The following is a 57671-nucleotide window of genomic DNA, read 5'->3' as shown; positions in this document are numbered from 1 at the left end:
AAGGAACTTTACGAACGTCAAATTCAACGCCATCAGCTTCCAATTTTCTGAATGTATCAATATCGTTTTGATCAAATGCCAAAACTTTATTAGGTTGAACTTTACCAGTTGAATGAGCCATTGATCCGACATTCAAAGTCTTCAATGGTACTCCACCTTCAATAGCTCTTAGAGCATCTTGTGGTGTTTCAAATAATAGTAGTGCTCTTTGACCACCAAAATGTTGATCATCTTTTGCAAGTTTGATCATTTGGTCAACTGGAACAACGTGAGCTTTAACGCCTGATGGTGCAGCTTGTTGAATCAATTTTGTTCTTAATTCATCCTTAGCAACATCATCTGAAACTACGATAATACGTGTAGGTTGTGTAGTCTTTGTCCAAGCAGTAGCAACCTGTCCATGAAGTAAACGTGAATCAATACGTGCAAGTACGTAATCAAAACTTCCTGGTTTACCCGCATTTCCTGTAGTAGATTTACTTTCTTCTGCTGGTGCAGAAGCTTTTGGCATAAGGTCTTCTGGTTTGACCTTTATACCATCAATTGCTGGAGTTGTTATGCTCTTTGCGATTTCATGTGCTGATTCCATTGACATACGTGATGCGTATGCTTCAATCAACATTGGTAAATTAAGCCCTGAAACAACTGCCCAATTGTCAGCATGTTGTTCAAACAAACCATTTGCTTGATTAAATGGTGATCCACCCCATAAATCAACTAAAAATAAAACTTGGTCGTCAGAACTTAATTTTGATACAGCCTCTTCGAGATGCTTTTTCAAATCTTCTGGACCTTCATTTGGCATAAAAGTAACCGCTTGAACATCTTCTTGTTCTCCAAAGATCATTGAACCTGACATCATAATGCCCTTTGCAAACTCTCCATGAGTTGCTATGACGATTCCAACCATCTGTAATCCTCCCTATATTTTCAAAATTAATTAAGCGCTTACTAAAAGAATTGAACAAAAAAATAGTTCAACCTTCTTGTGAACTATTTCATATTAGCATTTTACAGAAAAAAAGAAAACGCTTTTATTTAAATTTTAAGAACTTTTTTTAGAAGTTTTTTTATTCATTAATGAATAGATACTGATAAATCAGTAATTAATATAAGTTTTAATTTTTTATTTTGAATATTACATTTGTGTAACTGTTTACAAATTTAATTTGTAAATTACTATATTTTATATTATTTTCATCAGTACCAATTGTTCTATAGTCAGTCTAGTTGTTTGAATTTTAGCAGTTCTCCTACTATACCAATTTCCAATCCGTTAGCTATTCCTTCTTGGTTTTCTTCATGGATTAATTGAAATTTATTTTTCATTGTCAATCTAGAATTTTTAGTTTTATAGCCAATAGGAAAAGGTTCATTTGTTCCCTTCAAAAGTAATACAACAGATTTGAATCCTTCTTCATGAACTTTAATAGGAGCATAATGTAACGTTTCTCCATAAAAGTCAATTGCTGTACCTGCTGGTACAAAGAAAATATTAGTATCTGCATTGGAATCTATCAATCCTTTTTGATCTAAGATACTTCTTTTACTTAACACCATGACAACATCTGTCATCATAATATTAACTTCACTACCTTGATGGTATTCCATTCCATCAAACATAGATGTTTGTCCACTACATTCACCAGCTTCAAAATCCATTCCGCCGTATACATCATTTCCAATTTGTTTAATAGCTCTAATATTTTCCAGTTCAGGATTTGACGCAACATACTCTAATTTTGGATTTGATATTGCAATGTTGCTCATATAATCTTCTATTTCTGATAAATCATAATCCTTTAAAACAACTCCATATCTATGAAACTCTTTAGAATCAATCGGTTGTATCGTGTAGTCCTGATTTAATTTTACAAATTCTTCGTATACACCCATAATGTTCTCCTTATTTTTTACTAATTTTAATTTATTCTTTGGAAACGCTTTAGTCAATGTCAAATGTGCACTTATGCGTTAAAATAAAATAAAAAAGAGGTAATCTTATAATGAAAAAGATTGGTTTGATAGTTGGTTCCACTAGATCATCTAGAGCTGGTTTAAAAATCGCACACTGGGTAATGGATAATTTCCACTCAGATATTTTAGAAGTGGAATTAATTGATCTTAAAGAATTAAATTTACCTCAAATGAACGAGAAATATATTCCAGCCTTCAATATGTATGAATTAGACGAAACCAAAAAATGGTCTGCACATATCAAATCATTAGATGGTGTAATTTTCCTATTTCCACAATATAATTGGGGATACCCAGCACCGCTAAAGAATGCTATCGACTATCTTTATAGTGAGTGGAAAAATAAACCTGCAGCAACAATCGTCTACGGAATGCACAATGCATATCAAGCTGAGTTAGCTTTTAGTCTAGTTATGAAGGGTCTAGAAATGGATATTTTAAATTCTAGACTTGCAATGGGTTACGATATTAAGTCCCCTCTAGATCCAGCTGAAACTTTTAGCGATAAAGTTGTTTACATAGAGAATATCGTGAAAGAATTTGAACAAAAACTCAAATAAAAAAACATCTACCATACAGATAGATGTTTTTTATTTATTAGTTACTTTTAAAATTTTTGTTTCTTTATCTACTAAACCAGATGCATCAGAAAAATCTAGTTCTGCTACTAAATCCATATTAGTAATAATTACTATTGTATCTATTTTCTTATCAGCAGCTTTAATTGCATCGAAATCAACATTTACCAAAAGATCTCCTGATTTGACCTGTTGACCTTCTTGGGCAACAGCATCAAATGGTTCACCATTTAGATTAACAGTATCAACTCCAATATGAATTAAAATTTCTAATCCACTATCAGTAGTGATACCAAATGCATGCTTAGTTGGAAAAATTGAAGTGATAACACCATCTACAGGTGAGTAAACCTTATTTTCATCTGGAATAATTGCAAATCCATCACCTAACATTTTTTGAGAAAATGTTTGATCTGGAACATCTTCCAATTTTTCTAGACGACCTAAAGATACGCTATTAAGTAAAGTTATAGCTCCATTTGATACAACATTTTCTGTATCTTCTTTAATATCATTACTAGATTCAACTTTAGAAATTGGTGCCTTGGCTTCAAACAATTTGCTCAAAGCATCGGCAACAAATTGAACCTCTGTACCTATTACAATATGTACATTTGTTTTATCGAGTACATTAACACCTGCAGAAGCAGATTTTAATAACGGAATATCTATTGTAGAACTATCAACTAATTGCATGCGCAGACGAGTTGTACAGTTGTCGACAACTTTGATATTTTTATAACCACCTAATCCTGCATAAACTTTTTTAGCAGTAATCATAAATTTATCGTCATCTTCATCAAAATCTATAGACATTGCCTCGTCGACTTCGATTGGTTCTCTACCAGGTGTCATTAGGTTAAATTTTTTAATTGCAAAATCGAATGTGAAAAAATATATAGCAGCAAATATTAACCCTTGGACTAACAACATCAATGGCATATTAGCTATTGGAACTCTCAGACTCAAAACATAATCTACTAAACCACCGCTAAATGTAAATCCTGCAGTCCAATGCATCAATGCAGCAAACCACATTGAAAGCCCCATAAGAACTGCATGCAATACATATAAAGGCCAAGCAACGAACATAAATGAAAATTCTAATGGTTCTGTAACACCAGTAAAGAATGATGCAAATGCTCCAGCCAATAACAAACTAGCAGTTTCTTTTTTTCTTTCGGGGAGAGCATTTCGGTACATTGCGTAAGCTCCAGCAGGCAACCCAAACATCATAACTGGGAAAAATCCTGCAAGATACATACCTGTCACACCCTTTGTACCCTTACTTGCCCAAAAATTACCAATATCATTAATTCCTGCAGCGTTAAACCAGAACACTTGGTTCAATGCATGATGCAATCCTGTAGGTATAAGCAGTCTATTAAAGAAACCAAATAGTCCCGCACCAATTGCTCCTAATCCAACAATGAATTTACCAAATATGATTAGAGCTGTATAAACTGGTGGCCAAACAAATAGTAACAATACTGAGACCAACAACATTACTACCGAAGTAACAATTGGCACAGATCTTTTCCCACTAAAGAACGATAAAGCCATAGGTAATTTAGTATTGTGAAAACGATTATACATTGCGGCAGCAATCAAACCACCTATAATACCAATAAATACATTATTTGGTATAGCAGCAAAAGCTGGATCAACGGCTGATTCTTTTATTTTAAATAGATCAGCAACTTGCTTGGGAGCCAACACAAAAGATGGAACCAAATAAGCAACTAATCCTGCCAAAGCTGAAGCACCATCTTTATCTTTTGACATCCCTAACGCTAATCCGACAGCGAACAATACTGCTAGATTGTTTAAAATAGCATTCCCACCGGATTGTAAAAATTGTGCTACTGCCCATTTTTGTGGCAACCAATGACCAATACCTACTAGTAAAGCTGCTGCCGGTAAGACAGAAACTGGTAATTGGATTGATCTACCCATTCTCTGTAAATAATTTTTCATGAATTTTCCCTCAAATAAAAAAGTATGATAATCAATAACGACTATCATACTGGTATAGCTAGACCATTGCAATATATTTTCTGAAAATTATTGTTAAAACAGTGGAAATTAATAAAATTCATCTAGACCTTTAATTATTGGTATAGACTTTTTATAGTTTAATCATAACAACACCAACTATCATCATAGCCAATCCCAAAACCTGAATTAATGTAGTTGGTTTTTTAGGAGAACCAAAAAGGCCAAATTGATCAATTATAATACCACCCATCATCATACCCACTATAACTATAATAACCGTTAATCCTGTGACTAGAATTGGGACTAAAAAAACATTACCTAAAACAAATAACGCCCCAATAATTCCACCTGACCAACTCCACCAAACACTATTTTGGCTACTTTTTATTTGTTGTAGATTTGGTCTTAAAATTAAAACTATTATCAGTAAAGCTATCGCTCCTACAAGAAACGAAATAAACGACGCTTGCTCAGAAGACTTTAAAACAACTTATAAGTGTCCATTAATGGCACTTTCTGTGGCACTCAACATACCTGCAATAAGTCCAATCAAACGCCAAAGATTTAATCCCTTAGACTTTTGTGTATACGAAACTTGATGTTCTAGCATACTCTTCAAACCTATTGCAACCAAAACTCCTGCTACGACGAACATAGCACCCAAGAATTTTACAACAGTCATTTTACTTTCCATCGAATAGAATAAGCCAAATTGATCTATAACCAGACCCATCAAGATTTGACCTAAAATGGGCATTATAACTGTTTGAATACTACCCATTTTGGGAAAAAGTAGAATATTGGTAGTTAGATAAAACACTCCCAATAACCCACCTATCCAAATCCAAAATGGTTGATTCTCTATTAACGTCAAAGGTACAAGCAAGGTCTTAATTTGAATTAAGGTTACAATTGCCAAGAAAATAGTTCCTACAGTAAATGTAATCAACGACACAACAAAAGGAGGGCCTACTGTTTTTTGAAGTCTAGCATTGATACTTGTTTGAACTGGCAAAATGATTCCTACAATTACACCCAGTAAAATTAATAGCATGTTTTTCCTCTTAAAGATTATTGTCTAAAAATTCAGCAATCCCATCTTTGTCATTTGTTAGAGTAACTTGATCTGCAATATTTTTGACCTCATCATTGGCATTCTCCATAGCAACACCAGTAGAGGCATATTGAAGCATTGTCATATCATTTTGACCATCACCAAAAGCTACTAAATCATCCTTGCTATAACCTAACTTTGGAAGTATATACTCAAGAGCAGTTGCCTTATCAACATTTTTACGATTAAACTCATAGTAATGATCTGCTGTAAAAACAGCATTCAAATCAGAAAAAGGAGCACTCAATTCTTTATAATGTTCCTGCAGATAACTTGGAACACCCGCTACCAAAATCTTATTTACTGGTTGTGTGATTGATTCAGGCAAATCATCAACAACTTTTTGAACCAAGTCTCCGGTTACAACTTCATAATCTACAATATCCATTCCTAATGATTTCATGTATATTCTATTAACATTATCTTTATTTACATACATATACTTCCCGATTGTCACTGTAGGAATAACATCGTAATTTTGAACATGCTCTATAACCTGGCGAGTTTCATCTAATGAAATTGTTTTTTGATAAAGTGTTTCTCCAGTAGAACAATCATTGATCTGTGCTCCATTGAAGGAAACAATCAAGCCACCATACTTAGCCATTTCTAATTCATCAACGTAACGTTGCATACTAAATGCTGGTCTACCAGAAGCAATTACTAGTTTAATTCCTTGCTTTTGCGCCTCTATTAGTCTGTCACGAGTCCTTGGATTCAACTTACTTTCACTGTTTGCCAAAGTTCCATCGATATCTGTAGCTATCATTTTTATCATTTTTTTGCCCCTTCAATATATAACTTCATGATCTTTCAAGGTAATAATAACAAACTGTTAATCTTAAAACATGTTTTTTCCATCGACATAAATTAGACAAAATAAAAAGACTATCCAGGCGGATAGTCTTTTTATTATTTTGAAATTTGATTACTATTTTTTATTACACTATTAACTGTAAATGTAACTAAGAATGAAATAATTAGCATGATTGCTGCAAAGATATATGGATAATGTGTATTTCTATCCATTAGCATCCCTGCAATGATAGGTCCAATAATATTACCAACACTTGTTAATGACATATTTACACCATTAATCAAACCTTGATTATCATCACCAAATTTTGTTAACAATGTTGTAATAGCAGGTCTTAACAAATCAAATGCGGAAAAGATAACTAGTGTTGCAATAAATACTTCCACCTTAGAGTGTGCTAAAACAATCCAAAGCACACAAACTGCACCTAATAAGAAACACCATCTAATCAGTCTAATTTCAGTTAATTTTCTAACTAAGAAATCAAATAATGCTACTTGTAAGAATAGAGAAATTACCCCATTAAGAACAAGAACCAGAGCAATATTATTTAGACTAAAGTTAAACACTTGATTTACATAAATACTATAGATACTTTCGAACAACTGTAGACCAAATGCTGATACTAATATCATTGAGAAAAATATAACCATCGGTCTATTCAAAATACTCATGATTGATGACTTCTGACCTCTAGACTCAAGAGATTCTTCTTCAGTAATGCCATCTGGCCTTGGTGTTTTACTAGGTAGAAAAATAATTAGGAAAATTGTACTAATCAATCCCAGTGCTGAAGCAGCCCAAAATGGTGTCTTATAACTAAAACTTGCTAAAACTCCACCAATACCAGGTCCCAGAATTAATCCACCACTAAATGATGCAGAAATCCACCCGATAACTTTTGCACGATCCTTTATACTAGTCATATCTGCGGCCATTGCCATTGATGTGGGTACAAACATACCTGCAGAAATACCACCAATAATACGTGAAAAATTAAATAGCCAAAGTGTGTTTGACATTGCAAAAATCAGTTCCGAAATCATATAAAAGAATAGTCCCAAAGCCATCATAGGCTTTCTACCCATCTTATCGGAAATTCTCCCTACAATTGGGGAAGTGATGAATTGGGCTAAGGCAAACAAAGCCGTCATAATACCCATATCGGTTGTACTATAACCATATTCCCTTTTAATAAATGGAGTTACCGGTATAACAATACTTATACCTAAACAAATTAAAAATGTACTAAAAATCAAAATAATAATCGAACGTCTTGCTTCCTTAGACAAGTTTTTCATATCTTCCCCTCCTTCAAACGAGATCCTAATATAATATCACAAACAAACTACTATTGTACTAGTATTTGTATAATAAATAATAAAAAAAGACCTAAACATTAGTTTATGTCTTTTATTTTATGAAATATTGAATAAAAATACTTGCGATACTGAAATATATCAAAACACTTGTCAAATCACTAAGTGTTGAAATAAAAGGACCACTAGCTACTGCTGGGTCAAAACCTAATTTAGACATTAACAATGGTATTAAGCTTCCGGCAATATTTGCAACAGTTATTGCACAAAACATTGCCAAACCTATTACTAACCCCAACATAAAGTTTGATTTCCATAGACCTACAATAAGAAATACAGTTGATCCTGTCACCAGACCTGTGACCAACCCCGTAACTAATTCCTTGCCTAAAAGTTTGAAGAATTCACTCCCACTGATATCTTCCAGTGCAATTCTTCTGACAGCAACAGCTAAACTCTGTGTACCTGCATTACCAGCTGTACCAGTAATCATCGAGATAAACACTGCCAGAATACTCGCTTCTGCCAGTAAACTCTCATACTGATTAATCAAAGTGGCTGTGATCATACTAAGAATAAGTAGAGTGATCAACCATGGTAATCTTTTACCAGCGGCTCTGAAAGGATTATCGTTGATTGTTTCATCTACACTAACAGCAGCCAAACCAGAATAATCTTGTTGTGCTTCTTCATCAATAACTTCAATAACATCATCAACCGTTACGATACCGACCATTTGATTAGAATAATCAACTACCGGAATAGCTAAGAATTCATAATCCCTAAATACTTGAGCAACTTCTTCCTGATCATCATCAACTTTAACAGATATGATATCAGTGTTCATATGCTCACCCAGGATATCTTCAGGCTCTAACATAATCAAATCACGAAGAGACATAACACCAACTAAATCTTCATTGTCATCTAGTACATACAAGTAGTAAACCGTCTCGGCATCAGCGAATTTACGTAAATCCTTAATAGCATTCCCAGCTGTTTCTGTTGCCTTAAATTCTACATAGTCGGTAGTCATGATACCACCGGCAGTTTCAGTATCATAGTGCAACAAACCACGAAGATTATTAGCATCTTGCTTAGACATGTTACTTAGATATTTTTCAATTTCTGCCTTATCTAAATGTTCAAGAATATCCGCAGCATTATCATCATACATACTGATAAGCATTTTTGAAGCATACTTGTCTTCCATCTCATCCATAAATTTTGGTATCTCAGGGTGATCCTCTTCAACAGTATCAAACATATCACCCATTTCATCGGGTTCAAGGATAGAGTATATCTTTTTTCTTTCCTCTTCATCTAATGAAAGGAAGAAGGTACTTTGATCATAAAAATGCATATCTAAAAAAGTCTTGCGGAATCTTTTTATATCATTATCATTCAGATACTCATTTAGAGTTTGAAATTTCTCTTGTAGTAAAGCTTCCTTTTCGTCCACACTGCTCACCCCCCTAGTTCATTTAATACTCTTTGCATATCATAAGGCATTGGTGCTTCTAACTCTAACCAAATATCTTTCATAGGATGAAATATTTTGAGCTTAGCACAATGCAATGCTTGCCTATCAATAAGCTCATCTTTTTTACCAGAATACATATTATCACCTATGATAGGATGCCCCACTGATGAAGTATGAACTCTTATCTGATGAGTTCTTCCCGTATACAATTGTAGTTCTATTAAACTATATTCTCCATAATCTTTAATTGTTCTATAAGCCGTTTTGGATTCTTTTCCATTTTCAGCATCTATACATCTACGATAATAATAATCTGGATCGATACCTATTGGCTTATTTATAACGCCACTTAAAGGATTCATTACTCCGTAGACAATTGCATAATAATACTTTTGAAACTTATCGCTATGCAGAATTTGATCCAATCTGGAATGTGTATAAGAATCTTTAGCAAAAACCATCAAACCTGAAGTATTTCTATCCAACCGTGTCACAAGGTGGATCGAATCATCTTGATGATTTTCTTGAAGATAGTACTTTACAATATTAGCAACTGTATATGATTCTCTGTTTTTTGAAGGCAAACTTGCTATACCCGGTTTTTTATTGATGATTAGTAAGTATTGATCCTCATATATAACATCTAAATCAGCATGTATTGGAACAATTAAATCTGAGCCTATTTCACTGCTCATAACCACAGATAAAACATCCCCTGATTTAATTGCAAAATTCAGGTGGCGTTCTTTTTTATTTACATAAACACGTCCATCTTTATTTCTAATTTTATGTAATTGACTTTCCGAAAAATTCTTATGCGATAAAAATTTTCGAATATTCTTAGGGTCATTGTCTTGAACTATATACTTAAATATTCGTCTATTTTTCATTTTTACCTAAGAATGCATTTTCTACTCTAGACCAGAAATGTACATGACGATATTGGGCAAATGTTGCACGCTTTTCACATAAACTAACACTGATTTTTTTTATATCACTAAATTCTACAGGCTGACCATCACAACTAACTACATAGTCATCAGCTTTTTCAGGATACAAATCAATTCTTTGGTCTTTAGGAATAATGATAGGAGATGATATCGTTCTAAAGACACGATTGTTTATAGAAGCTATCTCTACCATTTGAAAAATATCTACTTTAGGATGAATCAATGCTCCACCAATAGCTTTAGCGTATGCTGTGGAACCAGTTGGAGTGGCAAAACAAAGACCGTCACCACGGAAATTTTCAAAATATTCTGTATCAATGTTAACTTGTGTCTTCATCGTCAACGAAGTAAGGCGTCGAACAATCCCTTCATTGATAGCTCGATAACTCGATACATTACCTTTTGAATCTTCTACATTAACTTGAATAACCGGATAACTAGTTGTTCTAACATTGTCCTGTTGTTCAATTATTCTCTCAACAAGTTCATCGATTTCATCATCAATCCAGTCCGCATAAAAACCCAAGTGGCCCGTATGAAGAGCAACAAACATTACTTTATCTAATTGCTTTTCATATTTATGAAAAGTACTCAATAAAGTCCCGTCTCCACCGATACTAATAACAAGCTCAGGATTTTGTTCATCAGGTACTAATCCTGCTTTAATCAGTCTTTTTCTCATATGCTGAGAGGCTTTAACAGATTTAGCTTTAGTATTATTATGAATCCAAAATTTCATCATTAATCCTTCTCCGATTGATTGTTAGTATACTGCTGTTTATTATCTGTAAAATATTGCTGAGCATCTTGAATCTCTTCTCGAATTTTGGACATTTCTTCATCCAACATGAATGAAGCTTCCGCAGCTCTTTTTAGACGCTCATTAATATTTTGTGGAAAATCCCCACGATATTTGTAGTTTAAAGAGTGTTCAATTGTAGACCAAAAATTCATAGCTAATGTTCTAATCTGAATTTCAGCTAAAATCTGTTTTTGACCTTGTGATGTTTGAATAGGATATTCAATAACAACGTGATATGATCTGTAACCACTAGGCTTACTATTAGCAATGTAGTCTCTTTCTTCGATTACTTGCATGTCTTCACGATCATGAAGTAGTTTCGCCACTTCATAGATATCCTCAACAAATTGGCATTGGATTCTTATGCCCGCAATATCTTGCATGTCTTGTTCCAACAACTCTGTTGTGATGAAGCGACGCTTCATTTTTTCTTTGATACTATCTTCAGTCTTTACACGACCCGTTACAAATTCAATTGGTGAATGTAAATTTTTATCTAAAAATTCTTTACGAAGATTACGTAATTTAAGTTTTAACTCAGAAACAGCTTGAGTATATGGATCTAAAAATTCAATCCAATTTATGTCTGTATTTGCCATTGTTTTTCACACTCCAATACCTAATAAATATAACCTACTTTGGAAACTTATTCATTAACAATATCCAGAATACCAGCGTATAAGGGTAATAATTTTACGTTTACTAATTAACTTGTTAGAATATTAACTGTAACAGAATGGAGGAAAGAATTGTGTGGGAAATATTTTTATATGTTAATCCTTTATGTTCATACTGTCTTAATGTTGAACAAAGTATAATCGACTTCACAAGAAAAAATTCCATAAGTACACAATTCCATTTTATAACAACTTATAATATGGAAACCATTAACGAGTATCTAGAGATGAAAGGTTGCAAATTGTCTGACCTAGATGAAAGAACTAAGTGCACAAAGGAAATTTATGATGCTGCGCTGCTTTACAAATCAGCCACTTTCCAAGGAAATAAAAAAGCTCGTATATTTTTAATGCGTATGCAAGATCAAGTTAATGTTCAAAATCTACCTTTCAATGAAAAAACCATTATGGATGCTGCTATATATGCCGGTTTGGAATACGATACGATTATGTCATACAAAGACAGTGAATCTGTTGAACAAGGGTTAAAACGGGATCAACAGTTAATTAAGGATATGAACATCCGAAAAGCACCATCTATAGTTATTTTTGATAATGCAAATCCTGAAGAACCTGGTTTAGTCATCAATGATTTTGGCGACGACAGAGATAAGCAATCAATCGAAGATAATTTGAATGATTTATTAAGCAGAACATTACTTGAACCTTCCGAACAACCGTCTCTAAAACAAGAAGCAAAAGTTTTGAATTTTAATGATTTTAGAAAATAAAGAAGAGCTGAGATTATTCTCAGCTCTTCTTTTTTATTAATGGCTGACTTAAATATATTGGTTTCTCACCACATAACCTCTGCCATTTATGATTTTTATATACTGGTATTTCAGCAGATATTTTTTTATTGAATAAATAATCTTCAATAGTTTTTTTATACTCGTAATAAAATTTTATTTTCAAATTTTGTGATTCAAGATCATTCATTCTTCTTATTCTAGTGATTGAATATTCATCAACACGATGGATATTATATTTGTTAAATAACTTTGGTTTGAAATTTGCTAGCTCTTTTATATCTTCCAAAATAAAACTTCTACTCTTGTATACTATCCTGTTAAATAATCCTTCAAAATGAATATCATAAAATAATCTAAATTTAGCTATTTGAGCGTCAAACATTATCAGGTAGAAACCCCAATTTTTATTATATTTAAGAAATATCAGATGTTTTTTGCTCAAGCTGTTACTTAAATAATTTCCACCTAATATCCAAAAATTATTATAATTACTGTCCTGATAAGATTTAACCCGCTTCGTAAATTTGGATTCACCAATTATTGAACACTGATATTCCATAACATTTCTCTCATAAAATATATCTGCACGCTGCTTAATATTAGGTAAATATTTTTCCATTTCAATATCTTTAACACCTAATTCTAGTAATCCGCTAATCAATAGTTCTTTCCCCTGTTGGTGTATCAAGCGTTCATTTGTGTTGTTAAAATTGTTATTCTCATGTCGAAAATATTTAGAATTATCTTTGATAGTTAACTTCATGGATCTATCACGATTGATACAAATGTATTCTAACCTTGAATTTGCATCATTGCGTATATTAATTTTTTGTTTTTGTCATATGCAGCGTACATATCAATCACCTCATATAACATTACGAAAAAAACACTAACCTAGACGGTTAGTGTTTTTAATCAAAGTAATATCTTGCTTGTTCAAGTGCTGTCCTACTCATCAATTCTTTACCATATTCTGATAACATAGCTGAAGTTGTCTTTGTTTGTGAACTATATTCGCTTAACAGAGCAACAATATCGTTATATGTCATATCATGGATTTCATCAGTAAAGATAATTAATTGTAAGTAGTATTTGTCATTGTATTGCCATAAATTACTAATTCCACTCTCTAATCTCAATATTTTAGATAATTGAATGAAATCTTCAAAATTATTAAATTCTACAACTAATGACTTTGTTGGTGTATCTCTATCTCTAACATAAGGAGTCACATCGGCATCGTAGTCTTCTGAATCTAGACTAGCATTTGAAAATGCTGACATATCTTTTGACTCGAAATTTTCCAAATTAATATTCTCAAATGAAGCGTCTTCATCGTCTGGATTTGCCTTAACAATAAGAACTTCTAAGCCTTCTTTGTTTGGCATAATTTGAAAAGTAACAGGTTGATTATTCGTAAAAGTATGATCTTCATCAACCTCATCCAAAATACTATAGAAAAATGTTTCTATTTGATCTTTATTTCCTAAAAGATCAAGCATTGAAACGCCTCTTTCACTTAAATCCTCAGTACTTAGGATGACTCTGATTGTATTTTCGTTTATATGTTCCATTTGCATCATAGCCACCTCAATTCTGTAAACATATTTTATCAGTATGAATTTTAATGTAAAGGAAATAAAACTTTAATTAACAAAAAAAGCCTAATTTCCATAATAAAAATAGAAACTAGGCTAAAAAGAAATATTTTATTAAAATCCTGACATAATCTGTGCACGTCTTAATTCCATAGTTCTAACACTTCTAGGTAAAAATCTACGGATTTCGTCTTCATTGAAACCAACTTGTAGACGTTTGTCATCCATAATGATAGGTCTCTTTAGAAGTCCAGGATTGTTTGAAACAAGCTCTAACAATTGATCAACAGTTAAATCGTCAAGATCAACATCTAGATTCTTAAATGATTTTGATCTAGTTGAAATAATTTCTTCTGTACCATTTTCTGTCATTTGTAGGACTTGTTGGATTTCTTCTTTATTTAATGGTTCTTGATATATGTTTCTCTCTTTATATGCAATGTCATGTTCTTCTAGCCAAGCCTTAGCTTTACGGCAAGAAGTACAGCTTGGAGATGTATAAATAGTTACCATAACTTCTCTCCTCCTCTGGTCTGGATTACCTGTAATTCTTTACAAGTACAATATTACAACTTTTTTAATAAAAAATCCACGATATTTCACAAAAATCATTGTTCAAATTTGACTTATTTATTTTTTTGTGAATTTTCTTCGCTGTAAAATCAACATTTTGAAAATTATTTCACAAATGGTTTTAGATTAAAATTGTGATAACTATTAGTATTTATTTTTAATATCACAAATTAGTTTTTCTAATATAAATTTATTTATACATCTAATTCTAAGTCTTGGAAAGCGCGAATTACTGGTATATCTTCAGCGTATTTTTGAGTTTGCTTTAGCATAATTGAGTGATCAATAGTTTGAGGTAAGTGGCTAATCATAACACGTTCTACTTTTGCTTTTTTAGCTAACTCACCTGTTTCTTTGGTTGTCATATGCCAAATTTTACCCGTTTTTTCTTCAGGAAAATTAGTGTCAGTAATTAATAAATCTGCTCCCTTACTGAAATCAATTAATCCATCAAAGTATGCTGTGTCAGCAGTGAATACTATAGATTTACCATTTGCTTGAATACGCATAGCATATGCTGGTACTGGGTGAATTGTTTCCATAAAGTTAAACTTAAATGGTCCTATCTTTAATTCTTCATAATCATTGTAAGCAATCCCCTTAGTGGCACCGTCCAAAGTCAACTGGGCAAAATTAACAAAGTCACGTGTGTGACCATAGATAGGAAGCGGTTCTTCCCTATCAGATGCTAATAGATTATATTGAAGAACACCTAAATCTGCGGTATGATCATGATGGTAGTGTGAAAGTACAACCGCATCTAGTTCGGTAGGGTCTATATAACGTGAAAGTTCATTTAGGCTTCCACTTCCACAATCGATTAATAATTTGAATCCATCTTTTTGTAATAAATAACTAGTTGTCCCGACTCCCTTATATGGGTAGCCTCCATACATTCCTAAAACTGTAATTAACATAAATTTACTCCAATATTTTTAATATGAAAGGACCGTAATTAGTATGTATATAAATACAAAACTTGGTACTTACGATCATTTGGTTAAACAGTTTGATCAAAGTGATCTACTATTAAAACCCTATAACAATGATGATAAAACAGATTACTTACTATTGAAAGAGTCAAAATCAGTTAGTGAATTTAAAAACTTGCTGGGAGACTTAAATTTTAATTCTGAAATTTATTTTTTCACATACTTAGATTTAGATGAAAAACAATCTGAATTATTTTTATTTTCAATTGAAAAACGTGCTAGAGAATTGGAAAAAATCAATTTTTCTCTCTACCAAGATAGTAACAACTCTAATAAATTCTTGCTTATAAATTACTCTGATAATGATAAAAACATTATTGATAATGAAAATAAAATTAATAACAGTATTAAAAATCTTTTAGCTGGATCAGCAAAAAAATATTTTGGTACTTTTACTAAAATTTATAAAAAATAAAAACTCCCTAATAAGGAGTTTTTTTATTTTCTTAAAGTTAGAGCATTTAACGCTACAACAACTGTAGATAATGACATCAATATAGCACCAACTGCGGGACTTAGTACAATACCCACGCCAGCTAAAACTCCTGCTGCAAGTGGTATAGCAATTATATTATATCCAGCTCCCCACCATAAATTTTCTACAGTTTTACGGTAAGTTTTTGCTGATAAATCAAAGAAATCCAAAATGTTTATTGGATCATTGCTATAAAGAATCACATCAGCAGACTCAATTGCAACATCTGTACCTGCTCCAATGGCTACACCAATAGAAGCGGCTGCTAAACTAGGTGCGTCATTAATTCCATCACCGACCATCATTACTTTGTGTCCTTCCAACTCAAGATCTTTGATTATCTTATCTTTATCTTGTGGAAGTAATTCAGCACGATATTCATCAATACCTAATTCATCAGCAACTTTTTTGGCTGCCTCTTTATTGTCACCAGTCAACATTATTGGGGTAATATTTCTTGCTTTCAATTTGCTAATGAATTCCTTTGAATTAGCCTTTAGTGAGTCTCCTAAAGTGATATAACCAACAACTGAACTATCTATAACTAAATAACTAACAGTGCTATCAGTAGCTATATTTTCAACCTCAAGCTTATTCTCCTGTAGATATTTACGATTAACTAAGAGAATACTTTTCTTATCTAACTCTCCGCTTAATCCATAACCCTTTAGTGCTTTAACATTTGATATCTGTGTTGGAGTAATATTTTTTTCAGCTGCATACTCTACTATACTTTTGGCAATTGGATGGTTTGAACTAACTTCTAACCCTGATATTAAGGCTAAAATTTCATCTGTAGAATAAGAAGAACCAATTGCTTTTACTTCATTTACTGAAAAATCACCTTCAGTAACAGTACCTGTTTTATCCAAGGTAAGATAATCAATTTTTCGACTAATTTCCATAACTTGGTTATCACGGATTATCAATCCATTTGTAGCTGCAATAGAAGTACTACGTGAAATTACTAATGGAACTGCCAATCCCAAAGCATGTGGACATGCGATAATCAAAACAGTTACCAATCTTAAAAGTGCATTGTCAAATGTTCCCAAAAATAGCCAAACTACAAAGGAAATCAAACCAGCTGTTATAGCTGCATAGAACAACCAGCCAGATACTTTATCTGCTAATTTTTGTGTTCTAGATTGATTCATTTGTGCATCTGATACTAGTTTACTTATCTGTGATAAATATCCCTCTGAAGTTGTTTTTTCAACTGTTAAATTAATCGTAGAGTCACCATTAATAGATCCTCCAACTACCTTGTCACCTACAGTTTTCTTTACAGATTCAGATTCACCAGTAATTAATGATTCATTTACATAGGTACTTCCTTTAGTTATAACCCCATCCAGTGGGATTGTTTCCCCAGCGCGTACTTCGATAACTGTATTTTTTTGAACAGAAGATACTGGGGAATCCATCGTCATACCATCGTGAACAACATGAGCATTGTCAGGAACTAGTGCAACTATTTTATCCATCGCACTACCGGCTTCCATAGTGGACTTCATTTCAATCCAATGACCCAACAACATGATAACTATTAGGGATGCTAGCTCCCAAAAGAAATCCATCGAATCAGTGCTGTTGAAGAAATTTTTCATGATAAATGAATAAATACTATAGATATAGGCAACTCCTATACCCATGGTTATCAGTGTCATCATAGCGGGTTGTTTTGATTTTAATTCACCCTTAGCGCCTTGGAAAAAAGGTTTACCACCATAGAAGAACAGAATTGAAGCCAAGATTAATACTATCCAATCAGAACCAGGGAATTGAATTTGAAATGGTAAATCCATACCCATAAACGATGAGAGAATAAATATCGGTATTGCTAGTACTAAGGAAATCCAGAACTTCTTCCTTAGATCTCCCATGTCCATCATGTGACCTCCGTGCATCATCATGTGACCATCCATATCAGAATGATCCATTTCCATATCCATATTTTCGTGATTCATATGTTGATTATCCATTATTTGTCTCCCCCAAACAGTCGCACATTACTACTTCTGGCGCGTCTTTTGATTTTTTAGTAAGTATATTTATTAGTTCATTGATATCAGATTTAGATATATCTGAATTTTCAATTGCATTCTCAATTGCCTGACCTTTTCTCATACAACAAAGACTTGCAAATAAATGATTTACACTCTGATCAATAGCATCTTCCTCTTTGATAACCGGTGAATAAGTATATGGTCTAACTTTTTTATCTACTTCCAAATAACCCTTGCTCTGCAATCGGACAATTAAAGTTTTGATAGTAGCTTGTTTCCAAGATGTTTTTTTCGTTAAAACATCTATTACTTGCTTACTTGTTGCACCATTGAGTGTCCAGATTATTCTCATAACTTGCCACTCTGCTTGTGTCATGTTTTCTATATCTGTCATTTATTCTCCCTTCAAGTTTACAAGTGTAATCTTTTAATAACTAAAGTTTACATCTGTAAACTTTAAAAGTAAATAAAAAAGAGTCGAAAATTTCGACTCTTTTTTATTATTTAACATATTCAGATACTAATTTAATATTATCATCGTTTGTTAATGATTCATTAACAGCACGTTCTGCAAGTGTTTGTAGATCTGCTGTGCTTAATTTCTTCATCAAGCTTCTTACACGTAATACAGATGTAGCACTCATAGAGTATTCATCTAGTCCCATACCTAATAGGATTGGAACCATTACGTCATCTCCAGCAGCTTCTCCACACATACCTGCCCACTTGCCTTCTTTGTGAGCTGATTCAATAATGTGCTTGATCAATCTCAAGATTGAAGGATTGTATGGTTGGTATAGATATGAAACTCTTTCGTTACCACGATCAGCAGCCATTGTGTATTGAATCAAGTCATTTGTTCCAATACTAAAGAAATCAACTTCCTTGGCGAATTGATCAGCCAATACAGCAGCAGCAGGTATTTCCATCATCATTCCTGTTTGGATAGAATCTGAAATTTTTACACCTTCTGCAACTAACTTAGCTTTTTCTTCTTCAAAAATAGACTTAGCAGTTCTAAATTCTTGAAGTGTACCAATCATTGGGAACATAATTCTTAGTTCACCAAATGCTGAAGCACGAATCAAAGCACGCAGTTGAGTTCTGAAAATATCTTGTTGATCAATACTAATACGAATAGCACGATATCCTAAGAAAGGATTATCTTCTTCTGGTAGTGGTAGATATGGTAAATGCTTATCTCCACCAATATCCATAGTACGGACAACAACTGGTTTTCCATTCATACTTTCAAGAACTTTCTTGTAAGCATTGAATTGATCTTCTTCTGTTGGAAGTTGATCTGATTGCATATACAAGAATTCTGTACGATACAATCCGATACCTTCAGCACCATTATCAAGAACACCATCTAAATCATCTGGTGAACCAATATTAGCTGCTACATCAAAATGTTTACCATCAGCAGTGACTGTTGCTTCACTCTTTAGCTTTTTCCATTCTGCTTTTTCGGCAGCAAAATCAGAAGCTAATTTTGAATACTTAGCAACATCATCATCACTTGGGTTAACAATAGCCACACCATCGAGACCATCAAGAATAACCTGATCACCATCTTTGATGTCAGCTGTAACTGTATTTGTTCCAACTACAGCAGGTAGTTCTAATGAACGTGCCATAATTGCAGAGTGGGCTGTACGTCCACCAATATCAGTAATAAAGCCCCTAACAAATTTCTTGTTAAGTTGAGCTGTATCACTTGGAGTAAGATCGTGAGCAACAACAATAACTTCATGATCAATTAGTGAAGGATTAGGTAATTCAACACCAAGCAAGTGAGCCATTACACGTTTAGTAACGTCGCGAATATCTGCTGCTCTTTCTTGCATGTATGGATTATCTGTCATACCTTCAAAAATTGTAATAAAGTTTTGTGAAACTTCATCAAGTGCTTGTTCAGCATTGATACTTTGATCTTTAATTTGTTGTTCAACAGCACCTGTAAATTCAGGATCAGCAAGAATCAATTTGTGCGCATCAAAAACTTGTGCGCCTTCTTCACCCAATGATTCTTTAGCCGCATCTCTGATTTTTGTTAATTCATTGTCTGATTGAGTAAGTGCATCTTGAAGACGTTTAACTTCGCCATCAACATCACTAATACTCTTCTTTGAAAATGAAAGGTCTGGTTGAACCAAAAGGTATGCTTCTGCAGTAGCAATACCTTCACTAGCAGCTATCCCTTTGATTTGTGTAGACATTATTCAGCTAAACCTTCTTTTGTCATTGTTTCTGTGATTGCAGCAATTGCGTCAGCTTCGTCATCACCTTCGGCAGTAATAGTAATATCAGCACCTTGACCAACACCAAGTGACATAACACCCATGATTGATTTTAGGTTAACTGATTTTCCATCAAATTCGATGTTTACATCTGAAGAGAATTTACTTGCAGCTTGTACAAGCATTGTTGCTGGACGTGCGTGAATTCCTGTTTCTGCGATTACGTGATATTCTTTCTTTTCCATGATATAAATTACCTCTTTATTGTTTATTAAATTATGTAGAAAACTCTACAAATATTCATTTCTTAATTTACCATTTTCTTAAATTATTAACAACCTTTTTCATTACTTTATAACTCTCCAAAGCCTTATCAAATAAGTCGGTTAACGCTTACAGAAAGGCTTTTCAAGGATAATTAACAAAAAAATAACTTTCATAAAATAAAGTTGAAATTTTTAAGACTTAGCACTTGCAATTAGAGAGTGCTAAGTCTTATACTATCTTTATAATTTTGAACCGAAAGGTGGGATTATAGTGCTGTGTCAAAATTGTAATGAAAATGAAGCAACAATTCACTTATATACCAGTGTAAATGGCAAACGTACAGAGGTTAACCTTTGTCAAAATTGCTATCAAAAATTAAGAAACGAAAGTAATGAAGGTATAGATAATATGGCAGAAAACACAAATGGTTTTTCAAGTTTTGAAGAACTATTCAATGCTATGAACAATTCATCTGAATCACAAGGCTTTCAAGCTGGAGATCCTAATACGCAATCAGGTCGACGTGGTCCAAACGGCGGCGGCAATTCACTACTAGCTCAATACGGTGTGGATTTAACCGAACAAGCAAGAAAAGGTCAAGTCGATCCTGTAATTGGACGTGACGATGAAATTAAACGAGTAATTGAAATATTAAATAGAAGAACTAAGAACAATCCTGTACTAATCGGTGAAGCCGGTGTTGGTAAAACAGCCGTGGTTGAAGGATTAGCACAAAAAATTGTTGACGAAGACGTTCCTGAAAAACTTCGCAACAAAAAAGTAATTCGCTTGGATGTTGTTTCACTAGTTCAAGGCACTGGCGTACGTGGTCAGTTTGAACAAAGAATGCAACAACTTATCAAAGAACTTCAGGCAGATGACAATATCATCCTATTTATAGATGAAATTCATGAAATTGTTGGTGCCGGTAATGCTGAAGGTGGAATGGACGCTGGTAACGTTCTAAAACCTGCACTAGCTCGTGGCGAAATACAACTAGTTGGTGCAACAACTTTAAATGAATATCGTACAATCGAAAAAGATTCAGCTCTAGAAAGAAGACTTCAACCTGTTCAAGTTGATGAACCTAGTGTTGAAGCTACTATCCAAATTCTAAAAGGTATTCAACCTAAGTATGAAGACTATCACCACGTAAAATATTCTAACGATGCTATTGTAGCCGCTGCAGAATTATCAGCTCGCTATATTCAAGACAGATTCTTACCAGATAAAGCCATCGATTTGATGGATGAAGCTGGATCTAAGAAAAATCTTCAAACAAATCATATCGATATTGCAGAATTAGATAACAAGATTTCTGATGCGGAAGTTCAAAAACAATCTGCATTGAGAAATGAAGATTATGAAAAAGCTGCATATTACCGTGATGAAGTTTCTAAATATCAAAAAATGAAAGATAACACTAAGGAAACTCCTCTTGATGAAAGTATGATCTCTGAAAAAGAAATCGAAAAAATCGTCGAAGAGAAGACTAAAATTCCTGTTGGTGATTTGAAAGCTAACGAGCAACTTCAACTAAAGAACCTAGAACCAAACCTAAAATCAAGTGTTATTGGTCAAGATGAAGCTGTTGAACAAGTTTCTAAAGCAATTCGTAGAAATCGTGTTGGATTTAATAAGTCTGGTCGTCCTATTGGTTCATTCCTATTTGTTGGACCAACTGGTGTTGGTAAAACAGAATTAGCTAAGCAATTAGCTAAGGATCTATTTGGAACAACAGAATCAATGATTCGTTTTGATATGTCTGAATACATGGAGAAACACAGTGTGTCTAAATTGATTGGTTCTCCTCCTGGCTATGTAGGATACGAAGAAGCCGGTCAATTAACTGAACAAGTAAGAAGAAATCCATATAGTTTGATTCTTCTAGATGAAGTAGAAAAAGCTCATCCAGATGTTATGCATATGTTCTTACAAATTCTTGAAGACGGTCGCTTGACGGATTCTCAAGGTAGAACTGTTAGTTTCAAAGATACTATCATTATTATGACTTCAAATGCTGGTCAGGATGTCAAAGAAGCCAATGTTGGATTTGGTGCTACATCAACTATTTCTACTGTAATCAGTCGTCTTTCTGATTACTTCAAGCCTGAATTCTTAAACCGTTTTGATGGCATCGTAGAATTTAATGCTCTATCAAAAGATAATTTAGTTCAAATTGTAGACCTAATGTTAGCTGATACTAACAAAATGATTGCTGATCAAGGACTAAAGATCCATGTAACAAAATCTGCTAAAGACAAGCTAGTAGAGTTAGGTTACAACCCTAGCATGGGTGCTCGACCATTGCGTCGTGTTATTGAAGAGCAAATTGAAGATAAAGTAGCTGACTACTACTTGGATCACCCTACAGAAAAAGATTTAGAAGCTAAAGTTGTAAAAGGTGAAATAAAAATTGCCTCTTATCAAGATGCTCCAGCTGTAGTTGAAAAGAAATAATGCCTAACCAAAAGCATCGAAAATTTCGATGCTTTTTTTGTACAATCAAAAAGATTTAAGTTTCTCTTACGCCTGTTTATAATTACTTAAACTCTAGTTGATAGATCAGTATTTGCTGTTAAAATTCAAAATAAGAGTAAGTGGAATATTAGAGGGGTAATAATGGACAAAGTAGAAAAAATTATTCGTAACGACATATTAATAGAAGTAAATTACCTAGATTCAGTGGGAAATAAACTAAGAGACTCAAAAACTATTCAAGGTAAATACCTTGATGACTTGGATGTTCCCTTTCAAACTATCCCTGGATATATTTTGTCGACCGTTCAAAACTTCCAAAAAGAATTCATTCCTAATAGTGATGGAATTAATATAATTTATGCTAAGCAAGTAGCAGCTCCTGTAATTATCTATCACCGAAATATCGATGATAAATTGATTGCTGACCCTATCTTCCTTACAGGTAAATTTAACGGCACTTTTCAAGCAAAGCCTCTAGAAGAAGCACGCAATTTTCTTGTTGAATCACCAAAAGTTGTAAGTGGAAAGTTCACAGATCAAGTTCAAGAATTTGAATTCAAGTACAATACCCAAAAACTAACTCCGTACATTATTCCTAATAATCTATTTTTGGAAACATTTAATAGCACTCAAGTTTTTGAAAGAGCTAATATCAACTACCCTATCAATAGAACTATTCCAATGAACTCAACATGGAAAATTTTCCACGCGATGAAAGAAGGATACACAAACCGCATCTGGTATAACTTAGGTGCAGATATCTGGGTACCTAGTACTGAAGACGTTTCAACATTCAAAATCCCACCTTATCAATTGGAAAATCAATCTCAAATTAAGAATTCATACAACTATAAAGTTATAGATATTAGTGAAATTAACCAATACACTAATATTGGGAATTTCCATGAACACAGCGTAACCGGCTGGGTTCAACCTTATGGAAAAATGCTGATAGGTTACTATCAAAGCAACCAACGTGTATTCGTTAAAAATTTAATCTTACTAGAAAACAACAGTGTTTGGGCTGAACTTGATGACGATAATTACGTTGAGAGACAATATTTGAACATATAAAAAGCACATCCCTAGGGATGTGCTTTTTTACTATAGTTTTGCAGTTAATTTAACGTCTGGATACTTACCTTCAAACCATGTTACCGCAAATTTATTTTCAAATAAGAATAGTGGATTACCTTCTAGATCTTTAACCAACATATTTCTAGAAGAAGACATTGATTCATCTAATTTTTCAGGGTCAATCCATCTAGCAATTCTTGAACCAATTGGAGTCATTACAACATCACAGTTATATTCATTTTGCATACGGAATTGGAAAACCTCAAATTGAAGCTGTCCGACAGCACCTAGAATATAATCACTGGTTGAGTATTTTTGGTACAACTGTACAGCACCTTCTTGAACTAGTTGCTGCATACCTTTATGGAATGATTTTTGTTTCATAACGTTTTTAGCTTGAACTTCCATAAACATTTCTGGTGTAAATTGTGGTAATTCTTCATATTGAATAGATTTCTTACCACTATAAATTGTATCTCCAATTTGGAAATTACCAGTATCATACAATCCTACAATATCACCAGCTACAGCATTCTTAACCTGTTCACGTTGGTCAGACATAAATTCTGTAGCATTATTAAGTCTCAGCGTTTTCCCAGTTCTTTGTAATGTTACATCCATACCTTTTTCAAATTCACCTGAACAAATTCGTACAAAGGCAATTCTATCACGATGATTAGGATTCATATTGGCTTGTATCTTAAAAACAAATCCTGAAAATTGATCTGAATCTGGTTCAATAACTTCATCACTATCTTGCAACTTATGAGGTGCAGGAGCTGGTGCCATTTCCAAGAATGTCTCTAAGAATACTTGTACACCGAAGTTCGTTAGAGCTGAACCGAAGAATACTGGTGTTTGATCACCCTTTTGTATTTTTTCGGGATCAAAACTATTTCCAGCTTCTTCTAGTAGTTCAACTTCACCGATAGCTTGTTCAAACAATGAATCTTCTGCCAGTTCCTTATCATCTATTGAACCTTCACTATTGATTGGAATGTAGCGCTCATCGCCCTCTTTTCGATAAAGTTCCACTCTTTGATTATGGATATCATATAATCCCTTTAGTTCTTTACCCATACCGATTGGCCAGTTCATAGCGCAACCTTCTATGTTCAGTAGCTCTTCCAGTTCAGCGATAAGATCCAATGGATCACGTCCATCACGATCCAGTTTGTTCATAAATGTAAAGATAGGAATTCCACGTTTCTTTACAACTTGGAATAATTTCTTAGTTTGTGGCTCAATACCCTTAGCAGAATCAATAACCATGACAGCAGCATCCACAGCCATCAGTGTACGGTAAGTATCTTCTGAGAAATCCTCATGTCCTGGAGTATCCAAAATATTGATATCTCTATCTTTATAGTTAAACTGCATAACAGAACTGGTAACAGAAATTCCACGTTTCTTTTCAATTTCCATCCAATCACTGGCAGCAAATTGACCAGTTTTCTTACCCTTAACTGTACCAGCAGAACGAATAGCCCCACCAAAATATAGTAATTGTTCAGTAATAGTTGTTTTACCAGCATCGGGATGGGAAATGATGGCAAAAGTTCTTCTCTTTTCAACTTGTTCTCTTAATTGTTTTTGATCCATTATTTTCTCCTGTTTGTTACTTATAAAAGAAAAAAGAAATACCTCTAGTATTTCTTCTCATACATATTTTTCATTACTTGTTTAAGTTTATCGTCAGGTATTGTGACTATGACATCTTCAATTCTTGAACCATTAACTTTGCCTGATGTAAGTTTAGTTCCATCGTCTAAAGTAATAGATATCGGAACGTTCTCAGTAGGAATATCCCCTGCTTGAGCAATTAAAACACCTGCAACAGAATCATAATCATCCAAATGAAGATCCTCTTCAAATAATTCATTAAAATCTTCTGTCGTCATCTTACCGATAATTGAGTACTCGTTACTATTTATACGACGGTATGCTGTGATAGCTTGATCGTATTCATCATCTATATCACCAACAATTTCTTCAATGATATCTTCAATTGTAGCCAATCCAACGACTCCACCATACTCATCCATAACAACTGCCATCTGAGTTTGTGTGCTCTTCATTTTCAAAAGCAAAGCATCAATGCTAGTAGTTTCAGGAACAAACATAGGCTCTACCATGACATGATCCAAACTGATACTTTCAAAGCCTGACTTACGAGCTTGTTTCAATATATCCTTAATATGGATAATTCCGATAACCTTATCCTTTTCCCCACCATAAACAGGTACTCGAGAAAATGGTTGTTCCAAGATAGCATCAATAGTTTGATCTTTAGGATCATTTATATCAACCATGAAAGCATCAGTTCTTGGAACCATGATTTCTCGAACATTCTTATCACTGAATTCGATAATTCCTTGCATCATTTGGTATTCATCAGAATTGATAGTTCCACTATCCTTGGATTCACGAATAGTTGCTAAAACTTCACTACGAGAAGCAGTATCTTCTTTTTTTGAAAAATTCATAGGAATTAATTTAAATACTAGATTTAAAGATCCTGTTAGTAACTTAACAAAAGGACTAAAAATAAATCTGAAAAATCTTACATATGGTTCAGTAAATCTAGCTACACCATAAGGTTTATTCATGGCTATACGCTTTGGTAACAATTCACCAAATACCAGCGAAATATAAGACAAGATAACTGTAATAATTACGATAGATACTTCTTGGCTTCCGGGAAAGTCCCCCATCAATCTATCAAGACTTCCACTCAAACTGGTAGCAGCAATAGCAGATGATAAGAATCCCGCAAATGTAATTGCTACTTGGATTGTAGATAAGAACTGATTAGGTTCTTCGATAGCTTTAAGAATACGTTTATCCTTCTTACTACCGTCTTCCGCCTTTTCTTCTACTGTTGCCTTACTTACTGAAACTATAGCAATTTCTGCAGCTGCAAAAAAAGCATTTAAAATTGTTAATACAACGATTATTAATAGTTGTACTAGCAAGGTCACACCGCTAGGGTCACCGTTCATCGACATGTCACTCTCTTTCAATATAAACTATATATTTTATAACTAGGCTAATTATATCAGTCCTTAAAGTATTCAACAATATATCTAAATTTCATGATAAAATAAAGCTATTAAATTATCGGAGCTATAACAATGTCAAATAAGAGAATAACTGTTATTTATCTATTTTTCTTTCTAATACCTTATATTGCCTGTCTGTTAATAGTAGGTATTTCATATAATGCTTTGGTGCTACACGCCATCAGTTGGAGAATAATTCTTGGCGGTATCATTGGTGCATTCGGTCTTTTTGCTGTAAAAGTCATTGCACAACGACCAATATTAATTATGTATCGTAATTCCACGAGACCAGCACTAAAGAAATTTATCAATTTATTCATTCTAGAGAGAAATTTTTGGATTATTTCTTTCAATTTAATATCAGACTTTATTTTCTCTATCATTAGTATTTATCTAGTAAAGAATGTACTACCTATCTCTCATATCATGGGTAACACATTAGGTTGGTTGGTACTAATATTGATGTTATCAGTGACATTTGCGTCATATCTAGAATTCGATGCTTTATCAATTTATAAAGAAGACAAATAAAATTTCATTGACAGACTAATAATATACGGCTATCATAACTACCAAGATTTACAAAACAAATACGGAGGATTATTAACATGATGAAAACAAGCAATTCTACAATCAATACTGCATGTTGTACTGTAATTTCTTGCACAAATAGAAATTATAGTTATTCATCATGCCTAATATCATTCTAAATTAATCAATTAGTTACTATAAATAATGCGATTAAAGAGCTGACATTGGTCAGCTCTTTTTTTGTTTATCAAGGTGAAAATATGACTCATTTGAAAATAGGTCTCCTAAACTTAATGACCGATAAAAAACAAACCAATTCCAACTTTGAACAAGTTCTAAATCAAAATAACAATGTCGATTTAACATACTATTATTCTGCCAGTCGGTATAGCGAACCTCCTGAACCAAATATGAAACCATTAAAACTAGAAGAGTTAAAATATCTAGATGGTTTCATCATTTCTGGGAGTCCAGTCGAAAGAATCTCTGATGATAAAATAACTTATCTACCAGAAGTACATGATTTGCTGAATTACCTTCACAAATCCGATATTATTCAGCTCTATGTCTGTTGGGGAGCGATGGAAGCACTAGCTCATTTGTATGGTATAAGAAAGAAACCATTATCAAAAAAAGATTTTGGAGTATATCAGAATAGAATTGTACAATCAGATCCACTTCTAAAAGATATACCTACCGGTTATCTTGCTCCAAATGCCCGTTACACTGAGATGGATCTATCCCAAGTAAACGAAGATGAACGTTTAGAAGTATTATCAGTTACTGAAAATAATTTATTATCTTTAGCAAAATCAAACATTGCTAATCAGACCTTTTTATTCAACCATCTCGAATATCATAAAGATGATTTAGACAAAGAGTATCAATTAGAAATAGCTAGTGGTAAAGTTCCTAACGCATTTAAAGCTCATAACTACTATAAAAATAATCAACCAACTTTCGAATGGCAAGAAAGTCAGGAAAAATTCTTTAACAATTGGTTGAACACATTTAAAAGAGGAAATTAATATGACAAAAGTAAACTCAATCACAGAATTAATTGGAAACACACCTATGGTAAAACTTCAAAATAATGACCCACAAAATATGGCGGATATCTTTGTAAAACTAGAATTTTTCAATCCAGGTGGATCTGTTAAAGATCGTATAGCCTTGTCAATGATTGAAAAGGCTGAAAAAGACGGCAAACTAAAAAAGGGTGATACTATTGTGGAGCCTACATCTGGTAATACTGGTATTGGTCTATCTCTTGTTGCAAGTGCCAAAGGCTACAAGATTGTAATATTCATGCCTGAAACTATGAGTGTTGAAAGACGTAAGATCATGCAAGGATACGGTGCTGAACTAGTTCTAACACCAGGTTCAGAAGGAATGTCTGGAGCAATCAAAAGAGCTAGCGAATATGCTAAAGAAAATGACGCATTTATGCCTATGCAATTTGAAAATCCTGCCAATCCTGAAGTTCACGAATTAACAACTGCTCAAGAAATTATCAAAGATTTCAAAAATGAAAATATCGATGCTTTTGTAGCTGGAGTTGGTACAGGAGGTACTCTTTCCGGAGTAGGTCATGGACTTAAAAAAGTTTATCCAGATGTACAAATTTATGCTCTAGAAGCTAGTGAATCCCCTCTACTAAAAGAAGGAACTACTGGACCTCACAAAATTCAAGGTATTAGTGCAGGGATTATTCCTGATACATTAGACCAGAAGGTCTATGAAGATATTATCGAAGTAAGTAGTACACAAGCTATTCAAACCGCTCAAGAAGTGGCGAGAAAAGAAGGTTTACTAGTAGGAATATCATCAGGAGCTAATATTTTTGGAGCAAAAGAAATTGCCAAAAAACTAGGTGCCGATAAGATAGTTGTCACTACAGCTGCGGACAATGGTGAAAGATATCTATCTACAGATTTATTTAATTTTTAAATCTACTACTAATGTGAGAAAATATAAAATGTTAAAAAACAAATTAAGGGGAATTAACTAATAATGAAAAAGAAAATTACAGCGATTATTTCTATTCTAGCTATGTTTGTGCTGATTCTTTCAGGATGTTCTTCAAGTTCTAAATCTGTTACCAAAGAACAAGGAACATTAACAATTGGACTTGAAGGAACATACGCTCCATACTCATACCGTGAAAATGGTAAACTTACTGGATTCGAAGTTGAATTAGGAAAAGATCTTGCCAAAGAAATGGGAATGAAAGCAAAATTTGTTCCTACAAAATGGGATTCATTAATTGCTGGTCTAAACTCAAAAACATTTGATGTTGTTTTGAACAATGTTGCAATAAACAGCAGTCGTAAAAAACAATACATCTTTGCTACACCTTACGTTTATTCTAAATCTGTACTTATTACAAAAGAAGGTAACAAAGATATAACTTCTGTAAAAGATTTAAAAGGTAAGAAAATGGCAGAAGGAACTGGTACTGACAACTGGTTGAACGCCGAAAAATTTGGTGGTAATATTAGCCCTTCCACAGATTTTGCAACAACAATGTCAATGATCAAAGATGGTCGTGTTGATGCAACAATTAACTCAAAAGAAGCATATCTTACATATATAAAAGATAGTAAAACTACTGGTCTTCAATATAGAGTTGTTTCTTCAAAAGATATCAAGGCTTCAGAGATTGCACCAATTATGAACAAAAACTCTACTGAACTTCAAAAAGAAATGAACAAAGCAATGAATAAACTTCAAAAAGATGGAACACTAAAGAAACTTTCAATTAAGTACTTTGGCGAAGATATTACTCAAAAATAATTATTAGAAATTCCAGGGGGAATTAACGCCATGTGGCAAACCGTCATCTCATCACTTCCAGAACTTATCACCGCAATGTTAAAATTTACCATTCCAATAGCAATACTTTCATTTATTTTTGGACTAATTCTAGCTATAGTTACAGCTCTGATTAAATTTATTACTCCGTCTGAAAATAAAGCCGTAAAAGGAATTTGGTACGTTCTAAAAGCTATAGCTTCATTTTATGTTTGGCTTTTTAGATCCACACCACTACTTGTTCAATTATTTATTATCTTCTTTGGGCTACCAAGTATAGGTATTCAAATAGATGCCTTCCCTGCTGCAATTATTGGCTTTTCTTTAAATACAGGTGCTTATGCCTCAGAAACAATTAGATCTGCATTGATGTCTGTTCCTCAAGATCAATGGAATGCAGCGTATACTTTGAATTTCTCTACAAGACAAACATTACAATATATAGTATTTCCTCAAGCAATTAGAATTGCCTTACCACCTCTATCTAATTCATTCATTGGATTAGTAAAAGATACTTCTCTAGCAAGTTCTATTACTATCCTAGAAATGTTCCAAGTCAGTCAACAAATTGTAGCCAAAAACTATCAACCATTGCTAATGTATGTTGTGGTCGCTGCACTATACGCCATAATATGTACACTACTAAGTTGGCTTCAACGTTACTTGGAAAAACGTACTAATAGATACTTAGAGGGAGGAAATGCCTAATGATTTCGATAAAAAACATTAGTAAAACATTTGATGATAAGTTGGTATTAAACAATATATCCACTGAATTTCCAAGTGGAAAAACAACTGTTATCTTAGGCCCTTCAGGTTCAGGTAAATCTACTTTGTTGAGATCTTTAAATTTATTAGTTCGTCCTGAAAAAGGTGAAATTGATTTTTCTGATTTGCACATCGATTATTCAAAATCAATCTCTAGTAATGACAGCTTTGAACTAAGATCAAAAACCAGTATGGTTTTCCAAAATTGGAATCTATTCCCTAACCTTACCGTGCTGAATAATATTACTGAAGCACCAATCAAGGTTCTAAAGCAAGATAGAAAATCTGCGGAAGATCACGCTAAACAATTGTTAAAAGATGTCGGATTAGAAGAATATGCTGATAGATACCCTAGTCAACTATCTGGTGGACAACAACAACGTATCTCAATCTGTAGATCACTGGCAGTAAATCCTGAATACATATTATTGGATGAACCTACGAGTGCCCTTGATCCAGAGCTTGAAACACAAGTTCTGCGAATTCTAAAGAATTTGTCAGATGAAGGTCAATCTATGATTCTTGTAACTCATAACATGGAGTTTGCTAGAATGGTTGCTGATAAAATTTTATTCGTTGAAGATGGAAAAATAGAGTTTGACGGTAGTACCGAAGATTTCTTCAATAAACCAAATCAAAGAATTGAAAACTTCCTTTCTGGAATTACACTTAAATAAACATAAAAAAAAAGACTGCCAGTGGCAGTCTTTTTTTGCAATCCAAATTAGTTGTGAGATAACTCGTTGTATCTTTTCATCCAAAGATCAATATATGCTTGAGAAAACGGACCCTTACCATTGTCAATCCAATCAAGAAGTACGTCGACATTCTCGTGAAGGATAGTATCTATTTCAGGTGGGTAATTCCACTGTTGACTGTGAAGAGCGTACTCGTCCACATCTAAAAGCCGTTTTTCGCCATCAGCAAAAACTTTTACATCTAAATCATAGTCTATATATTTAATAGCTTCTTTATCTAAAGCAAACGGAGTAGCCAAATTACAGTAATATGAAACTCCGTTATCTCTCACCATTGCAACGATATTGAACCAATACTTCCTATGAAAGTATATGATAGCTGGCTCTCTAGTAACCCATCTGCGACCATCTGCTTCAGTCACTAAGGTGTTTTCATTGCAACCGATTATCTCATTTTCACTTGTCTTAAGCACCATTGTTTCACGCCATGTTCGGTGTAAATGTCCATCATGCTTGTAACTCTGGATTGCTACGTAATCTCTCTCTCTTGGAAGATCCATAACATAACCAGCTTTCAAAAATTTATATCCATGTGAGATTATACCAGATTGTGAAACAACATACATCAAAAAATTCACTCTAGTTCATTCTTTATGTCTTGATACTTAAACCCCTTGGTCATCAGGTAAGTAATAAGTTTATTCTTGTCTGGATAACGTTTTTGAACTTTATTTATCATTGCCTTTAAATTTTCTAATTCAGTCTCATCATCCTTTTGTAGATCAATTTTTGAAATAGCTTCTTCAATGATTTCATTTGAAAAGCCCTTTTGGTATAGAGTTTGTTTGATTTTTTGTTGTAGATTACTAAAAGAATTCTTTCGTGATTTTTTGATTTGTTTTTTTGCAAAATCTACTGCATTTTCAATTAAAATATCTTGGTCAATTTCTGCCAACTGGTCTTCTATTACAAATTTGGATACACCTTTTTGAATCAACTTTTGTTCCATAAGCTTGGGACCATTGTTGGATGTATTCAAATGACTGTGAATATAAGTCTTTGCATAGTTATCATCGTCCACATAGTGCAAAGATATCAGACGTTCAAGAACTTCATCGATAGTATCTAAATCGTACTCTTTTTCCTTAAGATACTTTTTCAACTCAAATTCAGTTCTTAATTGGTAACTCAAATAATTTACGGCATCACCGTAAGCTTTGTTGATATTTTCCCGATTTTTAATTTCTTCTATTTGATTGTCATCAAGCTCTAAATTCTTCGCAAGTCTGAAATCAATCAACGTATTCTCACTAACACCAAAGGCAAATTTGTTATCAATAAAAACATTGTATCTACCCTTTTGTTTTTGTGCCTGAATTAAAGTTACTTTAGCCAATATTATATTCTCCCGTGGTATACTCAGATATAAGTTTAACTCACATTTTAAACAAAGGACAAACAATGAATACAAATATTATTGAAGAACTAAATGTTGGGGATCGCTTTCCCCTTACTATCAAACAAATAGGAATTAACGGCGAAGGAATAGGTTATTTCAAGCATGCCATTGTTTTCGTACCAAAAGCTGTGCCAGAAGATGTCATTGTCTGTGAAATTACAGATGTCCATCCTAAATTTTTAAACGGTAAAATCCATAAAATCAGAACTGCTAGTCCATACAGAAACAAGGATGTGAATCCACTAAGTAATGAGGTTGGTGGATTAGAGTTTGCACATATAAATTACGAAGACCAATTAGAATTTAAAGAAGATATCTTACGTAATTCTCTAGAAAGATATAAACCACATGCTTATGATCGCTATGAGATAAGACCTACTATTGCATCACCTCAACAAGAAAGATATCGTAATAAAGCACAGTTTCCAATCCAAGAAATTGACGGAGAAATCCGCTGTGGTTTGTACAAAACAGGTACTCAAGAATTAGTCGATTTAGAAGATATGCCTACTCAAATGGAACTAACGATGAAAGCCATGCGTAAGATTGTCGATATCATCAAAGAGTTAGAACTACCTGTATTCAACCCCGAAAACAAATCCGGTATTATCAGCATGATTGTTATTCGTGAATCGGTTGAATTTAACAAATTACAAGTAACATTCATTACTAGAACTAAGAAATTTTTAAAAGAACGAAAACTTGTAGAACTAATTACAGATCAGATACCTGAAGTTTCTTCAATTTCTCAAAACATTAACCTAGAAGATCAAAAAGGTGTTTGGGGAGATGAGACTAGACTAGTCTGGGGAGACGAATATCTTCAAGAAGATATCAACGGATATACCTTCAATCTATCCCCTCGTGCTTTCCTACAACTAAACTCACTGCAAACAGATCATTTGTACGATTTAGCAGAAGATGCTCTAGAACCCAACCAAAATGATGTTCTACTAGATGCATACTGTGGTGTTGGTACGATTGGTATCACCATGGCAGACAAAGTTGAAAAAGTTTACGGTATCGAAATAATTCCCGAGGCTATTGAGGATGCCAAGAAAAACGCTGAACTGAATAATATTAACAACGCAGAATATTACGCTGGTGCTGTTGATAAAATATATCCAGAACTACTAGCAGATGGTATAGAAGTCAATGCAATGATTGTTGATCCTCCAAGAACTGGTCTGGAAGATCGCTTGATTGATACAATTCTAGATAATCCTACAGAAAAACTAGTTTATATATCTTGTAATCCATCGACACTTGCAAAAGACCTTACACGTCTAGCCAGCAAATATCGCGTCCAATACCTTCAACCTGTGGATATGTTCCCACAAACACCTCACGTTGAAACAATTGTAAAATTAGAAAAAAGAAACTGAAATATTCAGTTTCTTTTTTTAGCTATGATAAGATTGATAGTGAATATAATTTAGGAGGAATTTGTTATGAAAATTTATTTTGCTAATGGTTTATTCTCACAGGCAGATCGTATGTTCAATGAAGTTGTAGTTGATAAGATCCGCAAGATTTCTGATGATATTGAAGTGTACCTACCTCAAGAAAATGGCGATATCAATGATAAAACAAAGTTCGCTGATTCAATCAAAATTGCTGAAGAAGATAACAAAGAACTCCTTACTTCAGATCTAGTTGTTGCAGTGCTAGACGGAGAAATCATCGATGTTGGAGTTGCTTCCGAAATCGGATTAGCATTTGGTAAAGAAATTCCTATACTAGGATTATTTACAGATCTTCGTCAACACGGTGCAGAAAATCCAGAAAAAATTGCTGCCGTAGCTGAAATCGGAGAAAATCCATTCCAATATGTAAACACTTATACCATTGGATTGATCAAGTTAAACGGTAAAGTTGTTAACAATATTGATACATTATTACAAGAAATTGCTAAAAAATTATAAAGATTTCATTAATATTACATAGAATTTACAGTTGGATTATATCCAACTTTTTTTATTTCCTTTGAGTTATGATGGTTATCGTTGATAAAAACATAACTTAACTCTTATAGATATTTTTGTAAGAGTTTCAGGAGAAATTATATATATGAATTTAAAACACATTACACTTTCAATCATCGCACTAACTGCTATTGGTTCTACAGCAGTAACAAGCGCAACATCAGTTTCAGCTGCTACAGCAGCATCAAGTAAGGTTCAAGTTGCACCATCATCAGACGTTATATACATTAACAATGACAATGGCGCAAAAGTATACCACAATGTAACATCAGGTAAAGTTGCAACTTCAGCAAACTCTGTTCAAACAAACACAGCTTGGTCAATCGACAAAACAGCTATGGTTAATGGTAAAACATATTACGAAATTGGAAATGATACATGGGTATCATCATCAGATGTTTCTTTCAATGCACCTGTTGTAGCAATTAACAAAGTGCTTTATGTTTCATCAAATGGTGGAAACGTAAACCTATATTCATCTGCTAACGATGGATACTATGTAGATAATTCAGTTGCTGACGGTAACGCATATAACGTTTATGCTCAAACAACTGATCAAAATGGTCAAGTTTGGTATAACCTAGGTTCTAACGAATGGATCAATGGTCAATACATGACTGAAGAAGAACCATCAGTTAAATATACAATGTCAGCTACAGCTTATGATCCAGCAGTATTAGGTTCAAGCATGGGTTATAGTGGTGTTGCCGCTAACCTTTCACGTTTCCCTAAGGGAACTCAACTAAAAATCACTCTTGGTGACGGTACAGTAATGTACAGAACAGTTAATGATACAGGTTACTTTGCCCTATCAAACTCAAACCAACTAGACATTGCAATGCCTAACTCACAGGCACTATCATTTGGTAGACAAACAATTACAGTTCAAGTTGTTAAATAATAAATATTAAATAAAAAAGCAGACAATTAGTTGTCTGCTTTTTTGTTATCAAATTAATTACTTAGAATCTTTTCAATTTCCTTATATCTTTGATTCCAATCAATGTTTTTGGTCTTGCCACATTCTTGATTCAGTAAAAAATCTAACAATTCCGGTTTAGAGTCTAAGAACAAGTACGCTTGTGGAACAACATATCCCGGAAATCTATCCCTTAATTCCTCAAGGGATATTTTTGAAATCTCTGTTACAGACTTTATAGGAATAATATAGCCAATATTCTTGGGCATATAGTATTCATAAATCTCTGAATAATCATCATTTTGTAGTAACTCACCTATCTTAGCTAACTTATCAGCATTAGTAACTATTGGCTTATCAAATTGAATAAACAACTCTATTCCACCATCTTTTCCCGTTGTATGAACGAAAGCCTGAAAAGCATCATCGTAGAATTTTTTCCGATATTCAATGATTTTTTGTCCTGATAATATCTGATCTCTGGGTTCTTGATGTAAAGACATTAAAAGCGTTGCAGATAAATCATCATAGATATCTCTAATTTTTGTCATTTTTATCTTGACTAAACTTTACTAAATAATAAAGCTTGTTCTTATCTAATAAACTTTAAACTCCTTTCAATTTCAGAATTAATTATGTCCGAATTTTCTTTATCTAATAAGTCTGTAAGATAATTTTCGACAAAGTCATTATCTTTAAAAGATGAGAGTGCCCTTATTGCTTTCCATTTGCATACAGAATCTTCTGATCTAGTTTGATTAACAATAGTTTTTAAAACATCTTCATTTCCTAGTAAACTATTGTGAAAAATACAATAACCTAAAACATCTAAGGATTCACTAATCTGCGAATTATCCAATTTATTATTTTGGATATTTGTACATATCTCATAAACAGCAATTTCATCCATTTTCTGAAGTATTCTTGCACATATATCTCGTGCGATAGGATAAGTTTTCTTACCGCTGGTTTTTGATGGAAGTTTTAAATGTTGATTTTCTCCAATACTACCTAAATTTTCTATTAATAAATCTGCTGTAAATTTTTTCCCATTTGAAAGCACATTTTGTATTTCAATCTTAGTGTAGAGAGGACAGCCTGCTCTGATAATATTCAACAATATTGGAGCAAGCGTTTCTTCAAAACTATCAAAATAGTTCTTACTGATTATTTTAACCAGTGTCGTTTGTTCACTAGAATTCAACTCAGGATTTTTTATTTGTGAAAGAATATATTCATATTCATCGTTCTCATGCTGATGATAATATAAATTATCAATTTTGCCTCTTTGTTCACTCATCCTTTGTTACCCCTGCTCTCAATATGACTACGTAAAAAATTATAATAACCAAAATGGTTATGATTGAAGATGATACCAACATTGATATTGTTCCGTATTTCATAATTATCAATCCGATAAGCGGATTAATAATCATTGTTATCAGACTTGTAAGAAATGATAATCCTGAAATGAACGTAGCTCTAGACTTATCTTCCACCCACTTATTAAGTATTTGCATGATAATCGGGTCAATAATATCTTCAACAATGTAAAGCAATCCTATTCCTATTAGGAATATATATTTATTGGATTGAACTTGAAATATGATTCCTAACCCTAAGATTACTGAAATTATGGTAACTAGAGAGCGAAAACTATACTTAATTAATCTATATGATTGTGTTGCTATAATACCGCCGACAAAACTATAAATCATAAATATTCCACCATTAGCAGATGACGAAAAACCAATTTTAGAAATATAGTCTGGTAACAATGCAAAAACAGCATTTATCATTGAAACTATAACTGTAGAAAGTAAAAAAATGAAAAGTATATTAGAGTACTTGGTCATATCCCTAAACACAGCTAGTGTGTTTTTTAGTGTTTGTTCTTGATCTAAAATAGTTTCCTTACTTTGGACATTTTTCATAGACAAAATAATAATCACCGGAAAAATCAACATCAATGACTGTAATAAGTACGGAAATATAATATTAAAACTATATAATATCCCTCCAATAAATGTTGCTATTTCCAAGGAAATAGCAACATTTATTGTGAATTTCCCCTTATTTTACCGAATAATTCTTCCTTACCTTCAAAACGAATAGCTTCATAAAATAAAGCATCATCTGACCCGCTAAGAAGTGCATTACCCAATCCTTCCATAAAAAATGCAGTTATTAAAATAATAAATCCCACACTTTTAGATACTGATATTGTTGAAATCATAAGAAATGGAGATGTAAACAATATGGCTAGTCCTATTACAATGACTGTCTTCCTTTTGAATAAATCACTCAAAACTCCACTGGGAATTTCCCAAAATAACTGTGAGAATAAAAAATGGACTGAATAAAAGCATATTGAACAAGATTGTAGTGCAAAAATTGTACTAAAAATATTATATTAATAATTCTAGTGAATCTTAATTTTGTAAACACAGTATATAGATAGTATTTACCTACGCTATTTATTTGAATTATTCTCACCCCCTAAATATCCCCCACAGATATTTAATTAAATTTATTATATAACAAAAAAGATGATACCTTTCGGTATCATCTTTTTATTTACTAATTCGAGAATATAATCTTTCATTTTCAGTGATTTCTGATAGATAGAATTCACCTTCTACAGTGTCAATATTGACTACATCATAGTTCTTGTATTCAGTATTGAAGATTGTTTCATATTCACTGATTGATATTTTCTTTCTAGAATCAAGCATGTTCTTGATTCCTTCGATATCAATAGCTTTTTCAAATCCTGAAACTACTTTGGCTGAATAAATTTCACCTACTGCACCAGAACCATAACTAAACATCATCAATGATTCGTTATCTTTTACATCGCCATTGATTAGGTATGAAAGTAATCCTAAATATAATGAACCCGTATATAGATTCCCCACTGAACGGCTTATTTCTATACTCTTTTGGTAACGTTCTACTAAATCATTGAACTTCTCTTCTGAAACATCACTTTCGATAGTGTTAAGTGCTTTACGTCCCATTTTTGTATATGGAATATGGAACAACAAGGTATCGATATTTTCAACATCTTGGTCAAATTTTTGATTGTAATTATCAAATAATGTTTTGAAGAAATCCATATAAATTTCGTTTGAATATTTACCACGAGCAAATGCTGTCTTAGAGAATGTTGGTCTCCAAAAATCACCAACATTTTTAGTTAGATAAACTGATTTATCTTCTAGTTCAACAATTTGAGGATTCTCACTAACTAGCATTGCGATAGCACCTGCACCTTGTGTAACTTCACCGGCAGTTTTGATACCATATTTAGCAATATCACTAGCAATAACTAGTGCTTTCTTACCTGGATGTGTAGCAATAAAATCTTTTGCCATTTGCAAACCAGCAGTAGCACCGTAACATGCTTGTTTAATTTCGAAAGCACGAACTTCATTTGGTAAGTCTAGTAAATCCATCAAAAATGTTGATGAAGACTTAGATTCATCAATACTACTTTCAGTACCAACAATTACTAGTTCAATATCCTTTTTATTGTCTTCTGTCAAAATCTGATTAGCTGCTTCTGCAGCCATTGTTACCACATCTTCATAAGGATTAGGAACAGCTTGCTTATCTTGACCAATTCCAATGGTAAATTTACCAGGTTCAACATCTCTAGCTTCTGCAAGTTCAACGATATCTATATAATTTTTAGGAGTATAAAAACCTAATTTATCAATACCTATACTCATTAGTTATTACCTCTTAATTCACCTAAGATTTTTTTTGCTAAATCCAAATTGTACTCTTTAAGTTCATTCATTCTTTTAGATACTTCTTCTATTTCTGAACCTTTTGCTCCAGCACTTACTGCTAAAGACTTACTTTGCAAACTCATATGCCCCTTTTGAATACCTGTTGAAACCAGAGCTCTCATAGCTGATAGATTATTTGCCAAACCAACTGCTGATACAACTGACTGTAATTCTTTGCTGTCTTCTATTTTCATCATAGCTAAACTAATCTGTGCCATTGGCAAGGAACTGATTGCTCCACCAACACTTCCGATTTCTATTGGCATTTCCAGAGTTCCAATTAATTGATTGTTTATAATTTTCCAATCACTGAATGGGGCGTAAGGTCTATCTTGTGTACTGTGTGCGGCAGCTTCTTCTGCTCGAAAATCATTGCCAGTGGCTAAATAGATGGCATCAATTCCGTTCATAATACCTTTATTATTGGTAACAGCTCTGCGATAGGATTGATGAGCAAAATCATTTAGTTGAACAATTTTTTCTGCGACCATTTGTCCATCTAAATCTTTAGTTGCCAGATCTTCAAAGTTTAGTTTAGCCTCTGCTTTAACAATCTGACCGATACCACTATTGGACAGAATGCTGCTGAGTATGTCTTCATTGGTCAGTTCTGTCACCCTGTGAGCAATAACTTCCAACATTGAGTTGACTATATTAGCGCCCATGGCATCCACAGTATCAAACTGAATAACTATCTCTAAGAACTCACCAACCTCGTCAACATACATACCTACAATACCACCGCCACGCTTCACAAGACTTGGACGAGATTCATTGCCTAAATCAGTCAATTCAGCTAGAGAATGATTCAACATTTCCAAAGTCTGGGGATTGTTTGGTTTTAGTATTATTTGACCAAAAATATTTCTAGTGGTTGGTTGCACTTTGAAGCCACCGGAATTCTTTACACGCTTAGCACCATTTGAGGCAGCGGCTACAACTGATGGTTCTTCTGTAACCATAGGAACTATATATTCTTTGCCATTCACTACAACATCTGTTGCAAAACCATATGGCAAACTAAAAGCCCCTATTTGATTCTCACTTAGACTTCTTGCTAAATCCTCAGATATAACATCCCTATCTGACAATATTTGGGCTTGCTGTGCTGTAAGATAATTATTCTCTATTAAATAATCAAGTCGCTCCTGATTACTCATTTCGTATAATTTCATGATAACTCAATTCCTAGAGCCATACCCATACCGCCACCAATACATAGTGAAACCATACCAGTTTTTTGGTTTTCAGTTTTCAATTGATTAATTAGAGTAGTTATTAATCTGGCTCCTGTGGCTCCCAATGGATGACCAAGTGCAATTGCTCCACCATATATATTTACTTTTTCTGATGGTAATTCTAGATCTCTAGTTACTGCATAAGCTTGAGATGCAAAGGCTTCATTGATATCAAATAAATCTATATCTTCAGATGATAGATTGTATTTGTCGTAATATTTTTTGATTGCGTAATATGGGGCATACCCCATATAGTCCGGATCTATTCCTACTTCAGTGTAACCTTTGATAGTTGCCACATATTTCAATCCTAATTCATCAGCTTTTGACTTTGTCATCAAAATTAAGGCAGCTGCACCATCGTTTAATGGTGAAGAATTACCAGCAGTTACTGTTCCATTTTCCTTAAATACTGTTTTCAACCCCGCCAGACTTTCTAGAGTTGAATTAGCACGAATAGATTCATCAGCAGTTACTTTATTTCCATTCACTTCAATAGGAATAATTTCTTTTTGAAGTTTTTCAATTGCGGCGCTTGCTTTCATTTGAGAATCAAGAGCGAAATGATCTTGTTGTTCTCTAGTAACAGAATACTTTTCAGCAACATTTTCTGCTGTGATTCCCATATGTTGGTTGCTAAATGCATCTGTTAGACCATCTTTGAAGAGTGTATCTTGTAACTCTTCACTGGCTTTCATTTTGTCCACGCGTGGTGCAAAGAATGGTGCATTTGACATACTTTCTATTCCACCGGCGACTACGATATCTGCGTCGCCCAATACTAAGGCGTTGTAACCTTCTTTTACAGCTTTCAATCCTGAACCGCAAACTTGGTTAATTGTCATGGATGTTGACTCAACCCTTGCTCCAGAATTAATTGCTATTTGACGTGCTGGATTTTGTCCTTGTCCTGCTTGATAGACATTTCCAAATATAAATTGATCTACTTCTTTAGGATCTAATTTATTTATATCCAACAATTGTTGGACTAACTTAGTACCTAACTCTACTGCAGACAAGTCTGCAAATTGTCCTCTGAACTTTCCAATAGCAGTGCGTTTTGCATCAATAATAACTACTGAATCCATGGTATATAAACCCTCCGAGTTTGGTAAAATTGTCTTAAGACTATATAATAATTTATTAATGGAATTATAACAACATTTGAGGCATAAAATGAGAGCAATAGATTTATTAATCCTATTAAACGATTTTAATAAAAATAACTTCATCTGTATAGAAAACGATGACACGTTCCTTAACGTGGTAGATATCAAAGTCACTGATGAAGGTATTTTTTTAGTGCACTCAACTAAGATAACAGCATTGAAAAACTGGGAATTTTCACTTTTGATTAACAAAAAAGAATTACTAGAATTACCAATTTTCTACTTTTATCAAAAAAACGACTATCAATTATTCGGGTTTCGAGTAAGTGATAATCGCATTTTATTAGGTTAATTATTTTTTATTCTTTTTTTGAATTTTTTCTGCCAAATCTAGGATATAAGTTTCCAATTCATCTTTAACTTCTGGATGAACCAATCCATAATCAATATTTGTTTTAACATAACCAAACTTGTTACCAACATCGAAACGATCACCCTTGAACTCATGAGCAAATACTCTTTGAGTTTTGTTCATACGATCGATGGCGTCAGTTAGTTGTATTTCGTTACCTGCACCTGGTTCTTGACTTTCAAGTAAGTCAAAAATTTCTGGTGTTAGTAAATATCTACCGATGATAGCTAGATTACTAGGTGCATCGGCTACATCAGGTTTCTCAACAAAATTCTTAACGTTGTAAAGTCCAGGAACTTGTTCTTGTTCTGGATCAATAATTCCATATTTTGAAACATCTTTGTCTGGCACACGCATAACCGCAATGGTTGATGAGTGTGTTTTTTCATAATCATCAATTAATTGTTTTGTCAGCGGAACCTTATCTGACATAAGGTCATCACCTAACATAACTATAAATGGTTCGTCTGCAATAAATGATTTAGCTTGCAAAACAGCATCTCCCAAACCATTTGGATGAGCTTGACGGCTGTAGTACAAGTTTACGCCAAGATCTGTAGTTGATTGAACAACTTTCAAAAGTTCAGTTTTGTGTTTTTCACTAAGATTTTGTTCCAATTCAGGAACTGAATCAAAATGATCTTCAATAGATCTTTTGTTTTTACCAGTAATGATCAGAATATCTTCAATACCCGAAGCTTTTGCTTCTTCGACGATAAATTGAATAGTAGGTTTATCAACAATTGGCAGCATTTCCTTTGCCAATGCTTTAGTTGCTGGTAAAAATCTTGTTCCTAGTCCAGCGGCTGGAATAATAGCTTTTCTTACTTTCATTTAATTGTCTCCTTTTTCGCGCGACTTCATATAATTAGATATTCTGCCGGTATTTTTTTCTATTGTCAGATTACTAAATGATTCAGCAAAGCCAACATTAACAGCATTACCAAACAAAAATATTGTAACCGACATATTCATCCATAACAAGAACACAATGATAGCTCCAATAGCTCCATAACTGTCCCATGAAGCACCGAAGTATTTCAAATAGATTGAAAACGCTTGTGACAGCCCTAGTATTCCTGTTGTTGAAATAATGGTACCAACCAAAACATAACGTAACCTTAAACGTACGTTAGGAAGGAAAAAGTACAAAATCATTATTACAATAAAAATCAAAAGAATACCAAACGGCCATTTCCATTGATTAAAATAACTCTGAAAATTCAAATTCAGACCTAATGTAGGGGTTATCCAGCTTATTACCAACTGACCAAAGGTAAATAACCCAACTCCCAAAGCACCAAATAGCAACATAACAAATGTGGTTAAAAAAGCTAAAAATCTTCTAATGACGTAATTAAAAAATGTCTGTTCAACATACAAATTACTAATGTCCAGTCCGTATGCTTGATTCATCATCATTTGAGAAATATTGATACCTCTGGAAATAGCCCAAATAGCAATAACAATACCAACAGACAAAACGCCAGTGTTGGAATTAGTCAAAACTTTTTGAATTGTTGGTATCAAATATTTATGTAAATCCTCCGGAATTATGAACTCAATATATGATATTACCGAAGGTACATCAATATGAAATAACGGAATTATATTAGCAATAATAATAACCAGTGGAAACATTGCCAACAGGATATAATATGTTATTGCTTTGGAAGAGAGACCAATATTTGTATCAGTCAGTGCTCTTGCAATAATTTTGACAAACCCTATTATCTTATCCTTAAAAGAAATATCTTGTTTAAAGACTGGGGTTTCTTGATTATTCTCACCCATCAAATACTCACCATGTTAACTTCTACTTATAGATACTTAGCATCGAACTCAGGATCTTGAGAAGTTAGAATCTTTGGACCATCTTTTGTAATTGCAATTGTATGTTCATATTGTGCTGAATTAGATCCGTCAGCTGAAACAAAATATTCCCAACCGTCTTCTTTGACAAACTTTTCAGCAATCTCCCATGTACCTGCGTTTACCATGGGCTCAATAGTAATTGTCATACCTTCTTTTAGGCGAAGTCCCTTACCAGGTTCACCGTAATGTGGAACGTTAGGAGCTTCGTGCATTGTTGGTTGAATACCATGACCAATCAAATCTCTAACATCCCCAAAGCCATTTTTGTCCTCAACATATGTTTGGATAGCATATCCAATATCACCAATTCTGTTACCAATAACTGCCTGATCAATTCCCAAATATAAAGCTTTGTGTGTTACTTCCATCAGACGTTTGTCTTCATCAGAGATTTCTCCAACTGCGTATGTCCAACAAGAATCACTCTCATAACCATCTAGATTGACTGTCATATCAACTTTGACAATGTCTCCTTCTTTAAGAAAAAGTTTCTTACGAGGAATTCCATGAGCTACCTCATCGTTCACACAAACACAAGTTGCGTATTTGTATCCTTCGAATCCCTTTTCAGATGGTGTAGCACCATGATCTGTAATGTACTTGTCAGCAAATTCTTCGATCTCATATGTAGAAATACCTGGTTTAATAATATCTCTCAGATGTAAATTAACCTGGGCGATAATTGCTCCAGACTTTCTCATACCTTCAATTTCACGTTCAGATTTTAATGTGATCAAATTCTTCATATCCTTCCAAATCAATAATACAATCATTATATCATTACTATGCTTATATTTTGTTTGGTTTGATACTGTTTATTTTGCTATAATGTTTTGAGACTTTTAAAGAAGGACTTAAATCATATGACAAACGTTAAAATTGTTTATGCTAGTGTCACTGGTAATGACGAAGATATTGCATATGTCTTAGAAGAAAAGTTTGAAGAATTAGGTGCAGATGTTGAGATTAGTGAGATTCAACAAACTGATGCCGCTGACTTTGAAGATGTGGACATTTGCGTTATAGCTACATTTACATACGATGAAGGAATTGTTCCTGATGAAGCTTTGGATTTTTATGAAGACATGCAAGAACTAGACTTAACCGGTAAAATTTATGGAACTTGCGGTTCTGGAGATCATTACTATGGGGACTTTTGTCGTGCTGTAGATGAATTTGCAAAAATATTTGATCAGGTTGGTGCCATAAAAGGTGCAGAACCTGTTAAAATTGAGCTGGAACCTGAAGAAAAAGATATTGCAGATCTTGACGAATTTGCTGAGGAGTTAATGAAAAAGGTATAAAACTATGAAATTTTATAATAAGTACCGTGAATTTTTCGTATATTGCTTTTTTGGATTTTTAGCATCAGTTATCAATATATTTGTCTTTACTGCTATCCATAGTCAATTTCATCTTAAGGTGTTGTTTGCCAATACTGTAGCTTGGCTATTAGCAAATATATTCTCATTTGTGGTGACTCGACGATTTGTTTTTAAAGTTCCTTTTGAAGGATTTAAAAAACTAGCCGAGGAATCATCTTATTTTCTAGTTTCAAGATTACTAGCCTTATTGATAGATGATATCTTCATGGTAGTAGCAGTCATGGTATTGCCATGGAGTAGTTTTGTGATCAAAATAATCGACCAAATACTTATTGGATTGTTCAATTATTTTTCATCAAAAATTATTTTCAATTACAACAACCGTCACTTATTAGAAAAAATGAAACAAATATCAAAAGACAAAAAAGAGGCCTAACGGCCTCTTTTTAATTTCCAAATTCATCTGGTTTTTTATTAATTTGATTGAAATGATAACTGATTGCATCAGCAATTCTTTCTGATGCTTTTCCGTCACCATACGGATTTTTAGCATTTGCCATTCGTTGATACTCCACTTCATCATTGATCAAACGATTCATTTCTCGTTCTACAACATCTGCATCTGTACCTACTAATTTGAGTGTTCCTGCTTCTACACCCTCTGGACGCTCCGTAGTATCGCGAAGTACCAATACTGGCTTACCTAACGATGGTGCTTCTTCTTGAACACCACCAGAATCAGTCATGATGAAATAACTTTTAGATGCTAAGTTATGGAAATCCACAACATCAAGAGGATCTATCAGGTGAATACGACTATCATCACCTAAAATTTCTTGTGCAGTTTCTTGAACCACTGGATTCAAGTGGACTGGATAGATTAATTCAATATCATCATTGTTATCTACTACCTTGCGCATTGCTTTGAAAACTTGTCGCATAGGTTCGCCTTGGTTTTCACGGCGATGCATAGTAATTAAGATCATCTTCTTGTCAGGATCTAGACTATCCAAAATTTCATGATGATAGTTTTGATTAACCGTTCCTTCTAAAGCATCAATTGCAGTATTACCAGTAACAAATATCTTTTCTTCTGAATGATTTTCTTTTAACAGATTTGCTCTACTTTCTGTCGTTGGTGCAAAGTATAAATCTGCCAAATCATCAGTCATTTGACGGTTCATTTCTTCCGGCCATGGCGAATATTTGTCCCATGTACGAAGACCTGCTTCAACGTGACCAATACTTGTTTGATGATAGAAAGCAGATAGTGAAGCACTGAAAGTAGTAGTAGTATCACCGTGAACCAAAACCATGTCAGGTTGCTCACTCTCGATGATAGAATCAAGCTCTCTTAATACTAATCCTGTAATACCACTTAGAGTTTGACGATCACGCATAATATTTAAATCGTAGTCAGGTTGGATATTAAAAATTTCCAAAACAGAATCTAACATCTGACGATGTTGAGCTGTAACAACTGTAACAGTTTCAAAACGATCACTGTTTTCTTTTAATTTTAGTACTAGTGGTGCCATCTTGATAGCTTCTGGTCGAGTACCGAAAACGGTCATTACTTTAATTTTATCCACTTTATCACCTCGTAGTTACTTATATAGAAGTATATCAAAAAAGAAAACTATACTAAACCAATTTTATACAATCTAAACTGCTATAATTTGTAATATGACAAATTCAATTATAATTTTAATGATTGCAGGTATTTTTATACTCTTTTGGGGATTCTTTTTTATTATTTCTATCTACCTAAGTTTCACAAAGGACTTTTCTGCAAAAGCGGCATGGATCACGCTAGTAATACTTTCTTGCATACTAGGTGCTTTATCTTTTATTTATTTTCACATAATTTGATATTAATTTACAGAAAATACTTCAACAAAACATTTCTATTTATCAATATTTTGAGTTAAAATAGACATTGTATAATTAAAAAACTTTTGGAGGACTATCATGGTTTTAACTAACGGAAACGAAATTTTCAAAAAAGCTCGTGAAGGTAAATATGCTGTTGGTGCTTTTAACACTAACAACCTAGAATGGACTCGTGCAATTTTGGCTGCTGCTGAAAAAACACAAACTCCTATCCTAATCCAAACATCAATGGGTGCTGCTAAATATATGGGTGGTTACGAATTATGTAAAAACCTTGTAGAATCTACAGTAAAAGCAATGAATATCACTGTTCCAGTTATCATGCACTTGGATCACGGTAACTACGAAGCTGCTAAAGAATGTATCGAAGTTGGATACAACTCAGTTATGTTCGATGGACATGACCTACCATTTGCAGAAAACCTAGAAAAAACTAAAGAAATCGTTGCTTTAGCACATGCTAAAGGAATCTCAGTTGAAGCAGAAGTTGGTTCAATTGGTGGTGAAGAAGACGGTATCGTTGGTGCCGGTGAAATTGCTGACGTTGATGAAGCAAAACAATTAGCTGACACAGGTGTTGATTACCTAGCTGTTGGTATTGGTAACATTCATGGTGTTTACCCAGCTAACTGGCAAGGACTAAACTTTGATCGTCTACAAGAACTAGGAGACGCTATCAAGACACCTCTAGTACTTCACGGTGGTTCAGGAATTCCTAAGGAACAAATCGTTAAAGCTATCTCAATGGGTATTTCAAAAGTTAACGTTAATACAGAATGTCAACTTGCATTCGCTAAAGCAACTCGCGAATACATCGAAGCAGGTAAAGATCTAGAAGGTAAAGGATTTGATCCTCGTAAACTTCTTGCACCTGGTACACAAGCTATCCAAGATACAGTTGAAGAACGTATCGAATGGTTTGGTACACCTAAAGCTTAATTTAAAATTTAAGCAATTAAAAAGAACATCTCACATGAGATGTTCTTTTTTTATTATAAATACAGTTTAATTATGTCCCATTAAATAAAATCCTATCAAGATAACGATGACCCACGTCCCAATTATAAATGTGTCAAATATAATTCTAGATTTAGTCCATTCTTTATCTAAACGATAAGAATTACCCATCTCAAAAACAAAGAAAATAAGCGGATTATATACGTACATAAGACCCATACCCCAAGCTATATAGTCTTTATTGCCAATTATCAATCCACAAACTGCAATGGCTATCAAAATAACCGTTGGTAGTGCCATTAATACTTTTGTTCTCATGTTAACGCCCCCATATAATTTGAACCCCCAAACAATATCTGATAATTATTACATCACACCCCAAAAGTAGTTAATAAAAATAATTATCATCTTTTACATATTAATCTATAGTATACTTGATTACATCATATCCCAAGGAGATCAAGATGAGCTTAGAAGATGACGATTTTATGATTAAACAGTTCAACCAACTATCAAAAATGCTTGACAAAATGATGGGAAAAGACTCCGCTGAAAAAATTATTAAATTTGATGTCAAACAAGATGACAATAAAGATAAAAACAAAAAGAAAACTAAACAAGTTAATCAAAAAAGAAATTAAAAAGAACATCTCACATGAGATGTTCTTTTTTTATTGTTTTACATTTCGCTTCATTACAAAATAAATAATCATTTGAACAAAGAATACCAAAATAATAAAGCTTGTCCATACGATGAAAGTTGCTGTTTTTAAACCTGGTGTTTGTACCACACCTGACCCATCAACTTTTCTAACATAAATAATTATCGTGATTACAGCATAAGCAATAATCCAAAATATATTAGCACCCCACCAAATTTTCATAATAACCCCCTTATAGTAATTGTTAATTCACTCACATACAGTTATAATTTATTTTGTTATAAATTACAACATATTTTAGTATACAAATATAGGGGAAACGTATGAAAGAACAAAATACTAAAGAGCATGAAGAACGTAAGACTGCTGAAAAATACATTAATGACAAATATTTTGAAAAAGGAAACTTCTGGCTTAAATTTCGTCAGACTGTAATAGTTATTCTGGGTTGGATGTGCTTTATCATTCCAATATACTGGACAATTTCTGCAACATTATTTTTTAACAAAAAAACTTTAAGAACTATTTGGAATTATCAAGAAGGACGTGATCTCTTCTATGGATTTGGTCGATTCTTCATCATTGCTTTTGTAGTAATTGCGCTAATTACTATCATCTTCACTATCCAAAACAATTACTATACAAAACATCACACTAAAAAAGAAACTAAGTACGATCAAGAGCGCTTGCTTACAAGACGTAATGCAATGAAGGATTTCTATACTGAAGAATTCGGTCAACCTGAAGTCCGCCGCTCAATCAAATATTATTCTGTGAAACCAGAACAAAATCTAGATTCAGATACCATTAGAGAAATATATAAAGAAGCGGAGGCAAACAAATGATACATTTGAATACTGGTCTATCTACATTTGACGCTACGATGAACTTTATTCTTTTGATACTTGTTTCCTACCCTATCTTGGGAGCATTTTGCTGGTTCATCGGTGTTATCTGCTATCAAACTATCTATGGTCACAAAATTCTCAACTATGAAAAGTTTGATCCTGAAAATGAACCATTCATAACAATCATGATTCCTGCTCACAATGAAGAAGTTATGATTGAACATACTATCAATTATCTAATGAATGATCTTACTTATGATAATAAAAACTATGAAATACTAGTTACCGATGATGGATCTACAGATAAAACACCTGAAATCTTAGATCGATTGATGAAAAAATACGAAAATCTACGTGTTGTTCACTTTGAAAAGAATCAGGGTAAAGCACATGCTTTTAACGTCGGTGTGGCTTTTGCACACGGTGAATTTATCCTAAGTAACGACGCTGATTCTATTCCAGAACCTGATGCACTTTGGAAGTACATGAATTACTTCAATGGTGAAGAAGGTCAAAACGTAGCTGCTGTTACAGCCAACATGGATGTTCAAAACAGAAGTAAAATTATCACAAAATCGCAAACTGTAGAATTTTCAAGTATCGTTGGTGTTATCAAACGTGGGCAAATCGCCGCTCTTGGAAATATGTACGCATATAGTGGTGCTAACACTATGTACCGTCGTGATGCGCTGATTGATGTTGGTTTATTCAGACAAGACCGTGCCACAGAGGATATCAGTATTGCTTGGGATCATCAAATTGGTGGCTGGTCTACTATTTTCGCACCAAATATTATGTTCTACATGAATGTGCCTGATGATCTTCAAAGTCTTTATAATCAACGTAAGAGATGGGCAAAAGGTGGTACTGAAGTTTGGCTAACTAACTTCATGAAAATCATCACCCACCCCGTGAAGTACAATCGACAATTAGTTTTCTTACTTGATCAGTCATTAAGTATCCTATGGTCATTCTTCTACTTTATTACAACTATTCTATTTTTAATTACCGCAGTAAGATTTATTTTCCTAGGAAATGATGAGCGACTCTTCCACATGTTTGCCATGGCGTTTATCTTTGTTGCCTTTGAAATGTTTGCCGGATTGTTGCAGTTATTATCTGCTCTTATCGTCGACGATCGAGGCAGGAAACTGAAATACCTGTTCTTTATGCCGATATACATGATTGTTTATTGGCAGGTTAATGCCTTAGCACTTGTTATGACATTTATCCCTGCTATCAAAACAATTATGGGATATGGCCATGGTACTTGGGTCAGTCCAGTACGAAATGTTGATATGGAAAATATCGAAGAAGAAAAGACACAAAATTAAAAAGAAGCTCATTGAGCTTCTTTTTTTGTTAGAATTAAATGCAAAAGGAGAATAACCTATGCAAATAAAATATTCTGATGACCTAAATTCAAACATCTATACTGACGGATTAGCTATTCGTAAAGAAGTGTTCATTGATGAACAAAACGTGCCAGAAAATATGGAAGTAGACGAATACGAAGATAAGTGTACCTATGTCACTATCTATGAAGATGACAAAGCAATTTCCACTGCCAGATACTTTCCTACCGATGATGGTGGCGTTCATATCCAACGTGTAGCTGTAATTAAATCATCACGTAAAAAAGGCATTGCCTCTCTATTAATCGAAGATATCATTGAACATACTAAAAAAGAAAACTACAAATATGCCATCTTAGGTGCTCAAGATCAAGCACAGGGGTTCTACAAAAAATTAGGATTCAAAGTTATTGGAGATCAATATTTAGATGCCGGAATTTTACATCATGATATGAAACTAGATTATTAAATCAGCTTCACAGTTTTGTTTGATATTTGATAGATTTTATCAAAACGTTTATCTGTCAAATCACTTACATCATGAGAAACATAGATGAATCCAATTTTTAATTTAAATAGATCATCTTCCAGAGTTTTGGCAGATGGTACATCTAACCCACTTGCCAATTCATCAATTAGAAGAAATTGCTTATTAAAAAGAATATTTCTTGTAATTCCAAGTCTCTGTCTCTCCACCTGAAAGAATAGTACTATTTTGCCCAACCATTGTTCCTAATTGGTTAGGCATTTTTTCTACAACCTTATCGAAACCAGTGATTTTCATTGCTCTTTGAATTTCTTCATCAGAGAATTTAGAAGAAAATACCGTAATATTTTCTAAGATTGTTCCAGAAAATATATAAGTTCTCTGTTCTTGATAACCAATAACTTTAACAATTTGTTCCGATGATAGATTGCTTATATTGTCTCCACCTATCGATATGTTTCCCTTAGAAATTTGTTTATAACCCAGAATACTATTCAAAATAGTGGTCTTACCAGAACCACTTTCCCCACAAAGTAGCACTTTTTCTCCGAGGTTAATCTGCATATTTACATTAGTTGGAAGGATATGATTAGTGTTCTCTATATCTACATTTTTAATTTCAATAAACGGACTACGAATACTTATTTGACGGTCATTATTTTTATTAGACTGATCTTCAACCTCTTCCAAGAATGAAAGATATTCCCTATAAGCGCTCTTGCCACCAAATATATCAGACAAGGTGTTAGTTATCGATTCAACTGGAAATGAAATAATGCCAGACAACTGCGTAAATGCCATAAATGTAGCTAGTCCTAGATTATTATTCCAAATAAGAATAATTCCCACTACCCATGTTCCTAAGTACATGAAATCCCCTAAGAATTGAGACAAACTACTTACTATCTTCCTAACCAAAATGTCTTTACTTTGATCATTTAGTAGATTTGCTGCATTAGAATCGTGCTTTCTTTTTAAGAAAAATTCACTACTAAAATTTTTTATTGTTGTGAATCCACTTAACCAATCGGAAACAAGACTTGTATAAGTTTCAATATCTTTCAAAAGTGGTTCTTTTATTTTCCTTAAAATGTTCTCACTAAAAAACGGCAATAATACTGACGGAACAACTAATATCAAAATAAAAATTGTCATTGTCTGATTTAAGTACCACGAATAAACTACTGCCAAAACAACTTGCATCGTGTAAGAAATAATTGTGAAGACGGATCCAAAATAGTACTGCTCTATAATTTCTGTTTTTTGTCCAAGTAATGAAAAACTTTTTCCTATATCACTGTTGCCATAACTTCCAACATCTTTACCTAGTAATTTTGAAAATACTTCCCTTCTCAAGTTGTATATTCCTCTAAAAATTAAGTTATTCTTCAAATAACCAGCAATAAAATTAGAGAAGGAAACTATGAAAGCATAGACGACGACAATTAATATTAAAGAACTTATCGTAATATGTTTCTGGCCAGTTGCTAGTTCTGTTAGAAATTTGATAAAGCCAGCATAACTAACATTGATTGCACTGTGAAACAAAGTTAACAACAAATATATTCCGAAAATTAAAAAATTACGTGAGATAATATACTTTTTCATAGTGCTCCCCCCACAATATAAAAGTATTCCTGTTAATTATAACCCTTCTAATAAATATTAGATAAACCGTTTGTATTTTAATTTATTTCTTATATACTTAACCCAAAGCATTATTTATAGGCAAAAAATAATGAAAATTATTACATACGTTTTTGTGGATTACGGGGAAGTATTATGGCACATTTTAAGCAAAACAGACTCTATGTTTATGCATTCTGGGGAGCATTATTTTTTGAAAGATCTATTTGGATCAATTATTTACAGCATCAAGGATATAGCACTGTTCAGATTGGTTTTTTGCAAACATTGCTAACATTGGCAATGTTTTATCTTTGAATTTCCTTCTGGAGTTTTAAGTGACCGATTAGGTGCTAAAAAAGTTATGAACATCGAACATATTCTGATAATAATCTACTTGCTAGCACTTTTATTGAATCTAGGGTACATTAGCCTGATTATTGGTTTTGTAGCCTATGGTGCAGGACTGTCAATGATTTCTGGTAGCGATCAAACATTGATTTATCAAACTAATCCTGAACAAAGCTACCAACACAAAATTGGAATTTTTGAAGCTATAACAATTATTGGTTTAACTGTCAGTTCAATGATTGGTGGTTACTTAACAACTATTTCATGGCAAAGTATTTTCATTATCGAAATTTTAACTCAGGTACTTTCTATCTTTATATTATTATTCATCAACAAAGAATCTGATGACATCGATCCAGATGATGATGAAGAACTAATGAGTATAAAGGATATGTTCATCGAATTGTTTAGTATTCTAAAACTCAAAGAAATTAGATACCTGATTATTACAATCTCACTATTTCAGCATTGCTGAACTTTGCTCAGATGCTACTCTCTGCAAAACATCTAACACCATTTACATCAGCAACTATTTTGACAATTGCTCTAGCACTTTCAGCTGTAGCATCAGTATCAATCGAAAAGATTTCGCAAAGAATCGGAACTAAACGTGCTATCAGTATATTTCTTGGTATAACGCTTATCTCATTTGCAATGATCAAGGGAGAATACTTTATAACTCTATTAATCGCCTACTTTGCAATCGAATTCTCGTTTGAATTCGTCGATACTTCATTAAATGCAGTAGTGCAAGATGCTTCAAATGATCAGATTAGAACATCTCTTATATCAAGTGTGAATACACTGACAGCAGGATTGATGTTCTTGGAAACTATAATCATTACCAGTCTGTTCTCTAGATTTGGTGTTATAGATTCCTTTGTAGTTTATGGTGTCGTAGCTGTTATTCTAACCGGAATATCATTTATTGCGTTCATGAACCAACAGAGAAAAGTAAATAATAATTAATAAAAAAGCATTCTACTCATTGTAGTAGAATGCTTTTACTTGTTGTACTTGGAATTAAATTTAACTGTTAATTGATTTAATTGTTGTGCCAAACTATTTTCAGAATCAGCACCTTTCATCTTATTCAATTCCGGATTATTTATAATAAATTTATCTGCATTAGGAGCTTTTATCCAAATGTTATATTCCGGTACTGAAACAGAATATGAATCCTTACCACCCAATCCATTTGCCAGAAGATATTTATCATATATATCGTTAAATCCATCTGATCTATTAGGATTGATTCCTGTAATAATCTTTGAACCGATCTCAGGCATCGGATCATCTTGATATTCTATGTAAACTTTTTCAGAGGATTCTGGGTCAAATGTTGCTCCATTGGCTCTTGCCTTATCTGCAAATCCGTCATAAAGATCTTTGACACTAGTGAATCCACCTCTAAAAATAACATGGATAATCTGTCCTTGGACTTTCTCTTTTCCTGATATAATCTCATTAACTTGAATAGTTGCTTTTGTAGTCGCAGTATTCTTAGCACCATACATTTCTTCTAGATTAAGAATAGTACCTTCAATTACAGTTGAATCCAGAGTTTTGAAGTCTTCTAAATTTTTGGGAATTAGAGGATATAGAGATTCTGCTGACTGTGTATATTCAACTTTGGTACTCTTAACTTTAGACTTCCAATTTTTATTGTTCTTGGAGATTAATGATTTCATTTCAATTTTAGGATTTTGTTCATTTGAATTCTTTGCAGTATTTTTGTTGGAACATGCTGATATTGGTAGAATAAAAACTATAACCAATAAAATAATTGTAAATTTTTTCATAAAAATTTCTCCTTATATAATTATTTATAAAGATAATTAATGCCATAAAGATCATTAAACCATGGCCCAGTAACTGTTCTAGGAATAGTTGCAAGGTCCGGCCTCATAATAGTCATATATGAAAAATCAATATTATGTGCTAATCCAACAGCATGACCTATTTCATGAGCAAAAGTTTGCTTCTTATATATATTACCGGTTGCTGTATTTGCAAATATTCCTGTACTGTAATGCCAATCTGTACCCCCAAACTGAATGGGCAGATGACCAATTCGCATTAGGTCCTACAATTTTATTTCCCCAATTCCAATAAGTTGTTTCACCTGTTCTAGTTCTAGATACATCCCACCAACTTTTTGCATAGGAAAGATCAATGATACTTTTCGCCTTATCACTTGTATGAGAGAGATTCATAGGAGTACGAACACCTTGCCCATTTGACGAATTCCATTTATAAAAAGCATCTTCAATAGCGCTTTGCTGCCAACCAGTGGTATTTCCGTATGGCCAAAATTTTTGATTAGATATACCATTAAAATTTTTAAACCCATTAAATGTAGCAAATGGAGCAGCATATACATCTGTACTATTAATTTTAATGATTCCAGCAAATAATATTATTGAGATAAATATTGCAAAAATAATACTATTTTTAATTTTAAGCATGATTCATTCCTTTATGATTAGTCATCTAATAATAAGATGTCGTTCCATAATAGCAACAAATTTGCAAAAATATCGAATATCGTAGACCATTTTCCAATTGTTATTTGATATAGAAATATACAATAATTTTAAGAATTTTATATTCGACGTTAAATAAAAAAGCATTCCCACTAAATATTAGTGAGAATGCTTTTCTTTATTTTTTCAAATCTTCGATTGAATTTATATTAGTCATATACTTAGGAACTGCCAATCCAACCTTGGCACCTTCTAGATTAGGTCCTAGGTCGTCATATTTGCCCTTGTAGTCATCGTAGAACTGTTTGGATGTATTTGGTAACCAAGCACAAACTTGCGCATCAGCGGCATTTGTCGCGATGGAAGCCCACATTGGTTGCATTTCCATGGATTGGATAGTCACAGAGTAGCCGTGCTCTTTCAAGACTTCAGCTACAACGTTTGTCGATGCAATTTCAGAATCCCATGCGACATAAGTTAATTTGATTTTTTTGCCATTAACTTTTTTAACGCCGTCTGTCCATTGATTAACCTGAGTTTGATTATTCTTAATCCATTTTTTTGCAGCTTTGGAAGGATCCATACCTGCATTAACGTCTAACATTACTGATGACATATCAGTTGACTTCCAGTGGAAACGATCTAAAATTGTGTATGCTTCTGGCATATCACTCTTTAAACCCTTACGCACAATGGTGTTTATATGTTCTGATGATCCATAAGCATTTTTAGGATCTTTCAAAAACTTGATTGGATATTTTGTAAACATCCAGTGAGGTTGCCACCCTGTTATAACAATTGGCTGTTTATTTTCAATTGCCTTATCAAGTGT

The 57671-nt window shown here is 33.3% G+C and carries 65 protein-coding genes and 1 pseudogene (2 of these 66 only partly in view); 25 read left to right on the top strand and 41 right to left on the bottom strand.

Annotated elements, in window-relative coordinates; all coding sequences use genetic code 11:
• Both CS873_RS03075 and CS873_RS03070 read right to left on the bottom strand, forming a co-directional pair.
• On the bottom strand, window positions 1-910 hold the 5' portion of the coding sequence (locus CS873_RS03075) for a mannose/fructose/sorbose PTS transporter subunit IIA (protein WP_099974414.1). It extends 62 nt beyond the left edge of the window; 910 of the gene's 972 nt are visible here — the first part of the coding sequence; its start codon is at window positions 908-910; the stop codon falls past the left edge of the window.
• Window positions 911-1221: 311 nt separating this feature from the next.
• Window positions 1222-1896: a DUF4867 family protein gene (locus CS873_RS03070; RefSeq protein ID WP_099974413.1), complete on the bottom strand. Its 675-nt coding sequence runs from the start codon at window positions 1894-1896 to the stop codon at window positions 1222-1224.
• A 110-nt stretch (window positions 1897-2006) separates the two neighbouring features.
• Between CS873_RS03070 and CS873_RS03065 the strand changes: the two genes are divergently transcribed.
• On the top strand, window positions 2007-2537 hold the full coding sequence (locus CS873_RS03065) for an NADPH-dependent FMN reductase (protein ID WP_099974412.1): 531 nt from the start codon (window positions 2007-2009) through the stop codon (window positions 2535-2537).
• 30 nt (window positions 2538-2567) lie between these two features.
• Here the strand turns inward: CS873_RS03065 and nagE are convergent, their stop codons facing one another.
• The 9 genes and pseudogenes from nagE to yjbM form a co-directional block, all read right to left on the bottom strand.
• Window positions 2568-4532, bottom strand: coding sequence for an N-acetylglucosamine-specific PTS transporter subunit IIBC (gene nagE, locus CS873_RS03060; protein ID WP_099974411.1), 1965 nt, complete (start codon window positions 4530-4532; stop codon window positions 2568-2570).
• A 151-nt stretch (window positions 4533-4683) separates the two neighbouring features.
• A pseudogene (locus tag CS873_RS08340) lies at window positions 4684-5022 on the bottom strand (DMT family transporter); the annotation flags it as partial.
• 21 nt (window positions 5023-5043) lie between these two features.
• Window positions 5044-5607 carry a DMT family transporter gene (locus tag CS873_RS08335; RefSeq protein WP_342743845.1) on the bottom strand — a complete coding sequence of 188 codons (564 nt, stop codon included), beginning with the start codon at window positions 5605-5607 and terminating at the stop codon, window positions 5044-5046.
• Window positions 5608-5617: 10 nt separating this feature from the next.
• The gene (locus tag CS873_RS03050) at window positions 5618-6445 is read right to left on the bottom strand and encodes a Cof-type HAD-IIB family hydrolase (RefSeq protein ID WP_099974410.1); all 828 of its coding nucleotides are present in this window, start codon (window positions 6443-6445) and stop codon (window positions 5618-5620) included.
• A gap of 134 nt (window positions 6446-6579) precedes the next feature.
• Window positions 6580-7785: an MFS transporter gene (locus tag CS873_RS03045; RefSeq protein ID WP_425435967.1), complete on the bottom strand. Its 1206-nt coding sequence runs from the start codon at window positions 7783-7785 to the stop codon at window positions 6580-6582.
• A gap of 112 nt (window positions 7786-7897) precedes the next feature.
• Entirely contained in the window at window positions 7898-9265 is a 1368-nt protein-coding gene (gene mgtE, locus CS873_RS03040; protein WP_099974409.1) for a magnesium transporter, read from the bottom strand.
• A gap of 5 nt (window positions 9266-9270) precedes the next feature.
• The gene (locus CS873_RS03035) at window positions 9271-10176 is read right to left on the bottom strand and encodes an RluA family pseudouridine synthase (protein WP_099974408.1); all 906 of its coding nucleotides are present in this window, start codon (window positions 10174-10176) and stop codon (window positions 9271-9273) included.
• Entirely contained in the window at window positions 10166-10978 is an 813-nt protein-coding gene (locus CS873_RS03030; protein ID WP_245823079.1) for an NAD kinase, read from the bottom strand. Before CS873_RS03030 ends, CS873_RS03035 begins: the two co-directional genes overlap by 11 nt.
• Window positions 10978-11637, bottom strand: coding sequence for a GTP diphosphokinase (yjbM, locus tag CS873_RS03025; RefSeq protein ID WP_099974407.1), 660 nt, complete (start codon window positions 11635-11637; stop codon window positions 10978-10980). The genes CS873_RS03030 and yjbM overlap by 1 nt, the downstream gene beginning before the upstream one ends.
• Window positions 11638-11789: 152 nt before the next feature.
• Between yjbM and CS873_RS03020 the strand changes: the two genes are divergently transcribed.
• Window positions 11790-12446, top strand: a complete 657-nt coding sequence (locus CS873_RS03020; RefSeq protein WP_099974406.1) for a DsbA family protein — start codon at window positions 11790-11792, stop codon at window positions 12444-12446.
• Window positions 12447-12465: 19 nt separating this feature from the next.
• Here the strand turns inward: CS873_RS03020 and CS873_RS03015 are convergent, their stop codons facing one another.
• The 4 genes from CS873_RS03015 to CS873_RS03000 all read right to left on the bottom strand — a co-directional run bounded on the left by CS873_RS03015 (window position 12466) and on the right by CS873_RS03000 (window position 15555).
• Window positions 12466-13230, bottom strand: coding sequence for a competence protein CoiA family protein (locus CS873_RS03015; RefSeq protein WP_099974405.1), 765 nt, complete (start codon window positions 13228-13230; stop codon window positions 12466-12468).
• Window positions 13231-13378: 148 nt separating this feature from the next.
• On the bottom strand, window positions 13379-14047 hold the full coding sequence (locus CS873_RS03010; protein ID WP_099974404.1) for an adaptor protein MecA: 669 nt from the start codon (window positions 14045-14047) through the stop codon (window positions 13379-13381).
• 132 nt (window positions 14048-14179) lie between these two features.
• Window positions 14180-14578, bottom strand: a complete 399-nt coding sequence (gene spx / locus CS873_RS03005) for a transcriptional regulator Spx (protein WP_099974403.1) — start codon at window positions 14576-14578, stop codon at window positions 14180-14182.
• A gap of 254 nt (window positions 14579-14832) precedes the next feature.
• Complete coding sequence (locus CS873_RS03000; protein WP_099974402.1) at window positions 14833-15555, bottom strand: MBL fold metallo-hydrolase; 723 nt, start codon at window positions 15553-15555, stop codon at window positions 14833-14835.
• Between the two features lie 43 nt (window positions 15556-15598).
• On the opposite strand from CS873_RS03000, the gene CS873_RS02995 reads away from it, so the two are divergent.
• Window positions 15599-16045: a hypothetical protein gene (locus CS873_RS02995; protein ID WP_099974401.1), complete on the top strand. Its 447-nt coding sequence runs from the start codon at window positions 15599-15601 to the stop codon at window positions 16043-16045.
• A gap of 23 nt (window positions 16046-16068) precedes the next feature.
• Here the strand turns inward: CS873_RS02995 and CS873_RS02990 are convergent, their stop codons facing one another.
• The 4 genes from CS873_RS02990 to CS873_RS02975 all read right to left on the bottom strand — a co-directional run bounded on the left by CS873_RS02990 (window position 16069) and on the right by CS873_RS02975 (window position 20602).
• Window positions 16069-18090: a copper-translocating P-type ATPase gene (locus CS873_RS02990; protein ID WP_099974400.1), complete on the bottom strand. Its 2022-nt coding sequence runs from the start codon at window positions 18088-18090 to the stop codon at window positions 16069-16071.
• Window positions 18083-18508, bottom strand: a complete 426-nt coding sequence (locus CS873_RS02985; protein ID WP_099974399.1) for a CopY/TcrY family copper transport repressor — start codon at window positions 18506-18508, stop codon at window positions 18083-18085. The genes CS873_RS02990 and CS873_RS02985 overlap by 8 nt, the downstream gene beginning before the upstream one ends.
• 106 nt (window positions 18509-18614) lie before the next feature.
• Entirely contained in the window at window positions 18615-20336 is a 1722-nt protein-coding gene (gene ptsP, locus CS873_RS02980; protein ID WP_099974398.1) for a phosphoenolpyruvate--protein phosphotransferase, read from the bottom strand.
• Complete coding sequence (locus CS873_RS02975) at window positions 20336-20602, bottom strand: phosphocarrier protein HPr (protein ID WP_099974397.1); 267 nt, start codon at window positions 20600-20602, stop codon at window positions 20336-20338. Before CS873_RS02975 ends, ptsP begins: the two co-directional genes overlap by 1 nt.
• Before the next feature lie 292 nt (window positions 20603-20894).
• Here CS873_RS02975 and CS873_RS02970 point away from each other — a divergent pair, with 292 nt between their 5' ends.
• Both CS873_RS02970 and CS873_RS02965 read left to right on the top strand, forming a co-directional pair.
• Complete coding sequence (locus tag CS873_RS02970) at window positions 20895-23084, top strand: ATP-dependent Clp protease ATP-binding subunit (RefSeq protein ID WP_099974396.1); 2190 nt, start codon at window positions 20895-20897, stop codon at window positions 23082-23084.
• Between the two features lie 162 nt (window positions 23085-23246).
• Window positions 23247-24179 (top strand): MucBP domain-containing protein, encoded by a 933-nt coding sequence (locus CS873_RS02965; protein WP_099974395.1) that lies wholly within the window; start codon window positions 23247-23249, stop codon window positions 24177-24179.
• Between the two features lie 30 nt (window positions 24180-24209).
• Here CS873_RS02965 and CS873_RS02960 read toward each other — a convergent pair whose 3' ends face one another.
• On the bottom strand, window positions 24210-25784 hold the full coding sequence (locus tag CS873_RS02960; RefSeq protein WP_099974394.1) for a peptide chain release factor 3: 1575 nt from the start codon (window positions 25782-25784) through the stop codon (window positions 24210-24212).
• 44 nt (window positions 25785-25828) lie between these two features.
• Entirely contained in the window at window positions 25829-27190 is a 1362-nt protein-coding gene (locus tag CS873_RS02955) for a hemolysin family protein (protein ID WP_245823078.1), read from the bottom strand.
• 126 nt (window positions 27191-27316) lie between these two features.
• On the opposite strand from CS873_RS02955, the gene CS873_RS02950 reads away from it, so the two are divergent.
• From CS873_RS02950 to CS873_RS02925, 6 genes are all read left to right on the top strand, one after another.
• Window positions 27317-27775 carry a hypothetical protein gene (locus CS873_RS02950; protein ID WP_099974392.1) on the top strand — a complete coding sequence of 153 codons (459 nt, stop codon included), beginning with the start codon at window positions 27317-27319 and terminating at the stop codon, window positions 27773-27775.
• A gap of 260 nt (window positions 27776-28035) precedes the next feature.
• Window positions 28036-28803, top strand: a complete 768-nt coding sequence (locus CS873_RS02945; protein WP_099974391.1) for a homoserine O-acetyltransferase/O-succinyltransferase family protein — start codon at window positions 28036-28038, stop codon at window positions 28801-28803.
• A 1-nt stretch (window position 28804) separates the two neighbouring features.
• A complete protein-coding gene (gene cysK, locus CS873_RS02940; protein ID WP_099974390.1) occupies window positions 28805-29725 on the top strand; it encodes a cysteine synthase A in 921 nt (306 codons plus the stop codon).
• 63 nt (window positions 29726-29788) lie between these two features.
• Entirely contained in the window at window positions 29789-30571 is a 783-nt protein-coding gene (locus CS873_RS02935; protein WP_099974389.1) for a transporter substrate-binding domain-containing protein, read from the top strand.
• A gap of 30 nt (window positions 30572-30601) precedes the next feature.
• Window positions 30602-31297: an amino acid ABC transporter permease gene (locus CS873_RS02930; RefSeq protein WP_099974388.1), complete on the top strand. Its 696-nt coding sequence runs from the start codon at window positions 30602-30604 to the stop codon at window positions 31295-31297.
• Window positions 31297-32034 (top strand): amino acid ABC transporter ATP-binding protein, encoded by a 738-nt coding sequence (locus CS873_RS02925; protein WP_099974387.1) that lies wholly within the window; start codon window positions 31297-31299, stop codon window positions 32032-32034. The genes CS873_RS02930 and CS873_RS02925 overlap by 1 nt, the downstream gene beginning before the upstream one ends.
• Before the next feature lie 47 nt (window positions 32035-32081).
• Here the strand turns inward: CS873_RS02925 and CS873_RS02920 are convergent, their stop codons facing one another.
• Window positions 32082-32615 (bottom strand): DUF402 domain-containing protein, encoded by a 534-nt coding sequence (locus CS873_RS02920; RefSeq protein ID WP_099975331.1) that lies wholly within the window; start codon window positions 32613-32615, stop codon window positions 32082-32084.
• A gap of 74 nt (window positions 32616-32689) precedes the next feature.
• Window positions 32690-33451 carry a recombination regulator RecX gene (gene recX / locus CS873_RS02915; protein WP_099974386.1) on the bottom strand — a complete coding sequence of 254 codons (762 nt, stop codon included), beginning with the start codon at window positions 33449-33451 and terminating at the stop codon, window positions 32690-32692.
• Window positions 33452-33516: 65 nt separating this feature from the next.
• On the opposite strand from recX, the gene rlmD reads away from it, so the two are divergent.
• The 3 genes from rlmD to CS873_RS08330 all read left to right on the top strand — a co-directional run bounded on the left by rlmD (window position 33517) and on the right by CS873_RS08330 (window position 36400).
• Window positions 33517-34899, top strand: a complete 1383-nt coding sequence (gene rlmD, locus CS873_RS02910) for a 23S rRNA (uracil(1939)-C(5))-methyltransferase RlmD (RefSeq protein ID WP_099974385.1) — start codon at window positions 33517-33519, stop codon at window positions 34897-34899.
• A 66-nt stretch (window positions 34900-34965) separates the two neighbouring features.
• The gene (locus CS873_RS02905) at window positions 34966-35439 is read left to right on the top strand and encodes a nucleoside 2-deoxyribosyltransferase (RefSeq protein ID WP_099974384.1); all 474 of its coding nucleotides are present in this window, start codon (window positions 34966-34968) and stop codon (window positions 35437-35439) included.
• A gap of 145 nt (window positions 35440-35584) precedes the next feature.
• The gene (locus CS873_RS08330; protein ID WP_099974383.1) at window positions 35585-36400 is read left to right on the top strand and encodes an SLAP domain-containing protein; all 816 of its coding nucleotides are present in this window, start codon (window positions 35585-35587) and stop codon (window positions 36398-36400) included.
• 53 nt (window positions 36401-36453) lie between these two features.
• Here the strand turns inward: CS873_RS08330 and CS873_RS02895 are convergent, their stop codons facing one another.
• The 7 genes from CS873_RS02895 to CS873_RS02870 form a co-directional block, all read right to left on the bottom strand.
• The gene (locus tag CS873_RS02895; protein WP_099974382.1) at window positions 36454-36969 is read right to left on the bottom strand and encodes a hypothetical protein; all 516 of its coding nucleotides are present in this window, start codon (window positions 36967-36969) and stop codon (window positions 36454-36456) included.
• A 41-nt stretch (window positions 36970-37010) separates the two neighbouring features.
• Entirely contained in the window at window positions 37011-37718 is a 708-nt protein-coding gene (locus CS873_RS02890; RefSeq protein WP_099974381.1) for a HEAT repeat domain-containing protein, read from the bottom strand.
• On the bottom strand, window positions 37711-38358 hold the full coding sequence (locus tag CS873_RS08235; protein WP_245823077.1) for an MFS transporter: 648 nt from the start codon (window positions 38356-38358) through the stop codon (window positions 37711-37713). Before CS873_RS08235 ends, CS873_RS02890 begins: the two co-directional genes overlap by 8 nt.
• Before the next feature lie 116 nt (window positions 38359-38474).
• Window positions 38475-38726 carry a hypothetical protein gene (locus CS873_RS08230; protein WP_245823076.1) on the bottom strand — a complete coding sequence of 84 codons (252 nt, stop codon included), beginning with the start codon at window positions 38724-38726 and terminating at the stop codon, window positions 38475-38477.
• 265 nt (window positions 38727-38991) lie between these two features.
• Complete coding sequence (locus CS873_RS02880) at window positions 38992-40152, bottom strand: hydroxymethylglutaryl-CoA synthase (protein ID WP_099974380.1); 1161 nt, start codon at window positions 40150-40152, stop codon at window positions 38992-38994.
• Window positions 40152-41390 carry a hydroxymethylglutaryl-CoA reductase, degradative gene (locus CS873_RS02875; RefSeq protein ID WP_099974379.1) on the bottom strand — a complete coding sequence of 413 codons (1239 nt, stop codon included), beginning with the start codon at window positions 41388-41390 and terminating at the stop codon, window positions 40152-40154. Before CS873_RS02875 ends, CS873_RS02880 begins: the two co-directional genes overlap by 1 nt.
• Entirely contained in the window at window positions 41387-42541 is a 1155-nt protein-coding gene (locus CS873_RS02870) for a thiolase family protein (protein ID WP_099974378.1), read from the bottom strand. The genes CS873_RS02875 and CS873_RS02870 overlap by 4 nt, the downstream gene beginning before the upstream one ends.
• 88 nt (window positions 42542-42629) lie before the next feature.
• Between CS873_RS02870 and CS873_RS02865 the strand changes: the two genes are divergently transcribed.
• The gene (locus CS873_RS02865) at window positions 42630-42914 is read left to right on the top strand and encodes a hypothetical protein (RefSeq protein ID WP_099974377.1); all 285 of its coding nucleotides are present in this window, start codon (window positions 42630-42632) and stop codon (window positions 42912-42914) included.
• Here the strand turns inward: CS873_RS02865 and galU are convergent, their stop codons facing one another.
• From galU to map, 3 genes are read right to left on the bottom strand one after another with little or no spacing between them, the layout of a single operon-like run.
• Window positions 42915-43808, bottom strand: coding sequence for a UTP--glucose-1-phosphate uridylyltransferase GalU (gene galU / locus CS873_RS02860; RefSeq protein ID WP_099974376.1), 894 nt, complete (start codon window positions 43806-43808; stop codon window positions 42915-42917).
• Window positions 43809-44768: a YihY/virulence factor BrkB family protein gene (locus CS873_RS02855; protein ID WP_099974375.1), complete on the bottom strand. Its 960-nt coding sequence runs from the start codon at window positions 44766-44768 to the stop codon at window positions 43809-43811.
• A 26-nt stretch (window positions 44769-44794) separates the two neighbouring features.
• Entirely contained in the window at window positions 44795-45586 is a 792-nt protein-coding gene (gene map, locus CS873_RS02850; RefSeq protein ID WP_099975330.1) for a type I methionyl aminopeptidase, read from the bottom strand.
• A 126-nt stretch (window positions 45587-45712) separates the two neighbouring features.
• Here map and CS873_RS02845 point away from each other — a divergent pair, with 126 nt between their 5' ends.
• Together CS873_RS02845 and CS873_RS02840 are read left to right on the top strand one after the other, a co-directional pair.
• On the top strand, window positions 45713-46153 hold the full coding sequence (locus CS873_RS02845) for a flavodoxin (protein ID WP_099974374.1): 441 nt from the start codon (window positions 45713-45715) through the stop codon (window positions 46151-46153).
• A gap of 4 nt (window positions 46154-46157) precedes the next feature.
• Window positions 46158-46610 (top strand): GtrA family protein, encoded by a 453-nt coding sequence (locus CS873_RS02840; RefSeq protein WP_099974373.1) that lies wholly within the window; start codon window positions 46158-46160, stop codon window positions 46608-46610.
• A gap of 10 nt (window positions 46611-46620) precedes the next feature.
• Here the strand turns inward: CS873_RS02840 and wecB are convergent, their stop codons facing one another.
• Complete coding sequence (wecB, locus tag CS873_RS02835; protein ID WP_138108130.1) at window positions 46621-47766, bottom strand: non-hydrolyzing UDP-N-acetylglucosamine 2-epimerase; 1146 nt, start codon at window positions 47764-47766, stop codon at window positions 46621-46623.
• A gap of 379 nt (window positions 47767-48145) precedes the next feature.
• Here wecB and CS873_RS02830 point away from each other — a divergent pair, with 379 nt between their 5' ends.
• On the top strand, window positions 48146-49006 hold the full coding sequence (locus tag CS873_RS02830) for a class II fructose-bisphosphate aldolase (protein WP_099974372.1): 861 nt from the start codon (window positions 48146-48148) through the stop codon (window positions 49004-49006).
• Between the two features lie 66 nt (window positions 49007-49072).
• Here the strand turns inward: CS873_RS02830 and CS873_RS02825 are convergent, their stop codons facing one another.
• Entirely contained in the window at window positions 49073-49342 is a 270-nt protein-coding gene (locus CS873_RS02825) for a LasU family protein (RefSeq protein WP_099974371.1), read from the bottom strand.
• 146 nt (window positions 49343-49488) lie between these two features.
• Between CS873_RS02825 and CS873_RS08105 the strand changes: the two genes are divergently transcribed.
• Window positions 49489-49665 (top strand): hypothetical protein, encoded by a 177-nt coding sequence (locus CS873_RS08105; protein WP_169922439.1) that lies wholly within the window; start codon window positions 49489-49491, stop codon window positions 49663-49665.
• Between the two features lie 30 nt (window positions 49666-49695).
• On the opposite strand, the gene CS873_RS02820 is transcribed toward CS873_RS08105, so the two are convergent.
• Window positions 49696-49908: a DUF3923 family protein gene (locus CS873_RS02820; protein ID WP_099974370.1), complete on the bottom strand. Its 213-nt coding sequence runs from the start codon at window positions 49906-49908 to the stop codon at window positions 49696-49698.
• Between the two features lie 101 nt (window positions 49909-50009).
• Here CS873_RS02820 and CS873_RS02815 point away from each other — a divergent pair, with 101 nt between their 5' ends.
• From CS873_RS02815 to CS873_RS02805, 3 genes are read left to right on the top strand one after another with little or no spacing between them, the layout of a single operon-like run.
• Window positions 50010-50531: a DUF4064 domain-containing protein gene (locus CS873_RS02815; protein WP_099974369.1), complete on the top strand. Its 522-nt coding sequence runs from the start codon at window positions 50010-50012 to the stop codon at window positions 50529-50531.
• Window positions 50528-51868: a glycosyltransferase family 2 protein gene (locus CS873_RS02810; RefSeq protein WP_099974368.1), complete on the top strand. Its 1341-nt coding sequence runs from the start codon at window positions 50528-50530 to the stop codon at window positions 51866-51868. Before CS873_RS02815 ends, CS873_RS02810 begins: the two co-directional genes overlap by 4 nt.
• A 58-nt stretch (window positions 51869-51926) precedes the next feature.
• Window positions 51927-52358 carry a GNAT family N-acetyltransferase gene (locus tag CS873_RS02805; protein ID WP_099974367.1) on the top strand — a complete coding sequence of 144 codons (432 nt, stop codon included), beginning with the start codon at window positions 51927-51929 and terminating at the stop codon, window positions 52356-52358.
• Here the strand turns inward: CS873_RS02805 and CS873_RS02800 are convergent.
• Window positions 52355-52585, bottom strand: a complete 231-nt coding sequence (locus CS873_RS02800) for an ABC transporter ATP-binding protein (RefSeq protein ID WP_099974366.1) — start codon at window positions 52583-52585, stop codon at window positions 52355-52357. The two genes, CS873_RS02805 and CS873_RS02800, sit on opposite strands and share 4 nt — an antisense overlap.
• Window positions 52542-53984: an ABC transporter transmembrane domain-containing protein gene (locus tag CS873_RS02795; protein WP_099974365.1), complete on the bottom strand. Its 1443-nt coding sequence runs from the start codon at window positions 53982-53984 to the stop codon at window positions 52542-52544. Before CS873_RS02795 ends, CS873_RS02800 begins: the two co-directional genes overlap by 44 nt.
• A gap of 174 nt (window positions 53985-54158) precedes the next feature.
• On the opposite strand from CS873_RS02795, the gene CS873_RS08225 reads away from it, so the two are divergent.
• Genes CS873_RS08225 through CS873_RS08215 form a run of 3 tightly spaced genes read left to right on the top strand, consistent with a single transcriptional unit; the run spans window position 54159 to window position 55322 of the window.
• Window positions 54159-54320, top strand: coding sequence for a hypothetical protein (locus tag CS873_RS08225; RefSeq protein WP_245823075.1), 162 nt, complete (start codon window positions 54159-54161; stop codon window positions 54318-54320).
• Window positions 54321-54366: 46 nt separating this feature from the next.
• Window positions 54367-54828, top strand: coding sequence for an MFS transporter (locus CS873_RS08220; protein ID WP_245823074.1), 462 nt, complete (start codon window positions 54367-54369; stop codon window positions 54826-54828).
• Between the two features lie 11 nt (window positions 54829-54839).
• The gene (locus CS873_RS08215) at window positions 54840-55322 is read left to right on the top strand and encodes an MFS transporter (RefSeq protein WP_245823073.1); all 483 of its coding nucleotides are present in this window, start codon (window positions 54840-54842) and stop codon (window positions 55320-55322) included.
• Window positions 55323-55357: 35 nt separating this feature from the next.
• Here CS873_RS08215 and CS873_RS02785 read toward each other — a convergent pair whose 3' ends face one another.
• The 3 genes from CS873_RS02785 to CS873_RS02775 form a co-directional block, all read right to left on the bottom strand.
• On the bottom strand, window positions 55358-56155 hold the full coding sequence (locus tag CS873_RS02785) for a hypothetical protein (RefSeq protein WP_099974364.1): 798 nt from the start codon (window positions 56153-56155) through the stop codon (window positions 55358-55360).
• 192 nt (window positions 56156-56347) lie between these two features.
• A complete protein-coding gene (locus tag CS873_RS08100; protein ID WP_099974363.1) occupies window positions 56348-56821 on the bottom strand; it encodes a hypothetical protein in 474 nt (157 codons plus the stop codon).
• A gap of 196 nt (window positions 56822-57017) precedes the next feature.
• On the bottom strand, window positions 57018-57671 hold the 3' portion of the coding sequence (locus tag CS873_RS02775) for a glycine betaine ABC transporter substrate-binding protein (RefSeq protein ID WP_218924902.1). The gene runs 249 nt beyond the window's last position; the window shows 654 of its 903 coding nt (coding positions 250-903); its start codon lies off the right edge, out of view — the gene reads right to left on this strand; it ends in the stop codon at window positions 57018-57020.

The sequence above is a fragment of the Companilactobacillus metriopterae genome (genome assembly GCF_002762335.1).
Classification (GTDB): Bacteria; Bacillota; Bacilli; order Lactobacillales; family Lactobacillaceae; genus Companilactobacillus; species Companilactobacillus metriopterae.
This window is presented reverse-complemented; position numbering and strand designations above follow the sequence as displayed.

What these genes read in the sequence shown, in the direction of transcription:
- CS873_RS03070 (WP_099974413.1), bottom strand. Translation starts at nt 1,896, where the DNA reads ATGGGTGTATACGAAGAATTTGTAAAATTAAATCAGGACTACACGATA.
- CS873_RS03065 (WP_099974412.1), top strand. Translation starts at nt 2,007, where the DNA reads ATGAAAAAGATTGGTTTGATAGTTGGTTCCACTAGATCATCTAGAGCT.
- nagE (WP_099974411.1), bottom strand. Translation starts at nt 4,532, where the DNA reads ATGAAAAATTATTTACAGAGAATGGGTAGATCAATCCAATTACCAGTT.
- CS873_RS08335 (WP_342743845.1), bottom strand. Translation starts at nt 5,607, where the DNA reads ATGCTATTAATTTTACTGGGTGTAATTGTAGGAATCATTTTGCCAGTT.
- CS873_RS03050 (WP_099974410.1), bottom strand. Translation starts at nt 6,445, where the DNA reads ATGATAAAAATGATAGCTACAGATATCGATGGAACTTTGGCAAACAGT.
- CS873_RS03045 (WP_425435967.1), bottom strand. Translation starts at nt 7,785, where the DNA reads ATGAAAAACTTGTCTAAGGAAGCAAGACGTTCGATTATTATTTTGATT.
- CS873_RS03035 (WP_099974408.1), bottom strand. Translation starts at nt 10,176, where the DNA reads ATGAAAAATAGACGAATATTTAAGTATATAGTTCAAGACAATGACCCT.
- CS873_RS03030 (WP_245823079.1), bottom strand. Translation starts at nt 10,978, where the DNA reads ATGATGAAATTTTGGATTCATAATAATACTAAAGCTAAATCTGTTAAA.
- yjbM (WP_099974407.1), bottom strand. Translation starts at nt 11,637, where the DNA reads ATGGCAAATACAGACATAAATTGGATTGAATTTTTAGATCCATATACT.
- CS873_RS03015 (WP_099974405.1), bottom strand. Translation starts at nt 13,230, where the DNA reads ATGAAGTTAACTATCAAAGATAATTCTAAATATTTTCGACATGAGAAT.
- CS873_RS03010 (WP_099974404.1), bottom strand. Translation starts at nt 14,047, where the DNA reads ATGCAAATGGAACATATAAACGAAAATACAATCAGAGTCATCCTAAGT.
- spx (WP_099974403.1), bottom strand. Translation starts at nt 14,578, where the DNA reads ATGGTAACTATTTATACATCTCCAAGCTGTACTTCTTGCCGTAAAGCT.
- CS873_RS03000 (WP_099974402.1), bottom strand. Translation starts at nt 15,555, where the DNA reads ATGTTAATTACAGTTTTAGGAATGTATGGAGGCTACCCATATAAGGGA.
- CS873_RS02995 (WP_099974401.1), top strand. Translation starts at nt 15,599, where the DNA reads ATGTATATAAATACAAAACTTGGTACTTACGATCATTTGGTTAAACAG.
- CS873_RS02990 (WP_099974400.1), bottom strand. Translation starts at nt 18,090, where the DNA reads ATGGATAATCAACATATGAATCACGAAAATATGGATATGGAAATGGAT.
- CS873_RS02985 (WP_099974399.1), bottom strand. Translation starts at nt 18,508, where the DNA reads ATGACAGATATAGAAAACATGACACAAGCAGAGTGGCAAGTTATGAGA.
- ptsP (WP_099974398.1), bottom strand. Translation starts at nt 20,336, where the DNA reads ATGTCTACACAAATCAAAGGGATAGCTGCTAGTGAAGGTATTGCTACT.
- CS873_RS02975 (WP_099974397.1), bottom strand. Translation starts at nt 20,602, where the DNA reads ATGGAAAAGAAAGAATATCACGTAATCGCAGAAACAGGAATTCACGCA.
- CS873_RS02965 (WP_099974395.1), top strand. Translation starts at nt 23,247, where the DNA reads ATGGACAAAGTAGAAAAAATTATTCGTAACGACATATTAATAGAAGTA.
- CS873_RS02960 (WP_099974394.1), bottom strand. Translation starts at nt 25,784, where the DNA reads ATGGATCAAAAACAATTAAGAGAACAAGTTGAAAAGAGAAGAACTTTT.
- CS873_RS02955 (WP_245823078.1), bottom strand. Translation starts at nt 27,190, where the DNA reads ATGTCGATGAACGGTGACCCTAGCGGTGTGACCTTGCTAGTACAACTA.
- CS873_RS02950 (WP_099974392.1), top strand. Translation starts at nt 27,317, where the DNA reads ATGTCAAATAAGAGAATAACTGTTATTTATCTATTTTTCTTTCTAATA.
- CS873_RS02945 (WP_099974391.1), top strand. Translation starts at nt 28,036, where the DNA reads ATGACTCATTTGAAAATAGGTCTCCTAAACTTAATGACCGATAAAAAA.
- cysK (WP_099974390.1), top strand. Translation starts at nt 28,805, where the DNA reads ATGACAAAAGTAAACTCAATCACAGAATTAATTGGAAACACACCTATG.
- CS873_RS02935 (WP_099974389.1), top strand. Translation starts at nt 29,789, where the DNA reads ATGAAAAAGAAAATTACAGCGATTATTTCTATTCTAGCTATGTTTGTG.
- CS873_RS02930 (WP_099974388.1), top strand. Translation starts at nt 30,602, where the DNA reads ATGTGGCAAACCGTCATCTCATCACTTCCAGAACTTATCACCGCAATG.
- CS873_RS02925 (WP_099974387.1), top strand. Translation starts at nt 31,297, where the DNA reads ATGATTTCGATAAAAAACATTAGTAAAACATTTGATGATAAGTTGGTA.
- CS873_RS02920 (WP_099975331.1), bottom strand. Translation starts at nt 32,615, where the DNA reads ATGGATCTTCCAAGAGAGAGAGATTACGTAGCAATCCAGAGTTACAAG.
- rlmD (WP_099974385.1), top strand. Translation starts at nt 33,517, where the DNA reads ATGAATACAAATATTATTGAAGAACTAAATGTTGGGGATCGCTTTCCC.
- CS873_RS02905 (WP_099974384.1), top strand. Translation starts at nt 34,966, where the DNA reads ATGAAAATTTATTTTGCTAATGGTTTATTCTCACAGGCAGATCGTATG.
- CS873_RS08330 (WP_099974383.1), top strand. Translation starts at nt 35,585, where the DNA reads ATGAATTTAAAACACATTACACTTTCAATCATCGCACTAACTGCTATT.
- CS873_RS02895 (WP_099974382.1), bottom strand. Translation starts at nt 36,969, where the DNA reads ATGACAAAAATTAGAGATATCTATGATGATTTATCTGCAACGCTTTTA.
- CS873_RS02890 (WP_099974381.1), bottom strand. Translation starts at nt 37,718, where the DNA reads ATGAGTGAACAAAGAGGCAAAATTGATAATTTATATTATCATCAGCAT.
- CS873_RS02880 (WP_099974380.1), bottom strand. Translation starts at nt 40,152, where the DNA reads ATGAGTATAGGTATTGATAAATTAGGTTTTTATACTCCTAAAAATTAT.
- CS873_RS02875 (WP_099974379.1), bottom strand. Translation starts at nt 41,390, where the DNA reads ATGAAATTATACGAAATGAGTAATCAGGAGCGACTTGATTATTTAATA.
- CS873_RS02870 (WP_099974378.1), bottom strand. Translation starts at nt 42,541, where the DNA reads ATGGATTCAGTAGTTATTATTGATGCAAAACGCACTGCTATTGGAAAG.
- CS873_RS02865 (WP_099974377.1), top strand. Translation starts at nt 42,630, where the DNA reads ATGAGAGCAATAGATTTATTAATCCTATTAAACGATTTTAATAAAAAT.
- galU (WP_099974376.1), bottom strand. Translation starts at nt 43,808, where the DNA reads ATGAAAGTAAGAAAAGCTATTATTCCAGCCGCTGGACTAGGAACAAGA.
- CS873_RS02855 (WP_099974375.1), bottom strand. Translation starts at nt 44,768, where the DNA reads ATGGGTGAGAATAATCAAGAAACCCCAGTCTTTAAACAAGATATTTCT.
- CS873_RS02845 (WP_099974374.1), top strand. Translation starts at nt 45,713, where the DNA reads ATGACAAACGTTAAAATTGTTTATGCTAGTGTCACTGGTAATGACGAA.
- CS873_RS02840 (WP_099974373.1), top strand. Translation starts at nt 46,158, where the DNA reads ATGAAATTTTATAATAAGTACCGTGAATTTTTCGTATATTGCTTTTTT.
- CS873_RS02830 (WP_099974372.1), top strand. Translation starts at nt 48,146, where the DNA reads ATGGTTTTAACTAACGGAAACGAAATTTTCAAAAAAGCTCGTGAAGGT.
- CS873_RS02825 (WP_099974371.1), bottom strand. Translation starts at nt 49,342, where the DNA reads ATGAGAACAAAAGTATTAATGGCACTACCAACGGTTATTTTGATAGCC.
- CS873_RS08105 (WP_169922439.1), top strand. Translation starts at nt 49,489, where the DNA reads ATGAGCTTAGAAGATGACGATTTTATGATTAAACAGTTCAACCAACTA.
- CS873_RS02820 (WP_099974370.1), bottom strand. Translation starts at nt 49,908, where the DNA reads ATGAAAATTTGGTGGGGTGCTAATATATTTTGGATTATTGCTTATGCT.
- CS873_RS02815 (WP_099974369.1), top strand. Translation starts at nt 50,010, where the DNA reads ATGAAAGAACAAAATACTAAAGAGCATGAAGAACGTAAGACTGCTGAA.
- CS873_RS02810 (WP_099974368.1), top strand. Translation starts at nt 50,528, where the DNA reads ATGATACATTTGAATACTGGTCTATCTACATTTGACGCTACGATGAAC.
- CS873_RS02805 (WP_099974367.1), top strand. Translation starts at nt 51,927, where the DNA reads ATGCAAATAAAATATTCTGATGACCTAAATTCAAACATCTATACTGAC.
- CS873_RS02795 (WP_099974365.1), bottom strand. Translation starts at nt 53,984, where the DNA reads ATGAAAAAGTATATTATCTCACGTAATTTTTTAATTTTCGGAATATAT.
- CS873_RS08225 (WP_245823075.1), top strand. Translation starts at nt 54,159, where the DNA reads ATGGCACATTTTAAGCAAAACAGACTCTATGTTTATGCATTCTGGGGA.
- CS873_RS08220 (WP_245823074.1), top strand. Translation starts at nt 54,367, where the DNA reads ATGAACATCGAACATATTCTGATAATAATCTACTTGCTAGCACTTTTA.
- CS873_RS08215 (WP_245823073.1), top strand. Translation starts at nt 54,840, where the DNA reads ATGCTACTCTCTGCAAAACATCTAACACCATTTACATCAGCAACTATT.
- CS873_RS02785 (WP_099974364.1), bottom strand. Translation starts at nt 56,155, where the DNA reads ATGAAAAAATTTACAATTATTTTATTGGTTATAGTTTTTATTCTACCA.
- CS873_RS08100 (WP_099974363.1), bottom strand. Translation starts at nt 56,821, where the DNA reads ATGCTTAAAATTAAAAATAGTATTATTTTTGCAATATTTATCTCAATA.